At 69.3% G+C, this 55,023-nt stretch carries 46 protein-coding genes, 6 tRNA genes and 4 pseudogenes; 31 read left to right on the top strand and 25 right to left on the bottom strand.

The genetic code is table 11. The features are described 5' to 3' along the window. Positions 1 to 2: 2 nt before the first annotated feature. A pseudogene (locus ACYVO6_RS31445) lies at positions 3 to 341 on the bottom strand (tyrosine-type recombinase/integrase); the annotation flags it as partial. Between the two features lie 20 nt (positions 342 to 361). Between ACYVO6_RS31445 and ACYVO6_RS31440 the strand changes: the two are divergent. Both ACYVO6_RS31440 and ACYVO6_RS31435 read left to right on the top strand, forming a co-directional pair. After that, a complete protein-coding gene (locus tag ACYVO6_RS31440) occupies positions 362 to 628 on the top strand; it encodes a WYL domain-containing protein (RefSeq protein WP_461067093.1) in 267 nt (88 codons plus the stop codon). A gap of 64 nt (positions 629 to 692) precedes the next feature. After that, the gene (locus ACYVO6_RS31435) at positions 693 to 2,114 is read left to right on the top strand and encodes an ATP-binding protein (protein WP_461067091.1); all 1,422 of its coding nucleotides are present in this window, start codon (positions 693 to 695) and stop codon (positions 2,112 to 2,114) included. Between the two features lie 357 nt (positions 2,115 to 2,471). Here the strand turns inward: ACYVO6_RS31435 and ACYVO6_RS31430 are convergent, their stop codons facing one another. Together ACYVO6_RS31430 and ACYVO6_RS31425 are read right to left on the bottom strand one after the other, a co-directional pair. Then, the gene (locus ACYVO6_RS31430) at positions 2,472 to 4,937 is read right to left on the bottom strand and encodes a SpoIIE family protein phosphatase (protein WP_461067089.1); all 2,466 of its coding nucleotides are present in this window, start codon (positions 4,935 to 4,937) and stop codon (positions 2,472 to 2,474) included. Between the two features lie 284 nt (positions 4,938 to 5,221). Continuing rightward, positions 5,222 to 5,821, bottom strand: a pseudogene (locus ACYVO6_RS31425) (GntR family transcriptional regulator); the annotation flags it as partial. Between the two features lie 2 nt (positions 5,822 to 5,823). On the opposite strand from ACYVO6_RS31425, the pseudogene ACYVO6_RS31420 reads away from it, so the two are divergent. Both ACYVO6_RS31420 and ACYVO6_RS31415 read left to right on the top strand, forming a co-directional pair. Further along, a pseudogene (locus tag ACYVO6_RS31420) lies at positions 5,824 to 6,099 on the top strand (hypothetical protein); the annotation flags it as partial. 81 nt (positions 6,100 to 6,180) lie between these two features. Continuing rightward, positions 6,181 to 6,396 (top strand): hypothetical protein, encoded by a 216-nt coding sequence (locus tag ACYVO6_RS31415; protein ID WP_461067087.1) that lies wholly within the window; start codon positions 6,181 to 6,183, stop codon positions 6,394 to 6,396. Between the two features lie 230 nt (positions 6,397 to 6,626). Here ACYVO6_RS31415 and ACYVO6_RS31410 read toward each other — a convergent pair whose 3' ends face one another. Further along, positions 6,627 to 6,995: a winged helix-turn-helix transcriptional regulator gene (locus ACYVO6_RS31410; protein WP_461067085.1), complete on the bottom strand. Its 369-nt coding sequence runs from the start codon at positions 6,993 to 6,995 to the stop codon at positions 6,627 to 6,629. Positions 6,996 to 7,091: 96 nt separating this feature from the next. Here ACYVO6_RS31410 and ACYVO6_RS31405 point away from each other — a divergent pair, with 96 nt between their 5' ends. The 5 genes from ACYVO6_RS31405 (at position 7,092) to ACYVO6_RS31385 (ending at position 10,841) form a co-directional block, all read left to right on the top strand. After that, positions 7,092 to 7,490, top strand: coding sequence for a nuclear transport factor 2 family protein (locus ACYVO6_RS31405; RefSeq protein ID WP_461067083.1), 399 nt, complete (start codon positions 7,092 to 7,094; stop codon positions 7,488 to 7,490). 509 nt (positions 7,491 to 7,999) lie between these two features. After that, positions 8,000 to 9,085 carry a hypothetical protein gene (locus tag ACYVO6_RS31400; RefSeq protein WP_461067082.1) on the top strand — a complete coding sequence of 362 codons (1,086 nt, stop codon included), beginning with the start codon at positions 8,000 to 8,002 and terminating at the stop codon, positions 9,083 to 9,085. Between the two features lie 57 nt (positions 9,086 to 9,142). After that, positions 9,143 to 10,090, top strand: coding sequence for a phosphorothioated DNA-binding restriction endonuclease (locus tag ACYVO6_RS31395; protein ID WP_461067081.1), 948 nt, complete (start codon positions 9,143 to 9,145; stop codon positions 10,088 to 10,090). Between the two features lie 50 nt (positions 10,091 to 10,140). Next, positions 10,141 to 10,419 carry a CopG family transcriptional regulator gene (locus ACYVO6_RS31390; protein ID WP_461067080.1) on the top strand — a complete coding sequence of 93 codons (279 nt, stop codon included), beginning with the start codon at positions 10,141 to 10,143 and terminating at the stop codon, positions 10,417 to 10,419. Further along, positions 10,416 to 10,841 carry a type II toxin-antitoxin system VapC family toxin gene (locus ACYVO6_RS31385; RefSeq protein ID WP_461067079.1) on the top strand — a complete coding sequence of 142 codons (426 nt, stop codon included), beginning with the start codon at positions 10,416 to 10,418 and terminating at the stop codon, positions 10,839 to 10,841. The genes ACYVO6_RS31390 and ACYVO6_RS31385 overlap by 4 nt, the downstream gene beginning before the upstream one ends. Positions 10,842 to 10,878: 37 nt before the next feature. On the opposite strand, the gene ACYVO6_RS31380 is transcribed toward ACYVO6_RS31385, so the two are convergent. From ACYVO6_RS31380 to ACYVO6_RS31370, 3 genes are read right to left on the bottom strand one after another with little or no spacing between them, the layout of a single operon-like run. Next, positions 10,879 to 11,160, bottom strand: a complete 282-nt coding sequence (locus ACYVO6_RS31380) for a type II toxin-antitoxin system RelE family toxin (RefSeq protein ID WP_461067078.1) — start codon at positions 11,158 to 11,160, stop codon at positions 10,879 to 10,881. Between the two features lie 4 nt (positions 11,161 to 11,164). Further along, on the bottom strand, positions 11,165 to 11,446 hold the full coding sequence (locus ACYVO6_RS31375) for a type II toxin-antitoxin system Phd/YefM family antitoxin (RefSeq protein ID WP_257542965.1): 282 nt from the start codon (positions 11,444 to 11,446) through the stop codon (positions 11,165 to 11,167). Further along, complete coding sequence (locus tag ACYVO6_RS31370; protein WP_461067077.1) at positions 11,443 to 11,949, bottom strand: hypothetical protein; 507 nt, start codon at positions 11,947 to 11,949, stop codon at positions 11,443 to 11,445. The genes ACYVO6_RS31375 and ACYVO6_RS31370 overlap by 4 nt, the downstream gene beginning before the upstream one ends. An 85-nt stretch (positions 11,950 to 12,034) precedes the next feature. Between ACYVO6_RS31370 and ACYVO6_RS31365 the strand changes: the two genes are divergently transcribed. The 9 genes and pseudogenes from ACYVO6_RS31365 (at position 12,035) to ACYVO6_RS31325 (ending at position 26,548) form a co-directional block, all read left to right on the top strand. Further along, complete coding sequence (locus ACYVO6_RS31365) at positions 12,035 to 15,478, top strand: AfsR/SARP family transcriptional regulator (protein WP_461067075.1); 3,444 nt, start codon at positions 12,035 to 12,037, stop codon at positions 15,476 to 15,478. 52 nt (positions 15,479 to 15,530) lie between these two features. Beyond that, positions 15,531 to 15,944 carry a DUF6153 family protein gene (locus ACYVO6_RS31360; RefSeq protein WP_461067073.1) on the top strand — a complete coding sequence of 138 codons (414 nt, stop codon included), beginning with the start codon at positions 15,531 to 15,533 and terminating at the stop codon, positions 15,942 to 15,944. A gap of 118 nt (positions 15,945 to 16,062) precedes the next feature. Beyond that, the gene (locus tag ACYVO6_RS31355; protein ID WP_461067071.1) at positions 16,063 to 16,707 is read left to right on the top strand and encodes a DUF305 domain-containing protein; all 645 of its coding nucleotides are present in this window, start codon (positions 16,063 to 16,065) and stop codon (positions 16,705 to 16,707) included. 165 nt (positions 16,708 to 16,872) lie between these two features. After that, positions 16,873 to 17,136 (top strand): annotated as a pseudogene (locus tag ACYVO6_RS31350) (DUF4396 domain-containing protein); the annotation flags it as partial. A gap of 218 nt (positions 17,137 to 17,354) precedes the next feature. Beyond that, on the top strand, positions 17,355 to 19,802 hold the full coding sequence (locus tag ACYVO6_RS31345) for a SpoIIE family protein phosphatase (protein ID WP_461067069.1): 2,448 nt from the start codon (positions 17,355 to 17,357) through the stop codon (positions 19,800 to 19,802). A gap of 215 nt (positions 19,803 to 20,017) precedes the next feature. Further along, complete coding sequence (gene purD / locus ACYVO6_RS31340) at positions 20,018 to 21,271, top strand: phosphoribosylamine--glycine ligase (RefSeq protein WP_461067067.1); 1,254 nt, start codon at positions 20,018 to 20,020, stop codon at positions 21,269 to 21,271. 293 nt (positions 21,272 to 21,564) lie between these two features. Then, a complete protein-coding gene (locus ACYVO6_RS31335) occupies positions 21,565 to 23,484 on the top strand; it encodes a hypothetical protein (protein ID WP_461067410.1) in 1,920 nt (639 codons plus the stop codon). Between the two features lie 536 nt (positions 23,485 to 24,020). Beyond that, positions 24,021 to 25,541, top strand: coding sequence for a N,N-dimethylformamidase beta subunit family domain-containing protein (locus tag ACYVO6_RS31330; protein WP_461067065.1), 1,521 nt, complete (start codon positions 24,021 to 24,023; stop codon positions 25,539 to 25,541). Between the two features lie 107 nt (positions 25,542 to 25,648). Next, a complete protein-coding gene (locus tag ACYVO6_RS31325; RefSeq protein WP_461067063.1) occupies positions 25,649 to 26,548 on the top strand; it encodes a phosphoribosylaminoimidazolesuccinocarboxamide synthase in 900 nt (299 codons plus the stop codon). Between the two features lie 66 nt (positions 26,549 to 26,614). Here ACYVO6_RS31325 and ACYVO6_RS31320 read toward each other — a convergent pair. The 8 genes from ACYVO6_RS31320 to ACYVO6_RS31285 all read right to left on the bottom strand — a co-directional run bounded on the left by ACYVO6_RS31320 (position 26,615) and on the right by ACYVO6_RS31285 (position 31,258). Continuing rightward, positions 26,615 to 26,687: transfer RNA gene (locus tag ACYVO6_RS31320), tRNA-Gly, on the bottom strand. Positions 26,688 to 26,710: 23 nt separating this feature from the next. Next, positions 26,711 to 27,331 (bottom strand): response regulator, encoded by a 621-nt coding sequence (locus ACYVO6_RS31315; RefSeq protein WP_461067061.1) that lies wholly within the window; start codon positions 27,329 to 27,331, stop codon positions 26,711 to 26,713. Continuing rightward, positions 27,328 to 28,593 carry a sensor histidine kinase gene (locus ACYVO6_RS31310; protein ID WP_461067408.1) on the bottom strand — a complete coding sequence of 422 codons (1,266 nt, stop codon included), beginning with the start codon at positions 28,591 to 28,593 and terminating at the stop codon, positions 27,328 to 27,330. The genes ACYVO6_RS31315 and ACYVO6_RS31310 overlap by 4 nt, the downstream gene beginning before the upstream one ends. Before the next feature lie 32 nt (positions 28,594 to 28,625). After that, positions 28,626 to 29,435 carry an ABC transporter permease gene (locus ACYVO6_RS31305; protein WP_461067059.1) on the bottom strand — a complete coding sequence of 270 codons (810 nt, stop codon included), beginning with the start codon at positions 29,433 to 29,435 and terminating at the stop codon, positions 28,626 to 28,628. Next, complete coding sequence (locus ACYVO6_RS31300; protein WP_461067057.1) at positions 29,432 to 30,397, bottom strand: ABC transporter ATP-binding protein; 966 nt, start codon at positions 30,395 to 30,397, stop codon at positions 29,432 to 29,434. Before ACYVO6_RS31300 ends, ACYVO6_RS31305 begins: the two co-directional genes overlap by 4 nt. Before the next feature lie 159 nt (positions 30,398 to 30,556). Next, positions 30,557 to 30,632 (bottom strand) — tRNA-Gly (locus ACYVO6_RS31295). 79 nt (positions 30,633 to 30,711) lie between these two features. After that, positions 30,712 to 30,783 (bottom strand) — tRNA-Gly (locus ACYVO6_RS31290). A 157-nt stretch (positions 30,784 to 30,940) separates the two neighbouring features. Then, positions 30,941 to 31,258: a histone-like nucleoid-structuring protein Lsr2 gene (locus ACYVO6_RS31285; RefSeq protein ID WP_461067406.1), complete on the bottom strand. Its 318-nt coding sequence runs from the start codon at positions 31,256 to 31,258 to the stop codon at positions 30,941 to 30,943. A 358-nt stretch (positions 31,259 to 31,616) separates the two neighbouring features. On the opposite strand from ACYVO6_RS31285, the gene purS reads away from it, so the two are divergent. From purS to purM, 9 genes are all read left to right on the top strand, one after another. Beyond that, positions 31,617 to 31,883: a phosphoribosylformylglycinamidine synthase subunit PurS gene (purS, locus tag ACYVO6_RS31280; protein WP_033321423.1), complete on the top strand. Its 267-nt coding sequence runs from the start codon at positions 31,617 to 31,619 to the stop codon at positions 31,881 to 31,883. After that, positions 31,880 to 32,560 carry a phosphoribosylformylglycinamidine synthase subunit PurQ gene (gene purQ, locus ACYVO6_RS31275; RefSeq protein WP_461067055.1) on the top strand — a complete coding sequence of 227 codons (681 nt, stop codon included), beginning with the start codon at positions 31,880 to 31,882 and terminating at the stop codon, positions 32,558 to 32,560. The genes purS and purQ overlap by 4 nt, the downstream gene beginning before the upstream one ends. Continuing rightward, positions 32,557 to 34,815 carry a phosphoribosylformylglycinamidine synthase subunit PurL gene (gene purL / locus ACYVO6_RS31270; RefSeq protein ID WP_461067053.1) on the top strand — a complete coding sequence of 753 codons (2,259 nt, stop codon included), beginning with the start codon at positions 32,557 to 32,559 and terminating at the stop codon, positions 34,813 to 34,815. Before purQ ends, purL begins: the two co-directional genes overlap by 4 nt. A 113-nt stretch (positions 34,816 to 34,928) precedes the next feature. Further along, on the top strand, positions 34,929 to 35,429 hold the full coding sequence (locus ACYVO6_RS31265; protein ID WP_461067051.1) for an ArsR/SmtB family transcription factor: 501 nt from the start codon (positions 34,929 to 34,931) through the stop codon (positions 35,427 to 35,429). A 24-nt stretch (positions 35,430 to 35,453) separates the two neighbouring features. Continuing rightward, positions 35,454 to 36,287 (top strand): M23 family metallopeptidase, encoded by an 834-nt coding sequence (locus ACYVO6_RS31260; RefSeq protein ID WP_461067049.1) that lies wholly within the window; start codon positions 35,454 to 35,456, stop codon positions 36,285 to 36,287. A gap of 152 nt (positions 36,288 to 36,439) precedes the next feature. Further along, positions 36,440 to 37,243 carry a maleylpyruvate isomerase family mycothiol-dependent enzyme gene (locus ACYVO6_RS31255; RefSeq protein WP_461067047.1) on the top strand — a complete coding sequence of 268 codons (804 nt, stop codon included), beginning with the start codon at positions 36,440 to 36,442 and terminating at the stop codon, positions 37,241 to 37,243. Positions 37,244 to 37,317: 74 nt separating this feature from the next. Then, complete coding sequence (locus ACYVO6_RS31250) at positions 37,318 to 38,133, top strand: META domain-containing protein (protein WP_461067045.1); 816 nt, start codon at positions 37,318 to 37,320, stop codon at positions 38,131 to 38,133. 61 nt (positions 38,134 to 38,194) lie between these two features. After that, entirely contained in the window at positions 38,195 to 39,721 is a 1,527-nt protein-coding gene (gene purF / locus ACYVO6_RS31245; RefSeq protein WP_461067043.1) for an amidophosphoribosyltransferase, read from the top strand. A gap of 46 nt (positions 39,722 to 39,767) precedes the next feature. Next, complete coding sequence (purM, locus tag ACYVO6_RS31240; protein WP_461067041.1) at positions 39,768 to 40,838, top strand: phosphoribosylformylglycinamidine cyclo-ligase; 1,071 nt, start codon at positions 39,768 to 39,770, stop codon at positions 40,836 to 40,838. A gap of 192 nt (positions 40,839 to 41,030) precedes the next feature. Here the strand turns inward: purM and ACYVO6_RS31235 are convergent, their stop codons facing one another. Both ACYVO6_RS31235 and ACYVO6_RS31230 read right to left on the bottom strand, forming a co-directional pair. Continuing rightward, positions 41,031 to 41,285, bottom strand: coding sequence for a DUF3073 domain-containing protein (locus tag ACYVO6_RS31235; protein ID WP_189327219.1), 255 nt, complete (start codon positions 41,283 to 41,285; stop codon positions 41,031 to 41,033). Positions 41,286 to 41,563: 278 nt separating this feature from the next. Continuing rightward, positions 41,564 to 42,646, bottom strand: coding sequence for a Leu/Phe/Val dehydrogenase (locus ACYVO6_RS31230; protein ID WP_461067038.1), 1,083 nt, complete (start codon positions 42,644 to 42,646; stop codon positions 41,564 to 41,566). 232 nt (positions 42,647 to 42,878) lie between these two features. Between ACYVO6_RS31230 and ACYVO6_RS31225 the strand changes: the two genes are divergently transcribed. Next, a complete protein-coding gene (locus tag ACYVO6_RS31225) occupies positions 42,879 to 43,721 on the top strand; it encodes a hypothetical protein (RefSeq protein ID WP_461067036.1) in 843 nt (280 codons plus the stop codon). Positions 43,722 to 44,166: 445 nt separating this feature from the next. Further along, on the top strand, positions 44,167 to 44,373 hold the full coding sequence (bldC, locus tag ACYVO6_RS31220; RefSeq protein ID WP_003949541.1) for a developmental transcriptional regulator BldC: 207 nt from the start codon (positions 44,167 to 44,169) through the stop codon (positions 44,371 to 44,373). Positions 44,374 to 44,812: 439 nt separating this feature from the next. On the opposite strand, the gene ACYVO6_RS31215 is transcribed toward bldC, so the two are convergent. The 7 genes from ACYVO6_RS31215 to ACYVO6_RS31185 all read right to left on the bottom strand — a co-directional run bounded on the left by ACYVO6_RS31215 (position 44,813) and on the right by ACYVO6_RS31185 (position 52,054). Further along, the gene (locus ACYVO6_RS31215) at positions 44,813 to 45,010 is read right to left on the bottom strand and encodes a DUF6274 family protein (protein WP_189327222.1); all 198 of its coding nucleotides are present in this window, start codon (positions 45,008 to 45,010) and stop codon (positions 44,813 to 44,815) included. Positions 45,011 to 45,573: 563 nt separating this feature from the next. Beyond that, positions 45,574 to 45,648 (bottom strand) — tRNA-Asp (locus tag ACYVO6_RS31210). Positions 45,649 to 45,742: 94 nt separating this feature from the next. Continuing rightward, positions 45,743 to 49,693 (bottom strand): ATP-dependent RNA helicase HrpA, encoded by a 3,951-nt coding sequence (hrpA, locus tag ACYVO6_RS31205; RefSeq protein ID WP_461067034.1) that lies wholly within the window; start codon positions 49,691 to 49,693, stop codon positions 45,743 to 45,745. Between the two features lie 77 nt (positions 49,694 to 49,770). Continuing rightward, a tRNA-Phe gene (locus tag ACYVO6_RS31200) sits at positions 49,771 to 49,847 on the bottom strand. A 21-nt stretch (positions 49,848 to 49,868) separates the two neighbouring features. Continuing rightward, positions 49,869 to 49,943: transfer RNA gene (locus ACYVO6_RS31195), tRNA-Asp, on the bottom strand. Between the two features lie 182 nt (positions 49,944 to 50,125). After that, complete coding sequence (locus ACYVO6_RS31190; RefSeq protein WP_461067032.1) at positions 50,126 to 51,163, bottom strand: zinc-dependent alcohol dehydrogenase; 1,038 nt, start codon at positions 51,161 to 51,163, stop codon at positions 50,126 to 50,128. A 120-nt stretch (positions 51,164 to 51,283) separates the two neighbouring features. Then, on the bottom strand, positions 51,284 to 52,054 hold the full coding sequence (locus ACYVO6_RS31185; protein WP_461067030.1) for an SDR family NAD(P)-dependent oxidoreductase: 771 nt from the start codon (positions 52,052 to 52,054) through the stop codon (positions 51,284 to 51,286). Between the two features lie 404 nt (positions 52,055 to 52,458). Between ACYVO6_RS31185 and ACYVO6_RS31180 the strand changes: the two genes are divergently transcribed. Together ACYVO6_RS31180 and ACYVO6_RS31175 are read left to right on the top strand one after the other, a co-directional pair. Next, positions 52,459 to 52,962, top strand: a complete 504-nt coding sequence (locus tag ACYVO6_RS31180; protein WP_461067028.1) for a MarR family winged helix-turn-helix transcriptional regulator — start codon at positions 52,459 to 52,461, stop codon at positions 52,960 to 52,962. 313 nt (positions 52,963 to 53,275) lie between these two features. Beyond that, positions 53,276 to 53,992 (top strand): response regulator transcription factor, encoded by a 717-nt coding sequence (locus ACYVO6_RS31175; protein WP_461067026.1) that lies wholly within the window; start codon positions 53,276 to 53,278, stop codon positions 53,990 to 53,992. Here the strand turns inward: ACYVO6_RS31175 and ACYVO6_RS31170 are convergent. Continuing rightward, positions 53,940 to 55,023 (bottom strand): NB-ARC domain-containing protein (locus tag ACYVO6_RS31170; protein ID WP_461067024.1); only part of this gene is annotated, 1,084 nt, incomplete at its 5' end. The genes ACYVO6_RS31175 and ACYVO6_RS31170 overlap by 53 nt on opposite strands.

The following is a 55,023-nucleotide window of genomic DNA, read 5'->3' as shown; positions in this document are numbered from 1 at the left end:
TCTCAGCCCTCGTTGTCCTGGTTTTTGTCCACAGGGGGTGTGTCCGGAGGTCCCCAGATGGCATCGGCGATCTTCCGGGCCACGTCCTTGAGCATGGCGTCCGGCACATGGAGGTACCGCGCCCGCATGCTTGCGGAGGTACCCGGCTCCCACCCCATGATCTGATCAATGACGCGGGCCAGGGCACCGGGCAGCATGAGCACGGCGGCGGCCGTGTGCCGGGCGTCGTGAAGCCGAGCGTTCCGAACCCCCGCGTCTTCCAGCAGTCGCTTCCAGTCGTGATAGTCCGTGTTCGGGCTCAGCGGGCCACCCAGCGGCTTGGTGAACACGTAGTCCGACTCCGGCGCCGTTCGACGGAGGAGTGCCCTTCGCCACAGACACCGAGGAGATCGTCGCAGGGTGGGCGAAGCGCCTGCCGTACGGCGACGTCCGCCAGCTCGCCCACGCCATCGATGCTGGTCAGGCCATCACCGTCGAGTACGTCGCCACCTCGGGCAACCGGACCGTGCGTACCCTGAGCCGCCTCATGCTCGACCCGCCCTACCTCGAAGCCTGGTGCCACCTCAGGGACGCTGAACGGGTCTTCACCCTTTCCCGCATCCACAGCGTCATGAGCGTGCCCGAATGAGAGGGAAGATGGTATCGATCGAGATAGTATCTCTATCGATACCATCTTCTGCGGGAAGCTTGCCATGCGTCGTTTCATCGGGCGGGACCGCGAGCTGAACGTGCTCGGCAACGCCTTGCAGGCGGTTCGCGATGCCGTCGGGTCAGCGAAGCCGGGCCAGTGCATCCTCATGCGGGGAAGGCGGCGGGTCGGCAAGTCCAGCCTCGTCGAGGAGTTCCTCCGGCGTACCGAGGTGCCGAACCTCTTCTTCACCGCGGCGGGCGGCACGGCGGAGGACGAACTGACAGAGTTGCTCGACGCCGTCGCCAGGTCCACGCTGCCGGAGCGGGAACTTTTTGCGGAGGAGACCCCGGAGCAGTGGAATGCGGCATTCAGGCTGCTCGCGGAGATCCTGCCCGATGACAGCCCGAGCGTGGTCGTCATAGACGAGGTTCCGTATCTCATGGACCGGATCGACGCCTTCGAGGGCATGCTCCAGCGGGCATGGGACCGGCTGCTCAGCCGCAAGCCGGTACTCCTCCTCCTGGTCGGATCCGACCTGTCGATGATGGAGGCGCTGAACAGCTACCACCGCCCCTTCCATCAGCGCGGCCGGGAAATGGTCGTGGGGCCGCTGAACCCGGCCGACATCGGCGAGATGCTCGACCTGTCGCCGGCGGCCGCCTTCGACGCCGCCCTCATCACAGGCGGTCTCCCGCTGATCTGCGCGGAGTGGCGGGCCGGAGCGGATGTCTGGGAGTTCCTCCGCGACTCGCTGGACAACCCGATCTCGGCGCTGCTGGTCTCCGCCGAGCGCTCACTGGCTGCTGAGTTCCCATCGCAGGCGATGAGCCGGGAAGTGCTGCGGGCCATCGGAAGCGGGGAGCGAACGTTCACCAACATCGCGCGCGCCGCCGGCGGCATCGCCCACACCACTCTCACCCGAGCCACGGCTGTCCTGACCGAAAAACGGGTGGTGGCAGCCGAGTTGCCACTCTCACTGCGGCCGTCGAAGGAACGCCGCTACCGGGTGGCCGACCCTTACCTGCGGTTCTGGCTCGCGTTTCTGGATCCGCACATGGCGGAGATCGAGCGGATGCGGGGAGATCTCACTCTGGCCCGGATCAAGGAGCAGTGGACGAGCTGGCGGGGCCGGGCGATCGAACCGTTGGTCCGGGAATCCCTTGCCCGTCTCCTGCCGGACGGGCTCCTGCCTGCCGCCCCGGCGATCGGTGGGTACTGGACCCGCAGCAACGACGTCGAAATCGACTTGGTGGGCGCCGACCGGCAGCCGGTGGCCAAACAGTTGCTCTTCCTCGGCTCGGTCAAGTGGCTGGAGACTTCCGCGTTCGACAGCCACGATCTGGCCGCGCTGCAGAAGCACCGGGCGGCAATCACCGACGAGCCCGTTCCACTCGTGGCGGTCTCCCGCAACGGGATCAGCTGTTCCGGGCTCCAGGCGGTGTACGGCCCCGAGGAATTGCTCGGCGCTTGGCGGAGTGCGTGAGCAGGGACCGGCCCCGCTGGTTGAAGTTCTGGTTGCATTCACCCCCGTCCAGCGCCGTCCGCCACCTACCCCCAGCCCCACTCTGCCGCAGGTCAGAACGCTCCTGATCGCTCCTGAACTCCCAGACATACATTTACATTTGGAAAGCGTGTTGAGGGCAACCCCGCCTTCACCTGGGAGATGAAGGCGCAGAGCAGCTTGCTCTGCCCGCTGACCTGGACGAAGACCGCGTGGGCCAGGTTCCGTCGGTGGATTCAGGCGGAATCCCTCGACGTCTGGCAGCTCGGGCATGAGCCTTCCCGGTGCGATGTGATGCGTTTCCGGTTCGGGGTTCAGGGTCCAGAAGGGGTTCAGGGTTCAGGGGGAGTGGCCGGGCGGGGTCGGCTCAAGGGTCTGTTCCGCCCAGATGGTCTTGCCCTTGGTGGTCTGGCGGGTGCCCCAGTGCTGGGTCAGCTGGGCGACGAGGAGGAGGCCGCGGCCTCCCTCGTCGTACGTGCGGGCGCGGCGGAGGTGGGGAGCCGTGCTGCCGCCGTCGGAGACCTCGCAGATGAGGGTGTTCTCGTGGATCAGGCGGAGTTGGATAGGGGGCTCGGCGTGGCGGATGGCGTTCGTCACGAGTTCGCTGACGACCAGCTCGGTGACGAAGGCGGCGTCGTCCAGCCCCCAGGCCTCGACCTGTGCCACCGCGTCCTTGCGGGTCTGGGCGACGGCGGAGGGGTCGGCCGGTACGTCCCAGGTGGCGACCTGGGAGGCGTCGAGTGCGCGGGTGCGGGCGAGGAGAAGCGCGACGTCGTCGGCCGGGCGCTGGGGCAGGAGATCGGCGAGCACCGTGTCGCACAGGGCATCCAGGGAGGGCGCCTGCCGGGTGAGCAGTTGGCCGAGCCGGTGGACGCCGTCGTCGATGTCGCGGTCACGGGATTCGACCAGGCCGTCGGTGTAGAGGGCAAGCAGGCTGCCCTCGGCCAGGTCGATCTCGGCCGCCTCGAAGGGCAGGCCGCCCAGGCCCAGCGGAGGGCCCGCCGGGAGGTCGACGAGTTCGGCGGTGCCGTCGGGGCTCACCACGAGCGGTACCGGATGTCCCGCCCGGGCGAGTGAGCAGCGGCGGGAGATCGGGTCGTACACGGCGTACAGGCAGGTCGCGCCGACCTCGCCGCCGGTCTCCGGGTATCGGCCGGCCGGCTGGGCGCTCTCCAGCTCGGTGGAGAGGCGGGCGACCAGGTCGTCGAGGTGGGTGAGCAGTTCGTCGGGGGGCAGGTCGATGTCGGCGAGGGTGCGTACGGCCGTACGCAGGCGGCCCATGGTCGCGGAGGCGTGGAGGCCGTGGCCGACGATGTCGCCGACGACCAGTGCCACCCGCGCCCCGGACAGCGGGATCACGTCGAACCAGTCGCCGCCCACGCCTGCGTGCGCGCCGGCCGGGAGGTAGCGGGAGGCGACCTGCACCGCCGCCTGCTCGGGCAGCCGCTGCGGCAGCAGGCTGCGCTGCAGCATCACCGCCGTACCGCGTTCGCGGGTATAGCGGCGGGCGTTGTCGATGCAGACCGCCGCCCGGGCCACCAGCTCCTCGGCCAGCACCAGGTCGTCCCGCTGGAAGATCTCGGGATGCCGGTGGCGCACGAAGACGGCGACGCCCAGAGTGCTACCGCGTGCCGACAAGGGCACCGTCATCACCGAGTGGATCCCGAGTTCGCGGACCCGGGCGGCCCGGACCGGGTCGCGGGCGGTCACCTTGGCGATCTCGGCGTCGGTCATCTCGCGCAGCGTGGCCCGTCCCGACCGGAGACTCTCGACCGGTGCGGAACCCTCCGGGTACTCGTCCACGTCGCCCAGGGCGACGACCGACTCCGGGACGCCCGGAGTCAGGGACTGGTGGGCGACACGCCGCAGCAGGACAGGGCCGACCGTCGTCACGCCTTCCGGGGGCGGCTCATGCAGATCGTCGAGGGAGGTCAGGAGGTCGACGCTGGCGAAGTCGGCGAGTTCCGGGACCATCACGTCCGTCAGCTCCTGCGCCGTACGCATCACATCGAGGGTGCTGCCGATGCGCCGGCCCGCTTCGGAGATCAGCTGGAGCCGCTTGCGTGCCCAGTGCTGTTCCGTCATGTCGTGGGCAGAGAGACAGACACCGCGCACCTCGCCCGCCTCGTCCCGCAGCGGCGACGTGAAGAGCGACCAGGCGTGCTCGCGCGTCTCACCGGGGGCGCGCAGAAAGTTCTCGTCGTACTGCGGCTCACCGGTCTCCAGTACCCGCGTCATGCTCTGTTCCGCCAGCTCACCGGCCGGGTTGTCCACGATCTCGTTGACGCGCAGTCCGCGCATGTCGTCCTCTGTGAGGGCCACGGACCGTTCCATGTCCTCGTTGGCCCGCCGCAGCCGGAGCCTGGTGTCGTAGAGCGCCAGCGCGCAGCAAGGGGACTGGGCGAAGCTCCAGCTCACGAGGGCTTCGTCATCCGGCAGGGGCTTCTGCCCGGTCAGTGGGGAGACCAGGAACCACTCGCGGGTGCCGGTCTCCGGTGTCCTGTGGTGCGCCAGGACCTTGATCTCGAGGCGTCGGCCGTCGCGGTGCCGGACAGAGACCTTCCCGTGCCATCTCGGCAGGTCCGCGAAAGGTGGCAGGTCCTCCGCGGGGATCGCTTCCGCCAGCAGATCGGCCGCCGGTCGTCCCAGGATCTGTGCCGCCGAGTACCCGAGCAACTGCTCGGCCCCCGCGTTCCACCCGGTCACCGCGCCGCCTTCATCGACGGTGACGCGCGCCGTGAGCGCCTCGCCGACCACATCTCCGAGCGGGCGCGTCGCCCGGTCGGCGGCGATGCGCTGGTCCATGATCGCTCATCTCGCTCTCGCGGAGGTCCACCGGTCTGCGGTCCGCGGTCCGCTCACCTCGGGCCGCCGCTCCCAGGACGTAAGCCATTATCGCCGTATCCTGCGGCTCGGCGCCGGGTGGAACGGTGGATGCCGTGTCAGCAGTGCCCCGGCCGCGGAATCGTCCAGAGGGTCGCCACGAAGAGGTCGCCACGAAGAGCAAGGCCCTTGACGGTCAGGGCCTCGCAGGAACGTTGTCCGCCTCAGTCGGCTTCCGTCTCAGTCGGCCTTCGGCGGCTCCCGGGTCACGTCGCCGGTAGCTGGTACGACAGCACGTACGCGTCCGCCGCCATCACCGTGTCGCAGACCTCCACGGCCCGCCCCTCGGTGTCGTACGCGGTACGGATCAGATGGATCACCGGCACACCGGGCGCCAGCCGGAGCGTCTTGACCTCGGCGGGTGAGGGCATCCGGGCCCGGATCTCCTCCTCGAAGTGATCGAGGCGGTGACCCAGTTCCTCAAGGCGGGCGTAGATGCCGCCCGGCCCGGGGTTCGGCTCGGCGATCGGGGTGTTCCGCGCGATGTCGAGCGGGAGATACGAGGTAGCGAACTCCACCGGACGCCCGTCGAGCAGATACCGGCGCCGACGGGCCAGCACGCGCCGCACGGAGCCGAGCCGGGTGGAGATGTCCTGGTCGGCCTTCTCTTCCTTGACCTCCAGGCTGTCGACCTCCGGGTGACTGCCGGCGGTGTCGGCCTCTACGAGGAACGCGGACTTGCCCTCTTCGCGGTGGCGCCGGGCGAACCGGTCGGAGGCCAGTCGCCGCACGGGCGGGCGCGGCCGTACGAACACGCCTTTCCCGTGCTCGGCATGCACGAGCCCCTCGCCCTGGAGCATGGAGACGGCCCGCCTTTCTCGCGTCGTTCGATGCGTACTCCGCTGCCCAGGCAGACCGCTGGATCGCGGTAGCGCTCCGCACCATCACCTCAGCGCTGGACCCAGCAGCATCCGAAGAGGCCTGGGACTGGCTGTACGACGGCCGCATCAAGACGAGAAGAGCTCTGCTCCGCTCAGAGCCCTGCACAGTGTCAGTCACCAACACCAGCACACACACCACATGGACGGCCCGACTTGTGCTCTTCGTACCCCTCGCACACCGCCACTGCGTCGAACTCCCAGCCGGTGTAGCTGAGTCGCAGCACAGTGATCGAGGCCATCCAGACGCACACCGTCGGCCCCTATGGGTCAGCTACCTTGGGCCCGTGAGTGGCAGGAGCAGGTGGATCAAGGCGGCAGCCTGGTTTGTTGTCTGGTGGGGCCTGACGACAGTGGCGTTCCGCCTCGTCGGGCTACTCATCAACGACCTCGTGAGCTGGCCGATGTGCGCCGGACTGGCCGTCGTCTCGGTCGCGGCCGGGGAGCTGTCGGAGCGGTGGCGCCGACGTCGGCGAAGGACGAAGTCACAGACAGTCTCCTGACACCGTGCGTTCGGCAGGGCGCACCACAGGTGCACCAGATCGAGCGGGGAACAGCGGGGAATCACGGTGAAAGCGGGCCTGCCCGACGAGGCGTCAGCCCAGCCATTCGACCAGCTCAACGACCGAACCAGCCCCAAATGATCGCAGCTTCCCAAGCTGAGAGCGCGAGCCATCAACGGCTACTGGCCTGTCCGGGGCCGGCCTTCTCTTCCGGTCCTTTCCTTGAGGGATCAGCGGCGGGCGTCGTACTCCTCACGCGCTGCGAGCACCTCTTCGATGTACTCCTCAGCCCAGCGGCCCAGTGCCTCCAAGGGCATGTGCAGCGTGCGTCCCAGGGGGGTCAGCTCGTACTCGACCCGGGGCGGCACCTCGGCGTAGACGTGGCGAGTGACGAGGCCGTCGCGTTCAAGGTCCCGCAGGATGTCGGTGAGGACCTTGGCGCTGATGCCGTCGACGGTGGTGCGCAGGTCGCGGAAGCGCATCCTGCCGCTGCTGAGTGCGATGACGACCATGGCGGTCCACTTGTTGGCGATGCGGGCCAGCGACGTACGGGAGGGGCAGGTCGCGGTCATCACGTTGAAATCCGGGTGCTGTGGCATGTGTCACACCGGTCCATTAGTTACGTTGAGGTGACTGGTTACCGATGGTGAGTATAGGGCTCCAGCAGCAAGAACTCGACGAAGGAGAGAGTCACCATGGAGTCCAACACGCTCGCCGTCGCCCGCCGCTACGTCGACGCGGTGTCCGCCAAGGACTTCGCCGCTGTCGCGGGGCTGTTCGCGGACGACATCGTGTGGCACCAGCCCGGCGACAACGCGGTCTCCGGCACCTACAGCGGCGGGGCCGCGGTGGGCGAGATGTTCGCCGCCCAGATGGCCGCCACCGAGGGGACATTCGAACTGCGACTGACCGGCGACGCCATGGTCAACGGCGCGCTGGTCGCGATCCCCATCCACTTCTCGGCCAAGCGCGCCGGCAATGAGATGTCGATGGACGGGGTCGACGTGCTGAGGGTCGAGGGCGACAAGATCGCGGAGGTGTGGCTGTTCTCCGCCGACCAGCAGGCCGAGGACGCCTTCTGGGGCGCCGGCTGAGCACTGGACCGCCCCGACGGAGTCGTTGGAGTTGACGCTCGACGCAGTGGAGTGGCCGGTGTTGTGCGGAGGCTGAAGCCTGATGCGTGACGCACCGCCCAACACCTGCCGTTCCGTTCACGGGCGTTCAGGCGAGACCGCAAGCCAGGCCCGGCCCGCTGGCCAGCCACCCATGAACGCAGGTGAACGCCCCTGCACACAGCCCACCACCCGACCAACAGACTTGGAAAGCGTGTGGGAGGCAAGCCCTCACGAGTTCGAATCTCCTATCCTCCGCAGCCGTTTGAACAGGCGAAACGAAGACCCCGGACCGCTCAGCGGCCGGGGTCTTCGGTGTGCCTGGTCTCGACGACGTCAGCACCAGACGAACGTCGTCAAATGCCGGTTCCCGGCAACAAGAAGGGCGCGGAGAGTGCGCGTATCGCCCGTGTCTTGTTCTGCCGTCAGCACCGAAGAATGCTCGCGTGACTCTGGCGAAGACTGACAGTCCGCTCCCAAGGAACCGTGCGGTGACCCGGGCCGCCGCGGTGATCGGCTCCGTGGGTGTGCTGGTGGCGGCGTGGTTGTTGCTGGTCAGCATGGACGGTGCGCTCGACGACGAGCGGGCTTTCCGGGCCGCGACCGGCTGCACGTCCGGCAACGGCGAGGCGGATCGCCGTGGCGGCGACTGTCTGTGGACTGTCGCGGCGCGCATCGAGCGGACCGAGGAGGAAACGGGACGGAAGACGTCCTCGTACTGGCTGTACGTCACCGAGGCCGACGGGACGTCCAGCCGGACCCGTATCACGGGCAGTGCACAGGAGCACCCGGTCGCGCGGGCGAAAGCGCGCGTGGAGGTCACGTACTGGCGGGGGCAGATCCGGTACGTCGACTTCGATTCCGGGCGGCGGTACACGACCGCGGACCCGCGCGGCGACTACAAACTCTTCTGCGCCTGGGGCCTCGCCGTCGGTTTCCAGGGGCTGCTCTACCTGTGGCTCTGGTACTGGAACGCCCGGCTTTCCGGTGGCCCGCCCAGGACCGCCGGATGGCAGGCCGGTGTCCCGATCACGGGTGGGTTCTGCCTCACCGCGGTCGGGGCGTTCGCGCCGTGGCCCACCGACAGCCCCGCGGCGGCATTCCGGCTCGTCGGGGTGTGCGCCCTGGTGGTCGTGGCCGCCTGTTCGGTGGCCGCGCTGGTTCTGTGGTGGCGCCGACGCGGTGACGACACCATTGCCGTGACACCGGCCGTGCCTGCCGCGGAGCAGGTCTTCCCGGGCCGGATCCTGGGCGAGATCCCGTACGCATCCGGCACATCCCGCAAGGGATATCTGGTGGCCGGCCCCGCCCGTCTGGCGGCGACCCCTGACCGAACAGGCGCCGCCGAGCGCCGGCAGGTGCCGCCCACCCTGACTCCTATCCGCGTCCGCCCGCCCTACTGGACGGATCCGGCGCGCGCCGGAAACGCCCTGCGGTCCCTGGTCCTGGAGTGCGAGGACGACGGCGTACGGGTGCTCATCGTCACCCGCAGAAAGCATATGCCCTGGGTCCTGGGAGCCCTTCAGCCGACACCCCGCGCGAACAGTTCCGGACGTCGGAACACGGATGTCCCCTGACCTGGAACAGCCCTCGAACGGGCAGGAGTTCGACGCATCGCACTACGATCACCGGCCATGGACTGGCTGGAGCGCACCGCGAAGCTAAGGCAGTGGAGCAGAAGCGGGGCACGCGCTCCGCACAAGCCGTTGCTGTTCCTGTACGCCCTCGGCCGGTTCCAGCAGTCCGGCGACGGCGAGCTGCAGTACAGCGCGGTGGAGAATGACCTGCGGCAACTGCTGGCCGAGTACGGTCCGCCCAACAAGACGACGCCGGCCTACCCGTTCCACCACCTGGTGAGCGACGGGATGTGGGAGGTACGTACCGATCGCGGACCGGGCAGCCCCGGCAGCGGGGTGCGGGAGCTGCGAGCCACGGGTGCCGCCGGGAGGCTGGTGCCGGAACTGCGGGTGGCGCTGAGACGGGAGCCGTCGCTGCTCGGCCGGATGGCGCGGGTCCTGCTCGACCTGAACTTCCCGCCCTCGCTCCACAGTGAACTGTGCGAGTCCGTCGGCCTGGAGCTGGAGCCGGCGGAGACCGAACAGCTCGCGGCTGTGAGGAGGCGGCGGGATCCGCGTATGCGGGAGTTGGTCCTGACGGCGTACGAGTATCAGTGCGCCTTCTGCGGCTACGACGGCAGGATCGGAGCGGTTCCGGTCGGGCTGGAGGCCGCGCATGTGCGCTGGTGGGCGTTCGACGGCCCGGACGACGTCGACAACGGACTGTGCCTGTGCTCGCTGCACCACAAGCTCTTCGACAAGGGTGTCCTCGGCATCGGATGGGGGTCCCCCCGCTCGAGCGAAGCCGAGAGTGGGGGAGGAGCCGAGAGTGGGGGAGGCCACCACATTCTGGTCTCGCAGCAGTTCGTCGGCCGCAGCCCCGCCGCCCGCGAGCACGTCATCGCGCTCGCGGGCCGCCCGCTCATCGGCCCTCAACCGGGCGCCCGTCCCATCGCGGCGACCCACCGTTCCTGGCACACCAGCCAGGTCTTCCACGGCAGCCCACGACCCGTCACGGCGGCCTGATCGCCGAATTCTCTGGTAAGCGGTGCGATACCAGGAGTATGGTCTGTTGTATGGCGACGAAGAAGGTGACGGTGACGATTCCCGAGGATCTCCTGGATGAGATCCGCGCGGACGCGGCAGAGCGGGGCCTGTCGGCGTACGTCGCCGAGGCGCTGCGCTTCAAGCGCGACCGGGACCGACTCCTGGAACTGGTCGACTGGCTGCAGGAAGAACACGGCCATGTCACTGAGGACGAGCGTGCGACAGCCCTCGACGAGTTGGAGGAGCTCGACGCCGAACACGAGCGGCGCCGCGCCACCGCAAAGCACAACGCCGGAGAGGCCGCGTGAAGAAGCGGGCCGGTGAGTACGGGCAGCGGCCGCTCCGCGTCTTCGTGCTGGACTGTGAAGCCCTGTCCCTGGCCGTGCGCGGCGACCGGAAGATGATCGCCTGGCTCGACCTCGCGGCGCGAGGCGAAGCCGAGGTGGTGACGTCCCCGATGACACTGGTCGAGGCGTACGACGGCAGAACGACCGAACAGCGCTGGGACTGGGTACTGTCCCGGCTCCAGGTCGTCGACATCGGGAAGGACGAGGCCCGCCAGGCCCGCCGGCTCCTGGCAGACGCCAAGTTGCACGGCCACAAGTACGCGATCGACGCCGTACTCGCCGTCATCGCGCGCCAGCAGAAGGGACAGGTCACCGTCTTCACCTCGGACGTCGACGACCTGGAGAGGCTGGTTCCGGACACGATCGTCGTCAAGAAGGTGTGAACGGAGGAAAGTCGACGCCAGCCTTCGTCACAGAGCCCTACGGAACCTGGCGGTAGACGTCCCGGCGGTTGCCGACGGCCAGGACCCACACGATCAGCTGACCGTCCTCGACGGTGTAGACGACGCGGTAGTCGCCGACCCGGAGCCGCCAACGGGAGCTGTGCCCCTGAAGAGCCTTGATGTCGAACGCTGCGGTCTCGCCCCCGTCCATCGCCTTCTGGAGCTCGGTGAGGCGGTACATGATCCGCAGGGCGTCCGGGCGCGGGATCTTGAGCATGTCGCGCTGGGCGTGTGGCGTGAAGCGTGTGACGTACCCCATGGGGTCAGCCCTGGTGGGCGCGCAGCAAGGCGGCCATCTCTTCGAGCGAGACCGACCCCTCCGTGCCCTCGGACTCGGCTTCGTCGGCCAACTGGTTGAGCCACGCCTCCTCGGCGTTCTCCGCGATCTCGCGCAGGCGCTGGTACTCCTGGATGTCGATCACGACGGCTTCCTGCTTACCGCGCCGGGTGATGATCGTCGGGGTTTCCTCCCGGCGAGCGCGATCGATGACGTCAGCGAGGTGGCTGCGGACCTCGGCCATGGATTCGACCACCGGATCACTCATGTCATGAATGTAGCAGACGTAACAGATGTACATGAAGGCGATGGCGGCGCGGTGAGCGGCTGCCTCCGCCCACCGGGGGCGCGGCGGCACGACCCCCTCGCTGCCACTGCGTCATGAGCCGCCCGTTTTGTGCAGTGTGGTGCCGTCCCCGGCACCCCCTTGGCGCCGTACGCGTCCACAGTGATGCGCCCGATCCGGCGCTCCGCGCGCAGCACGGCGCGGGCCGCCGCGAGGCATTCCTCGTCCGTCTCCACCCCGGAGGCCGTCAGGACCTGGAGCAGCCGGGTCCGCCATACGTCGGGGTCCGTCTCGTACGCGTCCAGCACCCGTACGCCGTAGCCGCCGCCCACCCCCACGCCGTTGCCGCCGCTCGCGGCCAGCCGTCGGCGGACCGCCTCTCTCAGCGCGGCGTAGAGATCGTGGACGGCTCCGCGCCCGGAGTCCGTGAGTCCGGGCGCCGCCCCTGCGGCCAACGCAGTGGCCACCAGCTCCACTTCGGTCACTGGGCCCCCTTCAGTTGTGCGGGTTGTGCGATGTCGTGTCCGTCACCATGGCCGGGGGTGCTGCAATGCTGATGAATTTCCGGTGATGTACGGGAGCGGAGGCTTCGCGGTGGACGGGGGAACTGGGGGAAGTCCTCAGCGGCTTCGGATCGACGTGCTCGGACCGTTACGGGCCTGGCGGGGCGGAACGCCCCTGGATCTGGGGCCTCTCAAGCGGCAGGCCGTGCTGGCCGCGCTGCTGCTCCGGCAGGGAGCTGTGGTGAGCCATGAGCAACTGCTCGACGGGGTGTGGGGATCGGAGCCACCCGCATCCGGCCACAAGGTGCTGGCCAGTCACGTCAACCCGCTGCGCAGGGCACTCGACGCCGAGGGCACCCGGCATACGGACTCGGTGATCCGCAGCGGCAAGGGCTGGTACCGCTTCGTCGCCGACGACGTCCGGCTCGATGTGGCGGACCTGACCGAGCGGGGCGACGAGGCGCTGCGTACCAAGGCGTTCGGCGACCTGGCCACCGCGACGGACCAGTTGTCCGGAGCGCTCGCACTGTTCCGGGGCGAGCCCTTGGCCAACCTGCCGGGACCGTTCGCGCAGGCCGAGCGGGAGCGGCTGCTGGAGCGGCGGCGAACGCTCCGGCTGGAGAGGCTCGAGTCGCTGGTGCTGCTCGGCCGGTTCGCCGACGCCCTGGACGACCTCGCCGCGCTGTCCGCGTCCGATCCGTATGACGAGTCGCTGCTGGCCTTGCGTATGCGGGCTCTGTACGGCTGCGAACGTCAGGCCGAAGCGCTCAACGCCTACCAGGACATGCGCGTACGCCTGCGTGACGAACTCGGAGTCGATCCCGGTGAGGAGCTCCGCCGGGTGTACGAGGCGGTGCTGCGCCAGGACGACACCTGCCTCCTCGCTCCGGCGGCTCCTCCCGAGCAGACGCTCTCCCAGCTCGTACTCCGCAATAACGCGCCAGCGGCAGCGCCGCCGATGCGAGCGGGGTCACCGGGGCGGTCCAGTCACCGGTCCGGCCACCCGCCACGCGACAGCGCGCCGCCCGCCCCGCCCCCACCGGCCGAACTGCCCCACGACGCCGCGGGATTCGCCGGCCGTACCGAGGAACTCGCCAGGCTGCACGCCTTGCTCCCGCCCGAGCCCGGCCCGGGGCCGGCGAACACGGTGGTCATCTCCGCCATCGGCGGCGCCGCCGGCATCGGCAAGACCGCGCTGGCGGTGCACTGGGCACACCAGGTGCGCGACCGCTTCCCGGACGGCCAGCTGTACGTGAACCTGCACGGATTCGACCACGACCGGCAACCGCTCAAGCCCGGCGAAGCCCTTGAGCTACTGCTGCGCGGCCTGGGACTCGCGGCATCGGAGATCCCCGCGAACGACGAGGCGCAGGCACGCGTGTACCGGACCATGCTGGCCGAACGGCGCCTGCTCGTCCTGCTAGACAACGCGGCCGCGGCGGAGCAGGTCCGGCCACTGCTCCCGGGCAGCCCGTCCTGCTGCGTCGTCGTCACCAGTCGTAACCGGCTGGGCGATCTCGTGGCCCGCGACGGTGCGCACGCGCTGCCGTTGGACCTTCTCCAGCCGGCCGAGGCCCGCGCCCTGCTGAGCGAGGCCCTCGGCACGGTCCGGCTGTCCGCCGAACCGCACGCGGCCGACGAACTGATCCGGCTGTGCGGCAGCCTTCCGCTGGCGCTGCGCGTGGCCGCGGCCCGGCTGGCGGGCGATCCGGGCTTGCGACTGGCGGACCTGGTCACCGAGATGTCTGAGGGCAACCGGCTTCAGGCGCTGGAGCCGGACGGCGACGAGAACTCCCCCTTGCGGACGGCCTTTTCGGCGTCGTACCGCGTTCTGGCCCCTGCCGCACGCCGGCTGTTCCGGCTGCTCGGCCTGTTTCCCGGGCCGGAGTTCACCGCCGAGGTCGCGGCGGCCCTCCTGGGCGTACCACTGCCGCAGGCCCGACGTCTGCTCGGTGGGTTGGCCGCCGCCCACCTGGTCGAACCGGTGATGGTGGGCCGTTATCGGTTCCATGATCTTCTTCGGGAGTATGCGCGGGAGTGTGCGCAGGTGGAGGAGGCGGCGGCGGATCGTGACGCCGCGTTGGAACGTGTTCTGATCTGGTACTTGCATGCCACTCGGGCCGCCGCGGGGACTTGGATCTTCCCGGAGCTGCCCCCCGGCCTCCGCCCCGAGGGCGGTCAGTCGGGCATTCCATCCGCCATCGAAGCCGAACAGTGGCTGGAGGCGGAGCGGGCGAATCTGCTCGCCGTCATCAACCATGCCGGCCGCCACGGTCCCCGCCCCGTCGCCTGGCATCTGACCGCCGCACTGCTCGGCTACTTCTACCTCCATCTGCCGCGGGCGACGTGGCAGGCCATCGCGGAGACGGCGCTGGACGCGGCCATGGCCGAAAGTGACCTGTTCGGTCAGGCAGCCATGCACAGCAGCCTCGGGCTGGCTCGGTTCGACCGGGGGCACGCCAGGCAAGCGATGGATCACCATGCGCGCGTACTGGACATCAGTCGGGAGCTCGGTTGGGCGACAGGCGAGGCAGCGGCTCTCGGCGGCATCGGCCTCGTGGAATGGATCAAGGCGCGCCTCGACAGTGCGCACGAGCACATCACCACCGGCCTGCGGATCACCCGTGAAGCCGGAAATCGTCACTTTGAAGCGCTGGGGTTGGTCGGCCTCGGTGTGACCTGCCGGGATCTGGGCCGGCTGCCCGAGGCTGCTGATCACCTCGAACTGGCCATCAGGCGAAATGAGGAGATCGGCTGGAACGACGACAGCCTGGCTCTGCAGAATCTGGGCTGGGTGTACTGGGAACTCGGCCGCCTGACCGACGTTCTTGAGGTCCTCGGTCCCCAGGTAGCTGACGAGCGCGGCGGATACCGCGATGGCCGCGCAATGATGCTCGACGCCGTCGCGAAGATCAATATCGAGCTCGGCCGCCGCGAGGAGGCGCTGATACAGGCTGAGCGTGCCTTTGCCATGGTCAAGAACGTAGGACGGCCCTGGATCCAGTCCGGCATCCTCAACACGGTCGCGGCTGCCCACCGGAATCTGGCCCACTTCGACCGCTCCCTCCAGGCTGATACACAAGCCCTCGCCCTGGCCCGGAAGGCGAGATTCAGACGCCCCGAGGCGGACAGCATCCTCGGGTTGTCCCGCACGCACCAGCAGTTCGGCCACCACGAGGATGCCCGCCGCCACGCCGAGCAGGCGCTGAACCTGGCACGTGAGTACGGCTTCCGCGTGGTGGAGGGCCAGGCCCTGACCGTCCTGTGCGGCACAGCGATGTCCGAGTCGGCGTACGCCACAGCCGTCACCCTCGGCCGTGAGGCACTGGCCGTACACCGTGAGACCGGCCACCGACTCGGCGAAGCCCGCACCCTCGTGGCACTCGCCCGCGCCCTCCATAAGACCGACAAGACCGACGGCGCTGCCGTTGAACTCATGAGGCAGCAGGCGCTGGACATCTTCGCGGATGTGGGCGTTCCGCCGGAGGGGCACAAAGACCTCGATTGGTGACGTTTGCAGACCGGTGCCCGGCGCCCCGGCCGGTTCTCGTAGCATGAGCGCCGTGACAGCCCGTGCACAGCTCTGCCGCGCGCCATCGCCACTGAGGTGGTGGCCGACGCTGCTGGTGCTCGGGCTGCTGGCCGGGCTGTTCGGCATGCATGGCCTCGCCCCGGGTGGGGCGACCGCCGTCGGGGGCCATCACTCCCACGCCACCACGCATGCGGACATGGCGATGGCGAGCCTGAGCGCCGAATCCGTCTGCCATGGCGACGGTCACGGCAACGGTCATACGCAGCATGCCGATCCGGCGTGCGCCTCCGGCGCCGTCGGCGCGGGACCGGCTCTTCCCGTACTGATGCCCGACCCGGCCGGTCAGGCAGGGCCGTCAGTCGGCGGCCTTCGGTCAATGGCTGCCGAACCAGAGGGCGGTCGCGCGCCTCCCTCACTTGCCGAGCTGCAACTTCTGCGGATCTAGGACAAGGCCCGGCCGTATCCGCCGCTGCCGCATGTGTCGCGGCCGTCGGGCGTACGGCCCTCAGCCATGTCCCGCGCCACCGGCGCACTCTTCCTCGCGACACCGCAGGAGTTCACGCATGACCAACACCCGTTCCCTCGTCCGTCGTGCCGCGCTCGCCGCGACGGCCGTTGCCGCCGCCTTCGTCCTCGCTGCATGCGGCAGCGACGACGGCTCCGGTTCCGGATCTGGCGCCGACACGCAGACGTCGGCCTCGGCAGGCGCCGAGAACACCGCCGACGCCCCCGCCGACGCCCACAACGACCAGGACGTGTCCTTCGCGCAGGGCATGATCCCTCACCACCAGCAGGCCATTGAGATGGCCGCGATGGCCGCCGATCAGGCGTCTTCCGCCGAGGTCAAGGACCTGGCGTCCCGCATCGAGAAGGCTCAGGACCCGGAGATCAAGACGATGACCGGTTGGCTGAAGTCCTGGAGTGAGGACGTGCCCTCCGCCATGCCCGGCATGGACCACTCCGCCCACGGCGGCATGCCCGGGATGATGGACCAGAAGGACATGGACGAGCTGATGAAGGCGTCCGGCAAGGACTTCGACACGAAGTTCCTGACCCTGATGGTCGAGCATCACGAGGGCGCCGTGGAGATGGCCACCACCGAGAAGGAGAAGGGCCAGTACGGGCCGGCCACGAAGATGGCCGACGACATCATCACCGCTCAGAACGCCGAGATCGAGGAGATGAACAAGCTCCTCGGCAAGGACTAAGGACTGACGGCACCCGCGCGGGGGCTCTGGCTTGCGTCATAGCAGGCCAGAGCCCCTGGTGTAGCTGTCCTGCGCGGAACTCGACCCACGGTGCGGGGGTGCCCGCTCTGGCTCGACGCTTGGACCACATACCCCGCAGGGGTATAACTTGGCGATTGTGAGACGGCCTTGGTGCGGGCCACACTGGACCTCAAGTCCGCGATCAAGGTCGCGCTGGCCGCCGACACCGTCTCGATCGCGGTGATGGAGTTCGTCGACAACGCCATCATCGCCCTCACTCCGGGCGCGATGGACGCCCACCTGTCCGACGGGCTGTTCTGGTCGGCACTGCTGGGCGGGTTCGCGGTCGCCTTCCTGGTCACCACCCCGATCAACAAGTGGATGATCGGCCGTGGCAAGGGCCACGCCGTCGTACATGCCCACCACTGAGCACCCGCATCGAGTGGTCCGGACCCTGCCGCAACAACCCAGGTCGCTGATCTGGAGGTTCGGTATTTCGTGCGTGATGATGGCGATCTGGCGGGTAAGTACCAAAAGGATCGAATATCGGGGTGTGTGGTGCGCTCTCGAGTGCCGCGGCGACACGTGCCCTGAGCTGTGAGGATCTCAGCGCGGTCGAGAACGCGACGAGAGCGAGATGAGCGAACATGGAGCGGCGTGCCGTCGACGACCAGGAAGCGCGTTCCGTCGGGGACGTCGCAGGCGAGGCGCTCACCGCACGCGCCAACGTCGACGAACACGGCACCGTGACCGGGTGGAGCGAGGGTGCCGAGCACCTGCTCGGGTATGCGTCGGCGCAGATCCTGGGGCGGCCGGCGGCCTCACTCCTCGCCGAGGAGCCCACGACGAGCGACCTCCCGGCCTTCTCGGAACTGCCGAGGTGGCACGGCACGCTCGGTCTCCGGCACCGCGACGGCCACCGCCTGGAGGTGAGGGTCCTGGCGCATCACAGGACGCCGGACGACGGGACCCGCGACTGGCTCCTGGTCTCCACCGTGACCGGGGCGCAGCCCCATCGTGACGACGAGGCGCTTGTGAGGCGGGGTTTGCTCGACTCCCCGTGCTGCGCGACCTCGGTGTATGACACGGACCTGCGCTTCCGCCGGTCCAACCGGTCCGGGCAGGACTCACTGGGCCTGAGCGACGACGACATGCGTGGGCTGCGGCTGACGGACGTGCTCGCCGAACCGGTGGCGGAGGAAGTCGAGCGGCGGATGCGGCGGGCCCTGGAAACCGGCGAGACGCAGTACATGGAGAACCACGCGCGCGCCCCCGGTGAGACCCGTGAGCACGCTTGGTCGGTCCACCTCTACCGCCTGGAGGACCCGGACGGTCACGTCCTGGGCGTGGCGTCCACCGGGCACGACATGACCGAGCAGTACTGGGCCCGCAAGCGCCTCCAGCTGATCGCCGAGGCCAGTACCCGTATCGGCAGCACGCTCGACGTGACGCGGACGGCGCAGGAGCTGGCGGACGTGGCGGTTCCGGGACTCGCCGACTTCATCAGCGTCGATCTCTTGGCGTCCCTCGACGGCCTGCTCGAGCAGCCCTCGGAAGCGCTGATGGCGGGCGGCCGTCTCGCGCTGCGGCGCATCGCCCACCAATCTGTGTATCCGGGAAGCCCCGAGGCAGTCATCGCGCCGGGCGAGGTGGACGAGTACCCGGAGGGCTCCCCTCCGGCGGAGAGTCTGCGGTCGGGACGCGCCGTGCTGTACCAGGTGACCGAGCCGGCGATCGTCGACTGGGTGGCCGAGGATCCGCTCCGGTCCTCCCGGATCCGCGAGTTCGGCTTCCACTCGGTGATGACCGTGCCTCTGACGGCACGCGGAGCCACGCTGGGCGTCGTCGTCTTCGCTCGTCACCGGCACCCCGACCCGTTCCAGGAGGACGACCTGGTGCTGGCCGAGGAACTGGTGGCCAGGGCGGCGGTCTGCATCGACAACGCCCGCCGCTATACCCGCGAACGCAGCACGGCGGTAACCCTGCAGCGCAGCCTGCTGCCGCAGCGGCTGCCCGAGCAGGCGGCGGTGCAGGTCGCCTCCCGCTACCTTCCGGCCGGTGCCCGGGCCGGGGTGGGCGGAGACTGGTTCGACGTGATCCCGCTGTCCGGAGCCAGGGTGGCGCTGGTGGTGGGCGATGTGGTGGGCCACGGCATCCATGCCTCCGCGACCATGGGACGGCTGCGTACGGCCGTACGAACCCTCGCCGACATCGATCTGTCCCCGGACGAACTGCTCACTCACCTCGACGACCTGGTGGGCCGCCTGGCCTTGGAGGCGGAGGGCGCGGAGCGGACCGCCGGGGACGGGGAGACCACGGGAGACGTCGGGGCGACCTGTCTCTACGCTGTGTACGACCCCGTCTCCCGCCGTTGCACGCTGGCCCGGGCCGGGCATCCGCTCCCGGTCGTGGTGAGCCCGGACGGCACCGCGGAACTGCTCGCCGTTCCGGCGGGACCCCCGCTGGGCCTGGGCGGGCTGCCCTTCGAGGCGGCCGAGATCGACCTGGCCGAGGGCAGCCTGCTCGCCCTCTACACCGACGGCCTCATCGAGTCCCGCGACTACGACATCGACGACGGTGTCTCCCGGCTGCGGCGGGTCCTCGCCGGTCCCGCGGTCTCCCTGGACGTGTTGTGCGACACGGTGCTCGCCACCTTGCTCCCCGGTCGGCCCGCCGACGACGTGGCCCTCCTCGTCGCCCGCACCCGAGCACTCAAGGCCGACCGGGTCGCCACCTGGGAGGTGGCCCCGGATCCCGCCACCGTCGCTGACACCCGCAAGAACGCCGTCGGTCAGCTGGCGGCATGGGGCCTGACCGACGCGGCCTTCGTGACCGAGCTGATCGTCAGCGAACTGGTCACCAACGCCATACGGCACGCCGAGCCGCCCATCCAGCTGCGTCTCATCCACGACCGGAGTCTCATCTGCGAGGTCTCGGACGCCAGCAGTACGGCACCCCACATGCGCCGCGCCCGCACCTACGACGAGGGCGGCCGAGGCCTGCTCCTGGTCGCTCAGCTGACCCAGCGCTGGGGCACCCGCCACACCACCAAGGGCAAGACGATCTGGGCGGAACAGAGTGTCGAGCACAGCTGACGCCCGCCTGCGGCGGCTCCGCGCGACTACGCGATGCGGCACCTACGGGTGAGGAGAACGCCGACGCAGGCCCACGAGCACTGCGGAGGGCCGCGAGGCCCGCGACCGGAAGCGCGACCAGCCGCACACAACCCGCACCAGCCAAACGGCACCCCAACCCACCACCCCCCCGGCACCCCGCCCAACCGCCGCAGGCAGCCCGTTAGGCTGACCCCGTGAAGCTCCTCGTCATCGGCAGCGGTGCCCGCGAACACGCCCTGTGCCGCTCCCTCTCCCTCGACCCCGACGTCACCGCCCTGCATTGCGCTCCTGGCAACGCGGGCATCGCCGAGGTGGCCGAGCTGCACCAGGTCGACGCGCTCGACGGCAAGGCCGTGGCCGCGCTGGCCACGGAGCTCGACGCCGATCTGGTCGTCGTAGGCCCGGAGGCACCGCTCGTCGCGGGGGTCGCCGACGCCGTGCGTGAAGCGGGCATCCCGGCGTTCGGCCCCTCCAGGGAGGCCGCGCAGCTCGAGGGCTCCAAGGCCTTCGCCAAGGAGGTGATGGCGGCCGCGGGCGTCCCGACCGCCCGCTCCTACGTCTGTACGACTCCCGACGAGGTCGACGAGGCGCTCGACGCCTTCGGCGCCCCGTACGTCGTGAAGGATGACGGTCTCGCGGCCGGCAAGGGCGTCGTCGTGACCGGCGACCTCGAGAAGGCAACGGCACACGCCAACGCCTGCGACCGCGTGGTCATCGAGGAGTTCCTCGACGGCCCCGAGGTCTCCCTCTTCGCGATCACGGACGGCGTGACCGTCGTCCCGCTGCAGCCCGCCCAGGACTTCAAGCGTGCCCTGGACGGCGACGAGGGCCCCAACACCGGCGGCATGGGCGCGTACTCCCCCCTCCCGTGGGCGGAGGCCGACCTGGTCGAGGAGGTCATGAACACCGTCCTCCAGCCGACCGTCGACGAACTGCGACGCCGCGGCACCCCCTTCTCCGGCCTCCTCTACGCGGGCCTGGCGATCACCAGCAGAGGCGTACGGGTCATCGAGTTCAACGCCCGTTTCGGCGACCCCGAGACCCAGGTCGTCCTGGCCCGCCTGAAGACCCCGCTCGCGGGCGTACTCCTGGCCGCCGCGCAGGGCACCCTCGCCGACCTCCCGGACCTGCGCTGGAGCGAGGACGCGGCCGTCACCGTGGTCATCGCCTCCCACAACTACCCTGCCACCCCGCGCACCGGCGACCCCATCGAGGGCCTCGACGAGGTGGCCGCACAGGACGCCCCGTATGCGTACGTCCTGCATGCCGGCACCAGGCGCGAAGGCGACGCGATCGTCAGCGCGGGCGGCCGTGTGCTCTCCGTCACGGCAAGCGGCACGGACCTGGCCAGGGCCCGCGAACGCGCATACGCGGCTGTCGACCGCATCCGCCTCGACGGCTCGCATCACCGCACGGACATCGCGGCCAAGGCGGCGGCCGGATCGTAACCACCCCTCCTCAACTTTCCTTCTCCTCAACAACTCTCCTTCTCACCGCTCCCGTCAGCCACCTATCCCCAAAGCCATTCCATCGAGTGACCGATCCCCTATCCGGCTGACGTGGGCCGGAGCCCCAACTAGGGTGCGGCGCAAGAGCGTTCCGGCACTTGGCCCACCGGCATTGCGATGTCAGTTCTGGGTGCCACAGTGGGGGAGTGAGCAACGCCATGGACGTCCGCCGGCAGTGGCTGGGTATGCACGTGCCGGGCGGGCAGTAGGGGGTGACACCGGTCGTGTCCGGTATGGGTGTGGAGGGGGGCGTGCAGAGCGCGCGCTCCCGGGCTCTCGCCGTGCTGCGTATCCGCAGCAGGGCGCTGGCCGTCGCCCTGCTGCCCACGGCCGCCGTCGTCGTCCTGCTCGTCGCCGGCGCCACGGACCATGTCGACGGCGCGGGCTGGCGGCTCGCGAGCTGGATCCTGGCCGCCGTCGCACTCCTGGCTCTCCTCGCCGCCGCGGGCATCGCCCTGGTCGTCACCCGCTCCCGGCCCGCCGTGAGCCCGACGGTCCCGATCCCGGAGGAGTCCGCGCCCGATCTGTACCGCATGGTGCGGGATCTGGCCGAGCGCCTGGAGGTGCCCGCGCCCTCCGCGATAGCGCTCACCCCGGACTGCGACAGCTGGCTGGAGGACCGCACCCACCCGGCCCACGGCCCACCCCGGCCGGAGCCCCGGGACGAGATAGCAGACGTACGCGGCCTCCAGCCCCGTACGCCCGCCGCGCCCGTCCTCGTCATCGGCTCGCCCTTCCTGTGGTGGATGCGCGTCGGTGAGCTGCGCGCGGTCCTCGCACCGGTCGTCGCGGGTACGGGACCGTCGGCGCATCCCGACATAGCAGCGGCCCGCCGTTTTGTACGGGGCCTGGACGCGGCCGTGGCGGTGACGTCCGTCCGCACGCGTGGACCCGTCACCCACCTGGCCCTCGCCGGCGTCGGCTGGGTCGCGCGTCTGCTCCTGCGCAGCTGCCGCGGCCATGCGGCAGAGATGGAGCGGGGCGTGGCGACGGCAGCAGCCGACCGTGCACAGGCTGTGGACTACGGTCTGCGGATCGTCGCGCAGGAGCAGGTGGGGCTCGCGTATGCGGGCTGGGACCGGCTGCTGACCCGCGTCGCGCTGCCCGCCTGGCGCATGGGCCGCTGGCCGTCCCGCCTGGACGCGGGCGTCGTCGCGGCCCTCACCGAGCTGTCCCGCCGCGACCGCCTCGCCGAGGGTTTCGCCTCCCGCCTGGGCGAACGCCCGGCCTGCGACCTCCTGGAAGAGCCCGGCGCAGTCGACGAGGCCGCCTCCCTCCTCGCCGCCCGCCTCTTCCACGGCGGCCCCGCCGAGCCCGGCCCCGACTGGGCACCGGTGGACTGGGCCGAGTACCCCGACGAGGTCGTCGACCGCAAATGGCGCACGGACGCGGCGCGGCTCCACCGCGTACTGGACGCGCAGGGCGTCAGCCGCTCCTCCGATCCGACGGCCCTGGCCCCCGGCGGACCGACGCTGGCACGGGTGATGGATCACCTGACGGGAGCGGGGGCCTCCGGCGGTTCGGGAGGTGGAGAACGGGACAACGGGGGCGGTGATACGGAGCGGTCCCTTCATGAGACGGCCCCAGCCGAACCGGACGCCCCGCCGGGCGCTCCGCGCGAAGCCACCGATCCCATCGCCGCCCGAGCCGCCCCCTCGCCGCATACGCCCTCCGACGAGTCCCACGAGGCGCATACATACGAGGACGACGACGGAGGCGGCGTCGCCAACGCGCGAACCGCCGCACTGGCAGCGGGCCTCAGCGCGGAGCTCGCCCGCGAGGAGGCTGCGGCGCCGGCGATACGTTCCGCGCCGTCGCCGGCCGGCGGCCCCGCCGCCGGCCAGGGCGGCCCGGACGCCGCCCTCTGGGACGACGGAACGCTGCCGCTCTTTCCCCTCCAACAGCCGCCGACCGCGCGCGAACTCCTCACCGACCACGTCACGGCGATGGTCTGCTGCGCCGCGATGGACACGGCAGGCGCGACTCCCGGCCTCGACTGGCTGGACGGCCCCTCCCTCCTCATCAACGGCGAACGCTCCGCCGACCTCACCCCCCGAGTCCTCACCCTCATAGAAAACGGCGACCCCACACCCCTCCGAGACTGGCTCCTCCACCTCGGCATCCGCGCGGAGAAGCCGGTTCGACTGGTCTGAGCTCGTTCGTCGACTGCGGGGTGCCTCCGGCGGTTGGGCGGTTGGGTTCGTTTTTTGGGTGCGGGTTGTGTGTGGCTGGTCGCGCCGTTCCCCGCGCCCCTGGGGTGGGTTGGGGGGTGCGGGGCCGTGGGCCGGTGCGTCAGCCCGTCGCAGGCCGGGCGTATGGCCCGGTGTTGGTACACGGTCCTGGTTCTCCGAGACAGAACCTACGCGACGGGCATACGACGCACCGGCCCACGGCCCCTCCCGCCGGTGGGAGGCTGCGGGTAGTTGGGGGTGCGGGCTTTCCCGGGGCGCGTGCTTTTCGGGGCGCGGGCAGTCGCAGGCTTTTCAGGGGCGCGGGGAACTGCGCGACCAGCCACCGCGCACCTGCAGCCGAGACACGATTGTCGCCCCCCACCTCGGGGGTCTGGGGCACAGCCCCGGGGACAGGCGATAACAACGAAACGTAACCCCCCGCCTCCGTAATGTGATGTGCTGATACCGCGTCATTCGCGTAGCAAGGGCTTACGGGGGCACGAGGGAGGGGACAAAGCATGGGCTCGGAGCGCATCCGCCGTTGGGAATCGGGCGCGCTGGCGCACGCCGTGACGGACCCCTTCGGACAGGGCCCTGTCCCCTGGCTGCGCGGCAGCGAGCACTACTTCGACGACACCGGCCAGGTAGTCCCCTGGTACGTGGACATGGACCCCACCCCGCCCGCCACCCCCCACGCAACAACCAAAACAGCGACCCGTACGCCCCGCATCCCCGCCCCCCGAACCGCCGGAGGCCCCCGCTCGGCCGACGACGTCCACCGCCAGATCAAGGGCTTCACCTCCACCGGCGCGGCAGCACCGGGCGAGGCCATCGACTTCCACATCACCGTCGACCCGCCCCAGCAGTTCAGCGTGGACATCTATCGCATCGGCCACTACGCGGGCGTAGGCGCCAGCAAGATCACCACCAGCCCCCGCCTCCCCGGCATCGTCCAGCCACCCCCGCTCACCGCCGACCGCACGGTCTCCTGCCACCACTGGTGGCTCTCCTGGCGCCTCCAGATCCCGAACTACTGGAGCATCGGCGCATACGTCGCCGTCCTCACCACCGCCGACGGCTACCGCTCCCACGTCCCCTTCACGGTCCGCGACACCCACCCCGCCGACCTCCTGCTTCTCCTCCCGGACGTCACCTGGCAGGCGTACAACCTGTACCCGGAGGACGGCCGCACCGGCGCGAGCCTCTACCACGCCTGGGACGAGAACGGCCGGCTGCTCGGCGAGGCGGACGCCGCGACGACGGTCTCGTTCGACCGCCCGTACGCGGGCGCGGGCCTGCCGCTGCACGTCGGCCACGCGTACGACTTCATCCGCTGGGCCGAGCGCTACGGCTACGACCTCGCCTACGCCGACGCCCGCGACCTGCACGCAGGCCGGGTCGACCCCACCCGCTACCGCGGCCTCGTCTTCCCCGGCCACGACGAGTACTGGTCGGTGCCGATGCGCCACACCACCGAACTCGCCCGCGAACACGGCACCTCGCTCGTCTTCCTCTCCGCCAACACCATGTACTGGCAGGCGGAGCTGGGCCCCTCCCCCTCAGGCGTCCCCGACCGTCTCCTCACCTGCCGAAAACGCCGCGGCCCCGGAAAGCCCGTCCTCTGGCGCGACATCGACCGCCCGGAGCAGGAGCTCCTGGGCATTCAGTACGCGGGCCGGGTCCCCGAACCGCACCCCCTGGTCGTCCGCAACGCCGGCCACTGGCTGTGGGAGGCGACCGGCGCACACGAGGGCGACGAACTGAAGGGCCTGGTCGCAGGCGAGGCCGACCGCTACTTCCCGCGCACCCCGCTCCCCGAACACCAGGGCCGTATCCTCCTGGCCCACTCCCCGTACCACGACGCCGAAGGCGCCCTCCGCCATCAGGAGACGTCCCTGTACCGCGCCCCCTCCGGCGCCCTCGTCTTCGCGTCCGGCACCTTCGCCTGGTCCCCGGCCCTGGACCGCCCGGGCCACGTCGACGAGCGCATCCAGCGAGCCACGGCCAACCTCCTGGACCGTATCTGCAAACGCGACTGACCCCCTCCCGACGAGCCCAGGCGCCCCTCCCGACGAGCCCCGACGCGAAATGCACCCCCCACATACGGGAGAATCGAGCCACTTGCACGTCACCGCGGGGAGGAACCGTGTCCGGATTCGTCGAAAAGCCCGAGCCGATCGAGGTCCCGGGCCTGGTGCATCTGCACACCGGCAAGGTGCGCGAGCTGTACCAGAACGAGGCCGGCGACCTCGTGATGGTCGCCAGCGACCGCATCTCCGCGTTCGACTGGGTGCTCCCCACGGAGATCCCCGACAAAGGCCGCGTCCTGACGCAGCTCTCCCTCTGGTGGTTCGACCAGCTCGCCGACCTGATCCCGAACCACATCCTGAGCACCGAGCTCCCGGCCGGCGCCCCCGCCGACTGGCAGGGCCGCACCGTGGTCTGCAAATCCCTGCGGATGATCCCCGTCGAGTGCGTCGCCCGCGGCTATCTCACCGGCTCCGGCCTCGCCGAGTACAACGAGACCCGCACCGTTTGCGGCCTCGCCCTCCCCGAGGGCCTGACCGACGGCTCGGAACTGCCCGCGCCGATCTTCACGCCCGCGACGAAGGCCGCGGTCGGCGAGCACGACGAGAACGTCTCGTACGAGGAGGTCGCCCGCCAGGTCGGCGCGGACACCGCGGCTCGGCTGCGCCAGGCGACGCTCGCCGTCTACAGCCGCGGCCGCGACATCGCCCGCGACCGCGGGATCATCCTCGCGGACACGAAGTTCGAGTTCGGCTTCGACGGTGAGCGCCTCGTCATCGCCGACGAGGTGCTGACCCCGGACTCCTCCCGCTTCTGGCCCGCCGACCAGTGGCAGCCGGGCCGCCCGCAGCCCTCGTACGACAAGCAGTTCGTGCGCGACTGGCTGACCTCCGCAGACTCCGGCTGGGACCGCAAGAGCGAGCAGCCCCCGCCGCCCCTGCCCGAGCAGGTGGTCTCCGCGACCCGCGCCAAGTACGTGGAGGCGTACGAGCGCCTGACCGGCACGAGCTGGTCGTAAAACGAGTCGTAAAAACGAGGAAGCCCCCGGTCGCGATGACCGGGGGCTTCTCCCTTGCTTCCTCTGAGCGGACGACCAGGTTCGAACTGGCGACCTCAACCTTGGCAAGGTTGCGCTCTACCAACTGAGCTACGTCCGCACTGCGCCGTGGCGCGACAGCCACTATACCCAACCTCGCTCACGCGCGAGCCGTACCGCCGTGTGCCGGTTTTCGGCCCCGAGCTTCGAGGCGGCCGACGACAGATAGTTCCGCACCGTCCCCTGCGACAGCGCGGCCCGCTCCGCGATCTCCGCGACGGGCGCCCCGTCGGCCGCGTACTCCAGTACCTCGGCCTCGCGCTCGGTCAGCGGCGAATCCCCGGCGGCGATCGCGTCGGCGGCCAACTCCGGGTCGACGTAACGGTTCCCGGCATGCACCGTACGGATGATCTCCGCGAGCCGCTGCGCGCTGACCGTCTTCGGGACGAACCCGCGCGCGCCCGCCTCAAGCGCCCGCTTCAAGTGCCCTGGCCGCCCGTGACTCGTCACGATCAGCACCCGGCACGCGGGCAGATCGGCCCGCAACGATGTGGCCACCTTCACACCGTCCGCGCCGGGCATCTGAAGATCCAGTACGGCTACGTCGGGCGCGTGAGCCCGAGCCATCGCGAGTGCCTCCGGACCGGTCGCCGCCTCCGCCACCACGAGCAGGTCGTCCTCCAGCGCGAGCAGCGCGGCCAGCGCCCCCCGGATGAGGTGCTCGTCATCGGCGAGCAGCAGCCGGATGGGGCGTACGGACGTCATGAGGTGACCTCTTCGCTCAAGGGACGCGGAACGGAGGACGGGGAGGGCGACGAAGGCAGCGGAATCTCGGCCACGAGCCGGAAGAGATCACCGTCGACCGGCCCCGCCTCCAGCGTCCCGCCCACCGCCGACAGCCGCTCCCGCAGCCCGGCAAGACCGGACCCGCTGTCCTTGCGCGAACCCGGCACCCCGCCCGTCCGCACCCCGTCGTTCTCCACGGTCAGCACAACACGAGCCCCCACCACCTCCAGCGACACACAACACCGCCTCGCGTCCCCGTGCCGCAGCACATTCGTGGTCGCCTCCCGTACGACCCAGCCCAGCGCCGACTGGACCGCCGCGGGCAGCCCCGCCGCGGAACCGGTCACCGCGCACTCGACCCCGGCCGCGGTCAACACGCTCTGCGCGCCGACGAGTTCGGTGCCGAGCTCAGCCTCGCGATACCCGCGCACGACTTCCCGCACCTCCCTCTGCGACTCCTGCGCTATCCGCTGCACCTCGATCATCTGCTCCACGGCTTCGGGCCGCTCACGCCGCGCCAGCTGCACGGCGAGCTCGCTCTTCAGGGCGATCACCGCGAGGTTGCGGCCCATCACGTCGTGCAGGTCGCGTCCGAAGCGCAGCCGTTCCTCGGCGACGGCGAGGCGGGTGCGGGTCTCGCGGGCCACGTCGAGCTCGTACACGGCGTTGAGCAGCCACACCGAGAAGATGTAGGTGAGGGCGAGAAACACACCGGCGACCAGCACCGCGACAGCCGTCGCCAGCGCGGCGGCTCCGGGAGCCCCGATCGCGAACGCCACGACCCCGGCACCCGCGACGAAGCCGCCCACGAGCGCCGCCACGCGCCGCCGGTCGCGCACTCCGAGCGTCATATTGCCGACCCCGAAGGCCAGCACCACCACGGTGAACGAGCCCGCCAAGCTGTCGGTTTCCTCACCACCCGGCCCGTGCTCGAAGACGACGAGCGCGCCAATCCCGAGCAGCGCGGTGACGACACCGAGCGCCCAGAGCAGACGTACGGGCTGCTCACGGCGGCCCCGCGTCCAGTCGAGCGCCCGGGACGCGGTCACCGCGCCCAGCAGGGCGTGCCCGCACATCGGCAGGAACACCCAGAAGGCGAGCGGCACTCCCACTTCCCCGAAGGCTGGCAACCCGCCCGCGGCCACCTGCATCAACGCGAAGAAGTGGAAGGACCAGCGGGTGTACGTCTCGACCTTCGCCGGCGTGCTCTTCCTGTGCCACCAGGCCCCCGGCCCCCGCATACCCGCCCCCAACTCTCTGCCGTCCCCGTCGCTCAGCGTCGCGGCTCCCAGCGGAACCACCGCCGTACAGCAAACACCGCGAGCACGGTCCAGGCCACCGCCGTCGCGACGGTGCCCAGGGCGTCGTACGCGGAGAGGTTCCCGCTCCAGCCGCCGCGCAACAGCGTGATCGCCGGTGACAGCGGCAGCAGTTCGCAGAAGGAGGCGAGGCGGTCGGGCAGGAGCTCCAGCGGGACGGTGACGCCCGAGCCCAGCAGCGACACGAACATGAACGGCACGCTCGTCACCTGGGCGCTCTCGGTGGTCCTGCTGAAACTCGCGGTGACCGCGCCCGCCGCGGCGCACAACACGATCCCCAACAGCAGCCCCACCACGGCGAGATGAGGCGCTTCGGGCATCCCGACGTCGAGGAGCACGGTGCAGCCGATCGCCAGCAGCACGCACTGAGCCAGCCCGAGGAACACGGCCGGCATCGCCGCCCCGACGAGGATCTCCTCGTCCCGCAGTTCGCCGGTACGCAGCCGCTTGAGGACGAGCTCCTCACGGCGAGCGACGTAGGTCCCGGTCAGGGCCGTGTATACGGCGAAGAGCAGCGAGAAGCCGAAGGCTGCGGGCAGCAGCACCTCACCCGAGGTGAGCCCGGCTTCCTTCAGGTCCGCCTCGTCAAAGGCTGAACTGACGCTGACCGGCAGCACCAACGGTATGAACGCGGCCGTGAAGAGCGTGCCCTTGCTGCGCCCGAGCAGCGTCATCTCGGCCCGCGCGAGTGAGGCCAGGCGCCCCGCCCTGGTCACGGTCGTACGCCCCGCCGTCGACGTATCCGTCACAGTCCCCGTACTCATGCCACGCTCTCCTTCTCCGCAGCGGTCCCCGAATCCGTCTCCGACACCTCGCGAGCGATCCGCAGAAACGCCTCCTCCAGCGACCCCGACCGCACATCGAGCCGTCGCAGCTCGACCCCGGTCCGCTGGGCCCACACCAGGAGCCCGGTGGCGGCGCGTTGCAGCTCGTTCGTACGCAGCCGGATCACCCGCCCCTCGGTCTCATGCCCGGTGACGCCAAGTTCGGGAAGCGGCGGCAGATCACCGGGGAAGAAGCCTGCGGGCAGCTCGAAGGAGATCCGGGACGGCTGGGAGGCGGTCACCTCGGCCGGAGTCCCCGAGACCGCGATCCGCCCGGCATGCAGAATCGCGAGCCGATCGGCGAGCCCCTCCGCCTCCTCCAGATAGTGCGTGGTCAGCAGCACCGTCGTACCCGCCGCCCGCAACTCGCGCACCAACTCCCAGGTCTCCTGGCGCCCTTCGGCATCGAGCCCGGTCGTCGGCTCGTCCAGGAACAGAACCTCGGGCCGACCCAGGAGGGCGAGCGCCAGGTCCAGGCGCCGCTTCTCACCCCCGGACAACTGCTTCACCCGTACACCGGCCCGCCGCGCCAGGCCGACCAGCGCCAGCGCCTCGCCCTCCGGCCGCGCCCCGCTCGTGCAGCCCGCCCACATCCGTACGGTCTCCGAGACGGTCAACTCGGACGGAAAGCCGCCCTCCTGGAGCATGACGCCGATGCGCGGGCGCACCGCGGCGCGTTCCGTGTACGGGTCGTGGCCGAGGACCCGCACCTGTCCGCCGGCCGGCGGCGCAAGCCCCTCGAGCAGCTCGACGGTGGAGGTCTTGCCCGCACCGTTGGTACCGAGCAGCGCGAACAGCTCCCCGCGGCCGACGTCGAAGGTCACCCCCCGGACCGCCTCGAACTCTCCCCCGTATACGCGTCGCAGATCGGTGACCTCAATCACGCGCTCGTTCGTCTTCATGAGACCAGCCTCTCCGCCGCCGACCGACCGCGGCAGTGCACCCTGTCATCGCTGCACATGACAAATGTCAGAAGCCAGGAGCGGGCTCAGGAGACAAGCCCACGCGACGAGAAGGCACACGAAAAAGACCCCGGTCGCAGACGACCAGGGTCTTTCTTCTGGAGCGGACGACCAGGTTCGAACTGGCGACCTCAACCTTGGCAAGGTTGCGCTCTACCAACTGAGCTACGTCCGCATTGCCTCCGACCGGCTCTCACCGATCGGCGCTAACACCACCCTACCTGATCCAAAAGGATGCCCGGTAAGGGATGCAGAGCGGGTGACAGGAATTGCACACTGCGCCTTCCCCCTGGAAGGGGGATGTTCTACTACTGAACTACACCCGCATAACTCCGTGAGCTGGGGCCTTTCGGCCTTGCCCCTCGGCGTGCTCCAGACTCTAACTGACCAGCAGGGGTGCAGCGCAAGTCGGTTGCCTCCCAGCGCCCGCCGGCGAACCCTGGGCACGGACCGAGCCGAGCTCGCCGGCCGGAGGCCGGACCCTCACTGAGCCGACTCGAACGCCTCGTACACCTTCTTCGGGATCCGCCCCCGCGCAGGCACGTCCATCTTGTTGGACTGTGCCCAGGCGCGGACGGCTGCCGGGGCAGGGGCCACCGCCGTCTGCGTGTAGGCGTTGCCGGAGCGCGACCGCTTGCGGCCGGCCTCCACGTACGGCTCGAGCGCCTTGCGCAGCTGCTTGGCGTTGGCCTGATTGAGGTCGATCTCGTACGACTTGCCGTCCAGACCGAAGGCGATCGTTTCCGCCGCTTCCGAGCCGTCGATGTCGTCGAAGAGAGTGACTACGACACGCTGCGCCACGAATATCGGTCCCTTCATGCGGCACCTCCGCGGCGACGTGCGATGACGTGGGGAGATGCCGGCTGGTCGGCTGATTTATGGAGTGATTGTGGGGCGACTGGGCAAAGTATCGGCTATTGCCAATTCATTTGTACAGTGCTTGGCATTGCAATGTGAAGCTCGACTTAATCGGTCCGCGTGTCCCACCGCAATAGGGTTCCGGATGTTGATCCGGATCTTTCCCTGGATTTTCCGTGAAGGAAGCCTGTCGATGCAGAATCGTGATGGCCGTCACGTAGATTCCACCAATCTACTCGCGTAGAAATCTGGGCCGGGTAGTCTGAAGGAACCTGCTCAGCACCACACACCGGGAGTGCCAGTGGCACGCGTCGTAGTCGACGTCATGCTCAAGCCGGAGATCCTCGACCCCCAGGGCCAGGCGGTGCAGCGTGCACTGCCGCGCCTCGGTTTCCAGGGCATCTCCGACGTACGTCAGGGAAAGCGCTTCGAGCTCGAGGTGGACGGGCCGGTCGACGACACGGCGCTCGCCCGCATCCATGAACTCGCCGAATCCTTCCTGGCCAACACCGTGATCGAGGACTTCACCGTCAAGGTGGAGGAAGTGAAGGCGGAGGCGGGAAAGTGACCGCTCGTATTGGCGTCGTCACCTTTCCTGGCAGCCTCGACGACCGGGACACGCAGCGTGCGATCCGGCTCGCGGGTGCCGAACCCGTGGCGCTGTGGCACAAGGGCAAGGACCTCAAGCAGGTCGACGCCGTGGTGTTGTGCGGTGGTTTCTCCTACGGCGACTATCTGCGCGCCGGTGCCATCGCGCGCTTCTCGCCGGTGATGGAGACGATCATTGAGCAGGCGAAATCGGGAATGCCGGTACTGGGCATCTGCAACGGTTTCCAGATCCTCACCGAGGCCCATCTCCTCCCCGGCGGGATGCTCGGAAACGATCACCTTCACTTCATCTGCCGTGACCAGAAGCTGCGGGTGGAGAACGCGAACACGGCCTGGACCGTCGACTACGACGCGGGCCAGGAGATCAACATCCCGCTGAAGAACATGGACGGGCGGTACGTCGCCGACGAGCGCACCCTCGACATGCTGGAGGCGGAGGGCCGGGTCGCCTTCCGCTACCTCGACTTCAACCCCAATGGCAGCCTCCGCGACATCGCCGGCATCACGAACGAGGCGGGCAACGTCGTAGGCCTGATGCCGCACCCGGAGCACGCCGTGGAGCCCCTCATCGGGACCGGCCGCACCGACGGCCTCCCCTTCTTCACCTCGATCCTCAAGAAGCTGGTCAACGTATGAGCCGCACTCCTCTGGACACGGTCGAGCACGCGGCCGCGACCCCGGACGTCGAGCTGCCCTGGGCCGAACTGGGCCTGAAGAAGGACGAGTACGAGCGCGTCGTGGAGATCCTCGGCCGCCGGCCCACCGGTGCCGAGCTCGCCATGTACTCGGTCATGTGGTCCGAGCACTGCTCGTACAAGAGCAGCAAGGTCCATCTCCGTCAGTTCGGCGAGAAGGCGCCCCAGTCGGACGCCCTTCTCGTCGGCATCGGCGAGAACGCGGGCGTCGTGGACGTCGGCCAGGGTTACGCGGTCACCTTCAAGGTCGAGTCGCACAACCACCCCTCGTACGTCGAGCCCTACCAGGGCGCGGCCACGGGCGTCGGCGGCATCGTGCGCGACATCATCGCGATGGGTGCGCGGCCGGTCGCCGTCGTGGACCCGCTGCGGTTCGGTGCGGCTGATCACCCCGACACCAAGCGCGTACTGCCCGGTGTCGTCGCGGGCATCGGCGGTTACGGCAACTGCCTGGGCCTGCCCAACATCGGCGGCGAGGTCGTCTTCGACGCCTGCTACCAGGGCAATCCGCTGGTCAACGCCGGTGCCATCGGTGTCATGCGGCACGAGGACATCCACCTCGCGAAGGCGTCCGGCGCGGGCAACAAGGTCGTCCTGTACGGGGCTCGTACGGGCGGTGACGGCATCGGCGGCGCCTCGATCCTGGCCTCCGAGACCTTCGACGATGCCAAGCCGTCGAAGCGCCCGGCGGTCCAGGTCGGCGACCCCTTCCAGGAGAAGCTGCTCATCGAGTGCACCCTGGAGGCCTTCGCCGAGAAGCTGGTCGTCGGCATCCAGGATCTGGGGGCGGCGGGCCTGTCCTGCGCGACGTCCGAGCTGGCCTCCAACGGTTCCGGCGGCATGCGCGTAACCCTGGACGACGTACCGCTGCGTGACTCGACCCTCTCGCCCGAGGAAATCCTCATGAGCGAGTCGCAGGAGCGCATGTGCGCGGTCGTCGAGCCGGGGAAGGTCGACCGTTTCCTGGAGATCTGCGACAAGTGGGACGTCATCGCGACCGTCATCGGTGAGGTGACGGACGGCGACCGCCTGGAGATCTACTGGCACGGCGGCAAGATCGTCGACGTCGACCCGCGTACGGTCGCGCACGAGGGCCCGGTCTACGAGCGCCCGTACGCCCGCCCGTCCTGGCAGGACGCCCTCCAGGCGGACGACGCCAACAAGCTTCCGCGGCCGGCTGGTTCGGAAGAGCTGAAGGACCAGGTCCTGAAGCTGGTGGCCTCCCCCAACCAGGCCTCCAAGTCCTGGATCACCTCCCAGTACGACCACTTCGTGCAGGGCAACACGGTGCTGGCCCAGCCCGAGGACTCGGGCATGATCCGTATCGACGAGGCGTCCGGTCTCGGCGTCGCGATCGCCACGGACGGCAACGGGCGGTACGCGAAGCTCGACCCGTACGCGGGCGCGCAGCTGGCGCTCGCGGAGGCGTACCGCAATGTCGCCACCACCGGCGCCAAGCCGCTCGCCGTGTCCGACTGCCTGAACTTCGGCTCGCCCGAAGACCCGGCGGTGATGTGGCAGTTCGCGGAGGCCATCCGCGGACTGGCCGACGCCTGCCAGCAGTTGGGCACTCCGGTGACCGGCGGCAATGTCTCGCTCTACAACCAGACGGGCGAGACGGCCATCCACCCGACGCCGGTCGTGGCCGTCCTTGGCGTGATCGACGACGTCGCCCGCCGTACGCCGGTCGCCTTCCAGGAGGAGGGCCAGCTGCTGTACCTGCTCGGCGACACGCGTGAGGAGTTCGGTGGTTCGGCCTGGTCACAGGTGGTCCACGAGCACCTCGGTGGCCTCCCGCCCCAGGTGGACCTGGAGCGGGAGCGGCTGCTGGCCGAGATCCTGATCTCCGCCTCCCGCGACGGCATGATCGACTCCGCGCACGACCTGTCCGACGGCGGTCTGATCCAGGCGGTCGTCGAGTCGGCGCTGCTGGGCGGGAAGGGCGCGCGGCTGGTCGTACCGGACGGGCTCGACGCGTTCACCTTCCTCCTCTCGGAGTCGGCGGGGCGTGCGGTCGTCGCCGTGCCGCGCTCCGAGGAGCTCCGCTTCAACGACATGTGCGGGGCGCGGGGTCTGCCCGCCACCCGGATCGGTGTCGTGGACGGTGACTCGGTGGAGGTCCAGGGCGAGTTCACGCTCACGCTGGACGAGTTGCGCGAGGCGCATGAGGGGACGATCCCGGCGATGCTTGCCTGATATCCCGTACGCGCCTGAAGGCCCCGCCCGGACTCCACGGAGTCAGGGCGGGGCCTTCGACATGTACAGGAATCCACTTGCACGTAATTACGTAGTTCCGTAATCTCGGGGGAGTGGAGCTGGAACAACGCGTTGCCGACCTCGAACGCCGGCTGGCCGCACTGGAGACCGCGGACCGGCCCGCTCCCCGTCTCGGCGAGGGGGACTTCTGGGCCCTGGAAGGGCTGAAGGAGCAGCTCAGCGAGCTGGGAGCGGCCGATGGCGGCGTCCTGTTCACCGGTGCGGTGCGGCTGCCGACCGGGGAGCAGTACACCTGGCAGCGCGGCACGTTGACCGAGGCGCTGCTCGACGGCGACTGGACCGACACCGCCGAGACGTTCGCGGCGCTCGGCCACCCGGTGCGGCTACGGCTGCTCCGCGAGATCCTCGGCGGTCGCCGCACCGCGGCCGAACTCACCGAGCTGGACGAGGTCGGCACGACCGGCCAGATCTACCACCACCTGCGCCAACTGACCGGCGCGGGCTGGCTGCACACCACCGGGCGAGGCCGCTACGAGGTGCCGCCGGGCCGGGTGGTGCCGCTGCTGGTGGCGCTGTCCACGGCTCGCCCGTAAGAACAACGACGACCTGGGGGAACGATGTCCGTACGCAAACTCGGCATGACCGTCTTCCGCGGTCTGCAACTGACCTTCGTCGGCCTGGTGGCGGCCGACGTCCTCTTCGACCTCGGGCACCCCTGGTGGTGGAACTTCCTGCCGCTGATCCTGGCGTACGTTCTGGTTGTCTTGCTGAACCGCTGGGGCGGCGCTCCGGACAGCAGGCCTGCGGCACGCGAGCCGGTCATCGTCGCCCCACCCGTCACCGGCCGCTGGTCCGCCCTGAACAGCCCCGCCGACCGCACCCCGAGCCACGGACTCCACGCCTACGGCCAGACGTTCGCCATCGACGTCATCGCCGAGCCCGAGCCGGGCGCCCGCCCCGGCTTCCGCCCCCTGTGGCCGCTCGCCCGCCGCAGCACGGACTTCCCGGCGTACGGTGCGCCGATCCTGGCGGTCGCCGACGGCACGGTCGTACGGGCGCACGACCGACAGCGCGACCACCTGAGCCGTACGTCGCTGCCGGGGTTGCTGTACCTGATGCTCATCGAGGGCTCGGTACGCGAGCTGTTCGGTGTCAGCCGCATCCTCGGCAACCATGTCGTCCTGGACCTAGGCAACGGCACATACGCCGCGTACGCCCACCTGAAGCGCGGCTCGCTCACCGTCCGCGAGGGTGACCGGGTGCGTGCCGGAGAGCTGCTCGCCCGCTGCGGGAACTCCGGCAACTCCTCCGAGCCGCACCTCCACTTCCAGCTGATGGACGGCCCCGACCCGGACACCGCCCGCGGGATCCCCTTCCGCTGGCAGGGCATCGGCGTGCCCCGCAACGGAGAGATCTTCGAGGCACCCGCCGCCGCGGCCTCCCACGTCTAGATGAGCGGACTTGCCGATGTCGGTGCGGTACCGCGCCCCTTCAGGGGCGCGGGGCTGTATCAATATGCGGCTCCGCCGCGTGGGCGCGACCAGCCACAACGGACCCGCAGCTTCGAACCCGCATTTCCAACGGAGTGCTTACGCTGATCTCCATGCCACCGGCCAAGAAGCGCCTCCGCAGCTACGACCCCGCCAAGATCCGCGCCGCCGTCCTGACCCAGCTCGGGAACGTACGGACAGCCGTCCGAGCCCTCACCCCCGAGCAGCTCACGTATCCCACCCGCCTCGGCGACTGGACCGTACGAGAGCTGGCCACGCATATCGCCATGGCCGTCGAGAGCGTCAGCCGGACCATCGACCTGGAGCCACCGGCGAAGCCCGAACTCGCCCTGCTGGACTGGCCGTCCGCGACCATCGCCCCCGCGCTCGCCGCCGCCAACGCCGAACGCACCCGCGACTTCGCCCGGGAGCACCAGGACCTCGACGCGTTGTACGCCCGCACCGAGCAGCGGCTGTCCGAGCGGCTGGCCGTCACCCCGGGCGAGCGGCTGCTCGCCACCCGTCCCGGCTTCATGACCCTCGCCGACTACCTGGTCACCCGCACCATCGAACTCGTCGTCCACACCGACGACCTGAACGCCGCCGTGCCCGGCCTCGACATCCCGTACGACCGTCAGGCCCTCGCCGCCTGCACCCGCCTGCTCGCCGACGCGCTCGCCGTGAAGGCGCCCGGCGGCTCGACCGAGGTCCGCGTTCCGCCGTTCGCGGTCGTGCAGTGCGTCGAGGGTCCGCGGCACACCCGCGGAACCCCGCCGAACGTCGTGGAGACCGACCCGCTGACCTGGATCCGGCTCGCGACCGGGCGTACGGAATGGCGTACGGCCCTCGCCGATGCCGAGGTCAGCGCCAGCGGTGAGCGGGCCGACCTGGGCGGGCTGCTCCCCCTGATGGGCTGAGCAGCCGGGGAGGGACGAGAAGTTGAGCGAAACTGGAAGGGAACCAACCACCCCACCCGTCCCGTCACAGCGACATGCGAACGCAACGGCTTACTCTCAGCGTCCTGGCGGTCACCGGCCTGCTCGCCACCGCGGCCTGCGGCACGGAGAAGGGTGACGACGGATCCGCGTCCGTCGGCGCCGGGCAGCAGACAAAGATCACCGGCAAGCACTGGCAAGTGGACAGCGTGAACGTCGGTGGCACGACGTACGACGCCCCGGCCGACGCCCACATCGAGTTCGGCGAGGACGGCAAGGTGGGCGGCAACTACGGCTGCAACCACTTCGGGGCGACCGCCGAGATGCAGGGTGAAACGATCAAGATCGGCTCCGACACCCTGCAGACCAAGATGGCCTGCGGCGAGAAGCCGATGGAGTTCGAGTCCAAGATCGCCGAGACGCTCTCCGAGAGCACGATCACGACCAAGGTCGAGGGCGACAAGCTGACGCTCACCACGCAGGACGGGCACACGGTGAAGCTCACGGCTCAGGAACCGGCCAAGCTCCAGGGCACGAAGTGGAACGTCACCGGCAGCACCAACAAGGGCGGCACGGTCACCTCGCTGGCCGCCGAGGCCGAGGGCAAGGTCCACCTCACCTTCGACGGCAAGGGCACCGTCCACGGTCAGCTCGGCTGCAACAAGGTGTCGGCGAAGGCGACGGTCAGCGATGGACAGATCACTCTGGGGTCCCCCTCCACCACCCGCATGATGTGCTCCCCCTCACTCATGGACACCGAAAAGGCCCTCCTGAAGCTCTTCAACGGCAAGGCCACCTATGAGCTGAAGCACCGAACCCTCACTCTGACCAGCGAAAACGGCAGCGGCTTCGAAGCCGTCGCCGCCAAGTGATCCACAACGAGCCCGAATCCCCCATTCGGACCAGTGGTCGACCTCGCCTACACTCGGTGGCGTGCCACGTGGTGACGGTCGACTCAGTCATGATCTGCTCCCCGGCGAGAAAGGACCCCAGGACGCTTGCGGCGTCTTCGGAGTCTGGGCTCCCGGCGAAGAGGTCGCCAAGCTCACTTACTTCGGGCTCTACGCTCTCCAGCATCGGGGCCAGGAATCCGCGGGAATCGCGGTCAGCAACGGCTCCAAGATCCTCGTCTTCAAGGACATGGGCCTGGTCTCCCAGGTCTTCGACGAGGCCTCCCTCGGTTCGCTCCTGGGTCATATCGCGGTCGGTCACGCCCGCTACTCGACCACCGGCGCGTCCACCTGGGAGAACGCCCAGCCCACCTTCCGTGCCACGGCGCACGGCTCCATCGCGCTCGGCCACAACGGCAACCTCGTCAACACGGCCCAGCTCGCCGAGATGGTCGCCGACCTGCCCAAGCAGGAGGGCCGTACGCCGCGCGTGGCGGCCACCAACGACACCGACCTGCTCACGGCGCTCCTCGCCGCCCAGGTCGACGAATTCGGCAAGCCGCTGACCATCGAGGAGGCCTCGGCCAAGGTCCTCCCGCAGATCAAGGGCGCCTTCAGCCTCACCTTCATGGACGAGCACACGCTGTACGCGGCGCGTGACCCGCAGGGCATCCGCCCGCTGGTCCTGGGCCGCCTGGAGCGTGGCTGGGTGGTCGCCTCCGAGTCCGCCGCCCTGGACATCTGCGGCGCCAGCTTCGTACGCGAGATCGAGCCGGGCGAGTTCGTCGCCATCGACGAGAACGGTCTGCGTTCGTCGCGATTCGCGGAAGCTAAGCCCAAGGGCTGTGTCTTCGAGTACGTGTATCTGGCCCGCCCGGACACCGACATAGCCGGCCGGAATGTCTACCTCTCGCGTGTCGAGATGGGCCGCAGGCTCGCCAAGGAAGCCCCCGCCGACGCCGACCTGGTCATAGCGACCCCGGAGTCCGGCACGCCCGCCGCGATCGGTTACGCGGAAGCCTCCGGCATCCCGTTCGGCGCCGGCCTGGTGAAGAACGCGTACGTCGGCCGGACCTTCATCCAGCCCTCACAGACGATCCGCCAGCTCGGCATCCGCCTGAAGCTGAACCCCCTCAAGGAAGTCATCAAGGGCAAGCGCCTGATCGTCGTGGACGACTCGATCGTGCGCGGCAACACCCAGCGCGCGCTCGTGCGGATGCTGCGCGAGGCGGGCGCGGCCGAGGTCCACATCCGGATCTCGTCGCCTCCCGTGAAGTGGCCCTGCTTCTTCGGCATCGACTTCGCCACCCGCGCCGAGCTGATCGCCAACGGCATGACGGTCGAGGAGATCGGCAAGTCCCTGGGCGCCGACTCCCTGGCGTACATCTCCATCGACGGCATGATCGACGCGACCACCATCGCCAAGCCGAACCTCTGCCGCGCCTGCTTCGACGGCGAGTACCCGATGGACCTCCCGGACCCCGAACTGCTCGGCAAGCAGCTCCTGGAGACCGAGCTGGCCGCGGGCCCGGCGGCCACGGCCGCGGCCGACGCGATCCGTCGCCCGTAAGACACCGCAGCACACCCAGCGGTACGACACGAAAGCTCTCAAAGTCATGACTACTGAGACCTCAGGTGCCAGCTACGCGGCCGCCGGCGTCGACATCGAAGCGGGCGACCGCGCCGTGGAGCTCATGAAGGAGTGGGTGAAGAAGACGCGCCGCCCCGAGGTCCTCGGCGGTCTCGGCGGCTTCGCCGGCCTCTTCGACGCCTCCGCCCTCAAGCGCTATGAGCGCCCGCTGCTGGCCTCCGCCACGGACGGCGTCGGTACGAAGGTCGACCTCGCCCGGCAGCTCGGCGTGTACGACAGCATCGGCCACGACCTGGTCGCGATGGTCATGGACGACATCGTGGTGTGCGGCGCCGAACCGCTCTTCATGACCGACTACATCTGCGTCGGCAAGGTCCACCCCGAGCGCGTCGCCGCCATCGTGAAGGGCATCGCCGAGGGCTGCGTCCTCGCGGGCTGCGCCCTCGTCGGCGGCGAGACGGCCGAGCACCCCGGGCTCCTCGGCCCGGACGACTTCGACGTCGCGGGCGCCGGCACCGGGGTGGTCGAAGCCGACCAGCTCCTTGGCGCCGATCGCATCCGTAAGGGGGACGCGGTCATCGCCATGGCGGCCTCCGGCCTTCACTCGAACGGGTACTCACTCGTCCGCCACGTCCTCTTCGACCGCGCCGGGCTGAGCCTCGACCAGCACATCGAGGACTTCGGCCGCACTCTCGGCGAGGAGCTCCTGGAACCCACCAAGATCTACTCGCTGGACTGCCTGGCCCTGACCCGCACGACCGAGGTGCACGCCTTCTCGCACATCACGGGCGGCGGACTCGCGGCCAACCTGGCCCGCGTGATCCCTGACGGCCTGCACGCGAGCGTCGACCGCACCACCTGGACCCCGGCCCCGGTCTTCGACCTCGTCGGCACAACCGGCCAGGTCGAACGGCTGGAGCTGGAAAAGACCCTGAACATGGGCGTGGGCATGATCGCGATCGTCCCCGAGGAGTCCACGGACGTGGCACTCGCCACACTCGCCGACCGTGGGGTGGAAGCCTGGGTAGCGGGCGAGATCACGGACCGCGGCGACCAGGAGTCGGGCGCGGAGTTGACCGGGGACTACGCCGCGTAACCGTACTGCTGAAGTCCGGTAAGGGTAACCGCGCCCCTTTTAGGGGCGCGGGGAACTGCGCGACCAGCCCGCGACGACCCGCAGATCACAACGAACCCGCAGCTTCAAACCGCGAACCCAGCGGAGCGCCATGCACAAAACCCGGTCCGGTGCGTTAACCGCTCCGGACCGGGTGAAGCGCTGCTAAGACAGTCAAGCGCCGCGACGCTGCTGTTGCGACGACGGACCAGACTCATCGTCCTCGTCCTCATCGTCGTTGTAGAGATCCGCGTACTGGGCGTACGGGTCATCGTCTTCGTCATCCTCGAACGGCTCGCCATTCGGCGGCTGGTTCGAAGTCGAAGCGCCCAGCTCACTGGCCAGACGCGACAGGTCAGTCCCGCCGCTGTTGTACTTCAGCTGGCGGGCGACCTTCGTCTGCTTGGCCTTGGCCCGGCCGCGCCCCATGGCTCGACCCCCTCGGTGACGGGGCTCGACGGCCCCAGAGTCTTGACACGCGTTCATGATCTGGAACGGGCTCTCCGTGGAGAGACCGGTCCGTAGGGCTTCCACGGTACCTGAGCCCACGCCCATACGGTACGTCGCCCGCAGGACGTGCCGCCGCCCAGAACCCTCGGGGAGCCCTGTCCCCGCTGGTCAACCGCGATTTTAACCTCTTATCGGCGCGCGACCCGCCGACAAAGTGAGAGTTCTCTCCAACACCCTGTCGGCGGGTACCCCGAACCTCAGCGGCGCCGCGCCTCCGCCATCCGCTGCTCGGCGATCCGGTCGGCCGCCGCAGCCGGCGGAATCCCGTCTTCCTTCGCACGTGCGAAGATCGCCAACGTGGTGTCGTAGATCTTCGCGGCCTTCGCCTTGCACCGCTCGAAGTCGAAGCCGTGGAGCTCGTCGGCGACCTGGATGACACCGCCGGCGTTCACGACGTAGTCCGGCGCGTACAGGATCGTGCGGTCGGCGAGGTCCTTCTCGACGCCCGGGTGGGCGAGCTGGTTGTTGGCGGCGCCGCACACGATCCTCGCGGTGAGGACCGGCACGGAGTCGTCGTCGAGCGCCCCGCCCAGCGCGCAGGGGGCGTAGATGTCGAGGCCGTCGACGCGGATCAGTGCGTCGGTGTCCTTGACGGCCACCACGTCCGGGTGCCGCTCGGTGATCTGCCGTACGGCCTCCTCGCGCACGTCCGTGACGAAGACCTCGGCGCGCTCCGCCACGAGGTGTTCCACCAGGTGGCGGCCGACCTTGCCGACGCCGGCGATGCCGATACGGCGGGCCCGCAGCGACGGATCGCCCCACAGGTGCTGGGCCGAGGCCCGCATGCCCTGGTAGACGCCGTACGCGGTCAGCACGGAAGAGTCGCCGGCCCCGCCCTTCTCGGGCGAGCGGCCGGTGGTCCAGCGGCAGGTGCGCGCGACGACGTCCATGTCGGCCACGTACGTGCCGACGTCGCACGCCGTGACGTACCGTCCGCCGAGCGAGGCCACGAACCGGCCGTACGCGAGCAGCAGCTCCTCGGTCTTGATCTTCTCGGGGTCCCCGATGATCACGGCTTTGCCGCCGCCGTGGTCGAGCCCGGCCATGGCGTTCTTGTACGACATCCCGCGCGACAGGTTCAGCGCGTCGGCGACGGCCTCTTCCTCGCTCGCGTACGGGTAGAAGCGCGTGCCGCCGAGGGCGGGGCCCAAGGCGGTCGAGTGGATGGCGATGACGGCCTTGAGGCCACTGGCGCGGTCCTGGCAGAGCACGACTTGCTCATGACCTCCCTGATCCGAGTGGAACAGGGTGTGCAGGACGCCGTCGGTTACGTCGGTCACGGTGGTGACTCCTGGGTAAGTAGCGGCGGTTCTGGGGCGGGGCCCGTAAGGGTGGCGGGTTCCGTGACACGAGATTAGAGCCTCCGCGCACCCGCCATGAGCGCAGCGCCCAAGGTCACCTTCTCCCGGAGTACGGTCACGTTGTGGCATCGCACGTTGAGCAGTGTGTCCCCGCGCCCCCGCGCGGGGGTTTCGAGGGTTTTCCGTCAGGTCCGCGGGGGAGGGAGCAAGCGTGCCCAAGGTGTCCTCGGTGATCGTCCCGTACGCGTCGTATCTGCGCGTGTACGAACCGCTGGCCGCCTTCCCGGAACCGGAGCGCGGCCACTGGGCGCGGTACGCGCGCCGCCCCGACCGGCCCTCGTACCAGGACGAACTGCGTCGCTCCCTGGCCGACTTGCTGCCCACGCCACCGATCCCGGTGCCCGTGCACGAGAGCGGCGACGCCTTCGTCGCGGACGTGGACGGCGTGCTGTGCGTGTGCCCCTGGCGCACCCGGCTGCGCGGCTGGCAGGCCCTGGGCGAGCTGGCCGAGGAGCTGCCGGGACCGGTCCTGGACGCGGTGCTGCCCCCGGTCGTACGCCGCCAGGCCGCCCAGGACTACGAGCGCTGGCTGAGCCGGAACCCCGACGCCCGGCCCTGGATCCGCACCTCGACCTGGCACGTGCCGCTGAACTGGTTCGTGCTGGTCGCCGACGAGGAGCGCGAATACGACAAGGGCTCGGACGACGGCGCGCCCGTACTGCGCTACCGGACGCCCATGGTGCAGGCGCGGCGGCGGGTGGCGCGGGGACTGAAGGCGCTCAAGGACGCCATCGACGAAGGACCGCTGATCGACGGGCTTGTGGACGTGGGGCGCTGGCTGGAGGAGTTCCATCCGCGCTCGCTGGTGGAGCTGGACTACGGCGGACTGGTGCACGTCCTGCCCGCCGAGCAGCTCGACAGCGACCATTCCGCGGCGGATGTGGCCGAGGGGATCGAGGCGCTGCGTACGGGCGACGGGGTCGGGGCCGGGGAGGCGTACGGTCGTCTGGTCGAACGCTGGCGGGCGGTCCGGGATCGCCGTTCGGCGAACTGACGGGACGTAAGTCACCATCAGGACTTTGCGGGTAAGGGTGACGGACAGCACTAACGCGGACCTTGCACCAGACGCCCCTCCCCATGTCAAAATAGGACAAGGAGTCCGGTGAGGACTCCATCTGCCCATGTATGGGTGGAATCTCAGCATTGCACGCTATGGGGGGTCTCGTGACTCCTGATCGTCCCTGTGACTGATCGTCACAGTGGCGTGACTGTCCGCTATGGCATGGTCCATCGGCTTCCGTCGCTGATGAACACCTGGGAGGGCAATTCCATCGGTTTGGCCGACGCGGCTGGACAGATGGTGTAGTTGTAGTGCCGAGGACAAGCCGTTCGTCCTATAACCGACTCGACCCGCGTCCGCCATTTCGGGCAACGCGGGTCAAGGTGCAGAATTTAGAGGAATGAACCGAGAAGGTTCGGTTCTCCCGAGGAGGCCGCTCATGACCGCTCGCACCCCTGATGCCGAGCCGCTGCTGACCCCCGCTGAGGTCGCCACGATGTTCCGCGTTGACCCAAAGACGGTCACGCGGTGGGCGAAGGCAGGCAAGCTCACTTCGATCCGCACGCTCGGCGGGCATCGCCGTTACCGCGAAGCTGAGGTCCGCGCACTGCTCGCGGGCATCCCGCAGCAGCGTAGCGAGGCCTGAACAACTGCATAGCAGGGCATTTCGGCAGGTTCCCCCAACGTGCCGGACTGCTCGAACCAAAGCTCCAAGCGACGCGGGTTCTGCCCCAACAGAGCCCACGCCCGAGCCAGAACCTCAAGCAACAAGGGTGCGTCGTCGATCGCGCTGGACTCCGCCGGGTCCAGCGCGATCTTTTTTGTGTGCGGGCCCTGACGGGGTGTGAGTGATCCTGGGGTGTACGGGTGGTCTGTGAGCGGTCTGAGGGCGCTCCTGGGGTTGGTCATGGGGTGGGTTTGGGGCCGGTCCGGGGGCATTGCGGGGGAGGGGTGCAATTGCACATATTAAATTGAGCAGTTGTAGGTGAGCTGTAAGTACCGCGGGTTTGAAAACTTATGCAGTGACACCCGTCACATGCCAGGAGCCTTGTTGAGGGGGTGTTACCTGCGGTAGAGGGGGGAGCTCATGCCGTTGCGGGGCTTTCGTCCTCGGCTACGTCCTCGGGGCCGTCCGCGTCGTCCGGAGCGAGTTCCATGGCCATGGCCAGGTTCTGGAGACGGTGGCAGATCGGGCAGTGCCGGGTCAGGTGCCGGTACCCGGAGGCGGCCTGCAGATGGGCGCGCAGCAGGGCCCGCGTCTCGTGCCGGGCGAACGCGGTCATACGCCACCTCCAACGGGTTGGTTGGTCTTGGTGTTTGAGTACCGGGGGAATGTGACGGCGTCAACACTTGCCTCCGGCGGTTGGGCGGTTGGGTTCGTTGTTGGGTGCGGGTTGTGTGTGGTTGCTCGCGCCGTTCCCCGCGCCCCTGGGGTGCGTGGGTGGGTCGGGGCCGTGGGCCGGTGCGTCAGCCCGTCGCAGGTGGGGCATACGGCCCGGTGTTGGTACAAAGCGAAGATGACCTGAGACAGAACCTAAGCGACGGACATACGACGCACCGGCCCACGGCCCCTCCCGCCGGTGGGAGGCTGCGGGCACGTGGTGGCTGGCGGTTCCGGGAGCGCCCCGTCAGGGGCGCGGGGAACGGCGCGACCAGCCACGACGAACCCGCACCCGCGCACGATCTCAACACCCCACCCCCGGCAGGCGCCCCACCCCCGCCGGAGGCAGGGGGCCTGGGGGCGCAGCCCCCAGTTTCGGGAAGGGGCGGGGCTGGGGAAAGGGACCGCCTGTACGTCGAAGGGGCCCGCATCCTTGGTGGATGCGGGCCCCTTCGATATGTGCTGCGGTCCTGACGGGATTTGAACCCGCGGCCTCCACCTTGACAGGGTGGCGAGCACTCCAAACTGCTCCACAGGACCTGGTTTCGCAGGGCGATTGTCGCGTTGCGCTGCGAGAAGAGACTGTACAGGAGGGGACGCCCGAGGGTCGAACTCACCCAACGTACAGACGCCGTTACGGCACAGCCGCGTCGATCGCCTTCACGATGCGCTTGTCGGAGACGGGATACGCCGTGCCCAACGCATGGGCGAAGTAGCTGACCCGGAGCTCCTCGATCATCCAGCGGATGTCCAGGACCTGTTGGGGAACGGGACGGCCCTGCGGCATCTGCTCAAGCAGCCAGGCGTACTCGTCCTGCATCTCATGGACCTTCGCCATCCGAGTCGTGTCCCGCTGGACGTTCGTCGGCATCTGCTGGAGGCGCCGGTCCGCGGCCACCAGATAGCGCATCAGATCCGGAAGGCGACGAAGACCCGCCTCCGTGACGAAGCCCGGCTTCACGAGGGCGTCCAGCTGCGCCCGTACGTCCGTGAGGTTCGCGAGGAGCGCCGGGCTCCGTACGGACTTCAGGCGCCGCTCACAGGCCTGCCAGGCGGCAAGGACCTGCTGGACCTGGTCGACCGTACGAACCGTCGTGTCCACGATCTCGGCGCGCACCTTGTCGTACAGCTTCCGATACGACTCCTCGTCCCAGGCCGGCCCCCCGAAGTCCCCGATCAGCCTGTCGGCGGCAGCCATCGCGCAGTCGTCGAACAGTGCCTGGATCGATCCGTGCGGGTTCGCCGACAGTGCCAGCTTCTGCGGGTTGGTGAGTTTCTCCGAGGCGAACTTGGCCGGGTTCACCGGAATGCCCAGCAGGATCAGCCGCCGCGTGCCCTTCCACATCGCCTGCTGCTGCTCGGCCTCGGTGTCGAAGAGGCGTACGGAGACGGTGTCGCCGTCGTCGACCAGCGCTGGGTACGCCTTCACCGGCTGGCCGGCGCGACGCGTCTCGAAGACGCGGCTGAGGGAGCCGATGGTCCAGTCCGTGAGGCCCTTGCGTTCCAGGGATTCGCCGCCCGTGCGCTCGGCCGTGGCCGCTGCCGCCTGTGAGATCGCCTGCCGCGCCTTCGGCTTCAGGCGCAGCTTGAGCGCCTCCAGGTCCTTGTCCTCAGCCAGTTTGCGGCGCCGCTCGTCGACGATCCGGAAGGTGATGCGGAGATGGTCGGGGACCTTCGTCCAGTCGAAGTCGTCGGCGGTGAGGGGCACGCCGACCATGCGCTTCAGTTCGCGGGCCATCGTCGTCGTCAGCGGCTCCTGGAGGGGGACGGCCCGTTCCAGGAACTTCTGGGCGAAGTTGGGGGCCGGGACGTAGTTCCGGCGAATCGGCTTCGGGAGGGAGCGGATCAGCTCCGTGACGACTTCCTCGCGCAGCCCCGGGATCTGCCAGTCGAAGCCCTCGTCCGTGACCTGGTTGAGGACCTGGAGCGGGATGTGGACGGTCACGCCGTCGGCGTCGGCTCCCGGCTCGAACTGGTACGTGACACGGAACTTGAGCCGCCCCTGACGCCAGGAGTCCGGGTAGTCGTCCTTGCTGACGTCGCCTGCGCGTTCGTTGATGAGCATCGACCGCTCGAAGTCGAGCAGTTCGGGCTCCTCGCGCCGTTTGTGCTTCCACCAGGAGTCGAAGTGCGCGCCCGACACGACGTGTTCGGGCACCCGCTGGTCGTAGAAGTCGAAGAGCGTGTCGTCGTCGACCAGGATGTCCCGGCGTCGGGCGCGGTGCTCCAACTCCTCGACCTCGGTGAGGAGTTTGCGGTTGTCGGCGAAGAACTTGTGGTGCGTACGCCAGTCGCCCTCGACAAGCGCGTTGCGAATGAAAAGTTCGCGGGACGTCTCCGGATCGATCCGCCCGTAGTTGACCTTGCGCTGCGCGATGATCGGTACGCCGTACAGCGTGACCTTCTCGTACGCCATCACCGCCGCCTGGTCCTTCTCCCAGTGCGGTTCGCTGTACGTGCGCTTCAGCAGGTGTTCGGCGAGGGGCTCGACCCACTCGGGCTCGATCTTGGCGTTGACGCGCGCCCAGAGCCGGGACGTCTCGACGAGCTCGGCGGACATCACGAAACGCGGGGGCTTCTTGAAGAGGGCGGATCCCGGGAAGATCGCGAACTTGGCGTTCCGGGCGCCCAGATACTCGTTCTTCGCGCCCTCCTTCACGTCCTTCATGCCGACGTGGGACAGGAGGCCGGCGAGGAGCGAGATGTGGACCTGCTGGTCGGGTGCGTCGTCCTCGTTGAGATGGATGCCCATCTGCTTGGCGACCGTGCGGAGTTGGGAGTAGATGTCCTGCCACTCCCGGATCCGCAGGAAGTTCAGGTACTCCTGCTTGCACATCCGCCGGAAGGAAGACGAACCCCGCTCCTTCTGCTGCTCGCGGATGTACCGCCAAAGGTTGAGGAACGCGAGGAAGTCGCTGGTCTCGTCCTTGAAGCGGGCGTGCTGCTGGTCCGCCTGCGTCTGTTTGTCGGCCGGGCGTTCGCGCGGATCCTGGATGGAGAGCGCGGCGGCGAGCACCATGACCTCGCGTACGCAGCCGTTCTTGTCGGCCTCCAAAACCATCCGGGCCAGGCGGGGGTCGACGGGCAGCTGGGCCAGCTTGCGGCCGGTCTCGGTGAGGCGGTTGCGTACGTCTTTCTGCTTGGGATCCAAGGCGCCGAGCTCCTGGAGGAGTTGGACGCCGTCACGGATGTTGCGGTGGTCCGGCGGATCGATGAACGGGAACTTCTCGATGTCCCCGAGACCGGCGGCGGTCATCTGGAGGATGACGGAGGCCAGGTTCGTACGGAGGATCTCGGCGTCCGTGAACTCCGGCCGGGCGGTGAAGTCCTCTTCGCTGTAGAGGCGGATACAGATGCCGTCGCTGGTCCGTCCGCAGCGGCCCTTGCGCTGGTTGGCGCTGGCCTGCGAGATCGCCTCGATGGGGAGGCGCTGGACCTTCGTACGGTGGCTGTATCTGGAGATGCGGGCGGTGCCCGGATCGATGACGTACTTGATGCCCGGGACGGTCAGGGACGTCTCGGCGACGTTGGTCGCCAGCACGATCCTGCGGCCGGTGTGGGGCTGGAAGACGCGGTGCTGCTCGGCGTGCGAGAGGCGGGCGTAGAGGGGCAGGACCTCGGTGAACCGGTAGTTCTTCTTGGTCAGCGCGTCGGCGGTGTCCCGGATCTCCCTCTCTCCGGAGAGGAAGACGAGGATGTCGCCCTTGCCCTCGGCCTGGAGCTCCTCGACGGCGTCGCAGATCGCGGTGATCTGGTCACGGTCGACGTCCTCGCTGTCCTCTTCGAGGAGGGGGCGATAACGGACCTCGACGGGGTACGTACGGCCGCTGACCTCGACGATCGGGGCGTCCCCGAAGTGCCGGGAGAAGCGCTGGGGATCGATGGTCGCCGAGGTGATGACGACCTTCAGATCCGGCCGCTTGGGCAGCAGCTGAGCCAGATACCCCAGCAGGAAGTCGATGTTCAGCGACCGCTCGTGCGCCTCGTCGATGATGATCGTGTCGTACGCGCGCAGCTCACGGTCCGTCTGGATCTCGGCGAGCAGGATGCCGTCCGTCATGAGCTTGATGAACGTTGAGTCCTGGTTCACCTGATCGGTGAACCGGACCTTCCAGCCCACGGCTTCACCCAGCGGAGTGTCCAGCTCCTCGGCGACCCGCTCGGCGACCGTACGGGCCGCGATGCGACGGGGCTGCGTATGCCCGATCATGCCCCGGACACCGCGCCCCAGCTCGACACAGATCTTGGGAATCTGCGTCGTCTTCCCGGACCCCGTCTCACCGGCGACGATCACGACCTGGTGATCACGGATGGCCGCCGCGATCTCGTCCTTCTTCTGGCTGACAGGCAGCTGCTCGGGATACGAAACGGCCGGCACCCGCGCCTTCCGCTCCGTCATCCGCGCCTCGACCCTGGCCACCTCCGCCTCGATCTCGGCAATGACAGCGGCCCGAGCCTCGGGCTTACGAATCCGGCGCGCCCCTTCAAGCCTGCGCCCAAGCCGATGCGCATCGCGCAGAGACAGCTCGGTCAGACGGGGGGCGAGATCGCCGAGAGCAGGGGCGGGGGCAGGATGCGTAGACATACGGGGTCCAGGATCGCACCTCGGGAAAAGAGGTGGCCAATGGATTAAGGCCCCGATCCGAAGATCGGGGCCTTGGGTGGTGGCTGGGGCCGGGGTCGAACCGGCGACCTATCGCTTTTCAGGCGATCGCTCGTACCAACTGAGCTACCCAGCCGCGCAACCCTTGAGGTTGCAGCGGTCCTGACGGGATTTGAACCCGCGGCCTCCACCTTGACAGGGTGGCGAGCACTCCAAACTGCTCCACAGGACCAAGCTGTTGTGTGCGAACAGTCTCGCACACGGCGTGGCGTGCTCCCAACGGGATTTGTGACCGGGGGTTCACGCTATGGCGGCTCGATGTCGCTGGATCAGCGTATCAGACCGGGGGCCGTGGCCCGCACCTGTGACCTGCGGGGCCACGGCTTCCCAGCTCTGCGTCTGCGCGTACTCGGGCTACTCGTCGAACGTGACGATCACCTTCTCGGCGGCCCCGGGTGTCAGCGTGAGGTCGAAGGCCCGCTCGACCTCCGAGAAGGGGACGCGGTGGCTGATCAGGCGGGCGAAGCGGTCCTGGTGTTCCACGAGCTCCTGGGTGACCTCGAAGATCTCGGTGGGATAGCCCTGGGAGCCGATGATGGTCATCTCGCTGCGGAGGATCGCGCCGAAGTCGATCGGTTCGGGCTTTTTGTGTACGGCCACGGTGACCAGCTTGGCGCCCCACTTGGCCGAGGTGAGGGCGGTGTTGACGACGGCGGCGACTCCGGCGGCGTCGATGTAGATGTCGGTGTCGGGGCGGGGCTGGCCGAGGGAATTGGCGCCCTGGCCGTGCAGTTCGGTCAGGCGGGTGGTGACGTCCTCCCTGGCGGAGTCGATGACGGCGTCGGCCCCGATCGCCAGGGCCGTCTGCAGTCTCTCGGGGATGACGTCGGCGACGGTCACATGCCGGACCCCGCGCAGCTTCAGCCAGATCGCCGCACCGAGGCCGATGGGTCCGGCCCCGAACACCAGGACCTTGTCGGCCGGCCCCGCCTCGGAACGGTTGACGCAGTGGCGGGCGACCGCCATGGGTTCGTTGAGTGCGGCGATGTCGAAGGGGATGGTGTCCGGGATGACGGCCACGCCCTTGCCCAGGACGGCGTCCTCGATGAGCAGGTACTCGCTCATGCCGCCCTGCGCGCCGCCGCAGCCGATGATGCCGGAGGGTGCGCCCTGCGGGTTGACGACTACGCGGTCGCCCACCTTCAGATCGGTGACCTCGGCGCCGACTTCGACGATCTCGCCGGCCGGCTCGTGTCCGAGCGGCACCGGGATCATCTGTCCGCCCGGGCCCAGCGGCATGCCGCCCATGTGGAGGAAGGTGACGTCGGTTCCGCAGATGCCGCAGGCGCGGATGCGCAGCAACGCGTCCTTGGGGCCGGGGACGGGGCGGTCGATGTTCACCACCTCGATCGAGCCGGAGGTGCCGGTCTGTACGGACTTCATCGTGGTCATGGAGAGGCTCTCTTTTTGGAAGTACTGGATGGAAGTAACGGAAGGAACGGGGTGAGGGGGTGAGGGGCAGGGCTCGTACGAAGCTCAGTGGGGGCCCGGGTTCGTACGAGCCCTGCCGGGTCAGACGGCGGACCAGCCGTTGTCGACGGGCAGCAGGACGCCGTTGATGTTGCTGGCGGCGTCAGAGGCGAGGAAGACGATGGCGGTGGCCTGCTCCTCGGCGGCGGCGACCTTGCCGGAGAGGCCGAGCTGGATGTGGGGGCCGAGGACGGTCGGGCCGTGGGCGTCAGGGCGTACGTCGGGGCGGAGGTTGGTCGCGGTGCCGCCGGGGGCGATGGCGTTGGCCCTGATGCCGGCGTTGCGATACATCACGGCGAGCGATTTGGTCAGGCCGACGATGCCGTGCTTGGAGGCGGTGTAGGCGGCACCGGCCGCGCTGCCGCGGAGGGAGGCTTCGGAGGCGGTGAAGACGATCGCGCCGCCGTTCCCGGCGAGCATGTGCGGCAGGGCGGCCCGGGTGAGGTGGAAGGGCGCGGTGAGGTTGATCGCGATGACGCGGTCCCACTCGTCGTCGTCGGTCTCGCCGAGGGCCGACATGCGGTCCATGATCCCAGCGTTGTTCACCAGGACGTGCAGACCGCCGAAGGCCTGCACGGCCGTGTCGACGACCTCGTCGATCACCTGCTGGTCGCGGAGATCGCCGATGACCGCGCGGGCCGTGCCGCCCACCTTCTCGATCATCTCGACGGTCTGCTCGGCGCCTTCCTGGTTCACGTCCGCGACCAGGACCTTCGCGCCCTCCTCAGCGAACTTCAGGGCCGTGGCCCGGCCGATGCCGGATCCTGCTCCGGTGACGATGACGCTGCGTCCCTGAAGACCAGTGCTGCTCAAGGGGGTGCTCCTCTTTTCGGTGGGTGGACTGGGCGGGCTGGCTGGGCTTTCGGTGGGTGGGCGGATTATCGGTGTGTGCTCGGTGATCGGCCTCGGGGAGGCGGGGTTCGGGGACGCGGGAATCGGTGTCGGTGTCGGTTCGGTGTCCTCGGGCCCGGCGGCGGTGGGGGAAGTGAACCGTCCGCCGGGCCCGAGGGCTGCGCCGATCCCCGTCCCCACGGGTTCGGCGCGGTGGGGCTGCCTCCGCTCAGGGCGGCCCCGGTCTGGAGGGCTGTGGCTGTCGGTGCCGCGGGCCCCGGTCCAGTGGCTTGCTTGAGTTAGGCAAGCATATTGGATTACTTGAGTCAAGCAATTTCCGAAATCGGCTTGCTTGAGTTAGGCAATTAGATGTTAAAGTGAGGTGCATGACCCCACAACCCTCGGCAGCAGCCTCCGTCTCGCCAGACGTGATGAAGATCGAGCGCGCCCTCACCCGCGCCACGTACCTGTCCGGCAGGGCCCGGCAGCACGAGCGGCTCATGTCTCTCTCCGGACTGCCGCTGGACCGTGCCGCCGTGGCGGTCCTGCGGCAGCTCGCCGAGAGCGAGCCGCTGCGGCTCGGGGAGCTGGCGGCCCGGTTGTCGGTGGAGGCGTCGCACGTCACCCGCCAGGTGCAGCACCTGGAGAGGACCGGCTATGCGACCCGTATCCCCGACCCCGACGACCGCCGGGCCCAGCGCATCCAGCTCACGCCGACCGGCCGGGAAGCGTTCGCCCGTGTCCGTGAGGCCAGCGTCCGGGGTATGCAGGCGGCCCTGGCCGACTGGTCGCCCGAGGAGTTGGAGCAGCTCGCCTCGCTCATCGACCGGATGGTTGACGACTTCGTCGAGCGGGCCGAAGCGAAGATTGACGTTCCGCCTGGTGCCTGATGGCGGAGGCGCGGCTTGCTGCGGCGACTTGCCCGGCCTGCCATGTGCCCCGCTGTCCGTGCGGGCCCGTTGTCTCCGCCGGGCGGTCGGGGGCGATGGCTGTCCGTGCTCCTGTGTTCCTGTGCGTCCGACGCGGTGGCCCGCGCGAACGTGCCGGACCGGTGGCGCGGGTGTTCCCGCCGGTGCCTCCCACTCCCGGGGACGCGGCGGACACGCCCGGAGCGTCCGAGGCATCCGTGGCTCCGCCCGTGTGCCCGCCCTTCCGTTCACACGCCGAGCGTGAGCTCTGCACGAACTACCCGGATGGTCTGCCATGTACGGGAGCATCAGCGAGAAACCGTCGCCGACTCGTGGGGACGGGCAGCATGTCCTGGTCGTCGTCGACGATCCCGGTACCGCCGAACTCCTCACGACCACCCTGGAGTTGGCGGGCTATCAGGTCGGTACGGCGGGTACAGGGGCCGAGGCCGCGCTGCTGGTCGCGGAGTACCGGTTCGATCTGGTGGTGCTCGATGCCACGTTGCCGGATCTGGGCGGGCTCACCCGGGGGCGCCGCGTTGCCGCCCTGGACCGGCCGCCGCTGCTCTTTCTGACCGCGTGTGAGTCGCTGGACTGTCTTGTTCCCGAGCTCGGGCCGGGGGAGCAGGATTACGTCACCAAGCCCTTTCGTATCGCCGAAGTGCTGGCCAGGGCGCAGGTCTTACTCCGTGGCCGGAACCCCGTACGGCCGGGTGGCGCGCCCTGCTATCGCGATCTGGTCCTGGACGACGCCACGTGTCAGACGCGGCGCGGGGACAGGGTTTTCGATCTCACGCCCGCGGAGTACCGGTTGCTGCGGCATCTGCTGGTCAACCCGGAACGTGTGCTGTCGAAGGAGCAGATCAGCCGGCATGTGTGGGGTGAGTTTCGGGCGGGTAACGCGATCGAGCAGCTCGTCTCCCGGCTTCGGCGCAAGGTGGATCAGGAGGAACCCGCTCTCATCCATACCCGGCGGGGTTTCGGGTACTGGCTGGGGTGCTCGAGCCGTTGAGGTGCTGCTGCTGGGGTGGCGATTCGGGGCTGACGGCGCGTTCGGTGGCGTAGACGCGTGGGAGGCCGGTCAGGCGGTAGTGGTCGGGGGCGGGGGTTTCGATGAGATGGGCGGCTGCCAACTGGTCCAGCAGGCGGCGGGTTCGGGGTTCGGGGCGGGCGGCGAGCAGGGCTGCGGCTTCGGGGGAGACGGCTGCGTCGGGTAGCAGGCTGAGCAGCCGGAACAGGCGTTTTTGCTCCGGGGGGAGCTGAGCGTACGAGCGGTCGATCGAGTGGCGTACGGCGGTGTCCGGGTCGTCGTCGAGGGAGAGCTCGTCGAGGATGTGCTGCTCCGTCAGCCGGGACAGAAGGGGGCCGATCGCGCCCACGCCGATGGTGCCGGTGGTGATGCGGGCCGCGGCGATGCGCAGGGCCAGGGGCAGGTGGTCGCAGCGGCGAGCGAGTTCTGCGGCGGCGGTACGTTCGGCTCGTATCGTCTGCTCCCCCAGCAGCCGTTCGAGCAGTGCGAGGGCTTCGGGCGGGGGGAGCGGTTTGAGGGTGAGGGTGTGGGCGTCGTCGCGGGCGACGAGTCCGCGCAGGCTGTTGCGGCTGGTCACCAGGGCCAGCGAGCCGGCGCAGGGCGGCAGCAGGGGGCGGACCTGGCTTGCGCTGCTCGCGTTGTCGAGCAGCACGAGGACGCGTCGGCCGTGGAGTGCGGAGCGGTACAGGGCGGCCGCGTCGTCGGGTTGGTCCGGCACACGTTCGGCGGGCAGGCCCAGGGCGGGCAGGAAGCGGGCGAGTACCTGCTCGGTGCGCAGCGGCGGGGCCTGGGCGGCGCCACGCAGATCGACATGAAGCTGACCGTCGGGAAACCGGGACCGTATCCGATGCGCCCAGTGCACGGCGAGCGCACTCTTGCCCACGCCGCCGGTGCCGACGAGGGCGAGTACGCGCTGACCGGAGTCGAGCGCGGCGTCCAGACGGGCCAGGGGGGTGGTGCGGCCGGTGAACGTGCGGATGGCTGGGGGGAGTTGGGCTGGTGTGGGTGGGGTG

This window comes from Streptomyces pseudoechinosporeus (assembly GCF_054783935.1).
This window is presented reverse-complemented; position numbering and strand designations above follow the sequence as displayed.

What these genes read in the sequence shown, in the direction of transcription:
- ACYVO6_RS31435 (WP_461067091.1), top strand. Translation starts at nt 693, where the DNA reads ATGCGTCGTTTCATCGGGCGGGACCGCGAGCTGAACGTGCTCGGCAAC.
- ACYVO6_RS31430 (WP_461067089.1), bottom strand. Translation starts at nt 4,937, where the DNA reads ATGGACCAGCGCATCGCCGCCGACCGGGCGACGCGCCCGCTCGGAGAT.
- ACYVO6_RS31410 (WP_461067085.1), bottom strand. Translation starts at nt 6,995, where the DNA reads ATGCCACAGCACCCGGATTTCAACGTGATGACCGCGACCTGCCCCTCC.
- ACYVO6_RS31405 (WP_461067083.1), top strand. Translation starts at nt 7,092, where the DNA reads ATGGAGTCCAACACGCTCGCCGTCGCCCGCCGCTACGTCGACGCGGTG.
- ACYVO6_RS31395 (WP_461067081.1), top strand. Translation starts at nt 9,143, where the DNA reads ATGGACTGGCTGGAGCGCACCGCGAAGCTAAGGCAGTGGAGCAGAAGC.
- ACYVO6_RS31390 (WP_461067080.1), top strand. Translation starts at nt 10,141, where the DNA reads ATGGCGACGAAGAAGGTGACGGTGACGATTCCCGAGGATCTCCTGGAT.
- ACYVO6_RS31380 (WP_461067078.1), bottom strand. Translation starts at nt 11,160, where the DNA reads ATGGGGTACGTCACACGCTTCACGCCACACGCCCAGCGCGACATGCTC.
- ACYVO6_RS31375 (WP_257542965.1), bottom strand. Translation starts at nt 11,446, where the DNA reads ATGAGTGATCCGGTGGTCGAATCCATGGCCGAGGTCCGCAGCCACCTC.
- ACYVO6_RS31365 (WP_461067075.1), top strand. Translation starts at nt 12,035, where the DNA reads ATGTACGGGAGCGGAGGCTTCGCGGTGGACGGGGGAACTGGGGGAAGT.
- ACYVO6_RS31355 (WP_461067071.1), top strand. Translation starts at nt 16,063, where the DNA reads ATGACCAACACCCGTTCCCTCGTCCGTCGTGCCGCGCTCGCCGCGACG.
- ACYVO6_RS31345 (WP_461067069.1), top strand. Translation starts at nt 17,355, where the DNA reads ATGGAGCGGCGTGCCGTCGACGACCAGGAAGCGCGTTCCGTCGGGGAC.
- ACYVO6_RS31335 (WP_461067410.1), top strand. Translation starts at nt 21,565, where the DNA reads ATGGGTGTGGAGGGGGGCGTGCAGAGCGCGCGCTCCCGGGCTCTCGCC.
- ACYVO6_RS31330 (WP_461067065.1), top strand. Translation starts at nt 24,021, where the DNA reads ATGGGCTCGGAGCGCATCCGCCGTTGGGAATCGGGCGCGCTGGCGCAC.
- ACYVO6_RS31315 (WP_461067061.1), bottom strand. Translation starts at nt 27,331, where the DNA reads ATGACGTCCGTACGCCCCATCCGGCTGCTGCTCGCCGATGACGAGCAC.
- ACYVO6_RS31310 (WP_461067408.1), bottom strand. Translation starts at nt 28,593, where the DNA reads ATGCGGGGGCCGGGGGCCTGGTGGCACAGGAAGAGCACGCCGGCGAAG.
- ACYVO6_RS31305 (WP_461067059.1), bottom strand. Translation starts at nt 29,435, where the DNA reads ATGAGTACGGGGACTGTGACGGATACGTCGACGGCGGGGCGTACGACC.
- ACYVO6_RS31300 (WP_461067057.1), bottom strand. Translation starts at nt 30,397, where the DNA reads ATGAAGACGAACGAGCGCGTGATTGAGGTCACCGATCTGCGACGCGTA.
- purL (WP_461067053.1), top strand. Translation starts at nt 32,557, where the DNA reads ATGAGCCGCACTCCTCTGGACACGGTCGAGCACGCGGCCGCGACCCCG.
- ACYVO6_RS31260 (WP_461067049.1), top strand. Translation starts at nt 35,454, where the DNA reads ATGTCCGTACGCAAACTCGGCATGACCGTCTTCCGCGGTCTGCAACTG.
- ACYVO6_RS31255 (WP_461067047.1), top strand. Translation starts at nt 36,440, where the DNA reads ATGCCACCGGCCAAGAAGCGCCTCCGCAGCTACGACCCCGCCAAGATC.
- ACYVO6_RS31250 (WP_461067045.1), top strand. Translation starts at nt 37,318, where the DNA reads ATGCGAACGCAACGGCTTACTCTCAGCGTCCTGGCGGTCACCGGCCTG.
- purM (WP_461067041.1), top strand. Translation starts at nt 39,768, where the DNA reads ATGACTACTGAGACCTCAGGTGCCAGCTACGCGGCCGCCGGCGTCGAC.
- ACYVO6_RS31235 (WP_189327219.1), bottom strand. Translation starts at nt 41,285, where the DNA reads ATGGGGCGCGGCCGGGCCAAGGCCAAGCAGACGAAGGTCGCCCGCCAG.
- bldC (WP_003949541.1), top strand. Translation starts at nt 44,167, where the DNA reads ATGACCGCTCGCACCCCTGATGCCGAGCCGCTGCTGACCCCCGCTGAG.
- ACYVO6_RS31215 (WP_189327222.1), bottom strand. Translation starts at nt 45,010, where the DNA reads ATGACCGCGTTCGCCCGGCACGAGACGCGGGCCCTGCTGCGCGCCCAT.
- hrpA (WP_461067034.1), bottom strand. Translation starts at nt 49,693, where the DNA reads ATGTCTACGCATCCTGCCCCCGCCCCTGCTCTCGGCGATCTCGCCCCC.
- ACYVO6_RS31190 (WP_461067032.1), bottom strand. Translation starts at nt 51,163, where the DNA reads ATGACCACGATGAAGTCCGTACAGACCGGCACCTCCGGCTCGATCGAG.
- ACYVO6_RS31180 (WP_461067028.1), top strand. Translation starts at nt 52,459, where the DNA reads ATGACCCCACAACCCTCGGCAGCAGCCTCCGTCTCGCCAGACGTGATG.
- ACYVO6_RS31175 (WP_461067026.1), top strand. Translation starts at nt 53,276, where the DNA reads ATGTACGGGAGCATCAGCGAGAAACCGTCGCCGACTCGTGGGGACGGG.